Source organism: Rhodococcus spongiicola (assembly GCF_004011835.1).
Lineage (GTDB): Bacteria > Actinomycetota > Actinomycetes > Mycobacteriales > Mycobacteriaceae > Prescottella > Prescottella spongiicola.
This window is the reverse complement of record NZ_RKLN01000002.1, coordinates 509169-566839: the sequence shown is the minus strand read 5'-3', so window position 1 is coordinate 566839 and position 57671 is coordinate 509169. Positions and strand designations below refer to the sequence as shown.

The window sequence follows — 57671 nt, the reverse complement described above, 5'->3', positions numbered from 1 at the left end:
GCTCGATGAACGACGGCAGGATGTAGCGGGACTGCGCGCCGGCCGGAGCTCGGCCGCCGAGATCATGGGCGGCACGGCCACCGAGATCATGGGCGGCACGGCCACCGAGATCATGGGCGGCACCGCTGCCGGGACCATGCGCGGTACTGCCGTCGTGAGCACGAGGATCGAACAGGTTGGTCATCGGTTCTCCAAGGGTGGTCTGTGCAGAAGGGCGTTGGACGGGCGCGGGCCTAGTTGCCGGTGCCACCCGCTTGCCGCGCGCGGGCGACGACGTGATCGACGAAGCCGTACTCGAGCGCCTCCTTGGCGGTGAACCAACGATCCCGGTCCGAATCGGCGGTGATCTGCTCGACCGTCTGGCCGGTGTGCTCGGCGATGAGCTCGGCCATCTCGCGCTTGGTGTGCGCGAACTGCTCCGCCATGATCGCGATGTCGGACGCGGTGCCACCGATACCGGCGGACGGCTGATGCATCATGATCCGTGCGTGCGGCAGTGCATACCGCTTGCCCTTCGTGCCAGCCGACAGCAAGAACTGCCCCATCGAGGCGGCCAGACCCATGCCGAAGGTCGCGACGTCGCACTCGGCGAACTGCATGGTGTCGTAGATCGCCATGCCGGCCGTGACCGAACCGCCGGGCGAGTTGATGTAGAGGTTGATGTCTCTCGTCGGATCCTCCGCCGACAACAGCAAGATCTGAGCGCACAGCTTGTTCGCGATGTCGTCGTCCACCTGGGTACCGAGGAAGATGATGCGCTCGCGAAGCAGGCGTTCGTACACCGAGTCGCTGAGATTCAGACCTGAGGTGGCCGAAGTCATGGCGGGATTCTGGTAAGTCACGGTACCTGCCTTCTGGATAAGTCGTTGGGGCCTGACACAGACACTAACGAAGTAGGGCGGCACCGGAGTCCCGGTGCCGCCCTACTTCGCTGAAAGCGGAAAAGTCGTTCCCTGCAAGACGTCCTCTGACGACATCACAGACGTCGCGAGGGTCTGCCTCTACTTGTCACCCTCGGCGTCGTCACCCTCGGTCGACTCGGCCGCGCCGAACATCTCGGCGGTATCGACCGTCTCGCCCGCAGTGTCGGTTACCGTGGCGGCTTCGACTACGCCCGCGAGCGCCTTGCCGCGGCGGACGTCCGCGAAGACGGCGCCGAGCTGGTTGGCCTGCTGGATCTGCTGAATGAACTCCTCCGGAGCCATGCCGTAGCGCTGCGCCTGGAAAAGGATCCGCTCGGTGAGCTCATCCTGGCCGACGGTGGTGCCTGCGGCATCGGCGATGGCGTCGAGCAGCAGCTGGGTCTTCACCGAGCGCTCAGCGGACTCCTTTGCGTCTGCGTCGAACTGCTCGCGCGTGGTGCCCTGCTCCTCGAGCAGCTCGTTGAGCTTCGCCTCGTCGTGGTCGAGACCATGAATGGCATCGTGGAGGGCGGCATCGACCTCCGCCTGGACGACGGCCTCGGGCAGCGGAACCTCGACGGTCTCGAGCAGCGACTCCAGGACCTTGTCGCGGATCTGGCCTGCCTGCTCGACCTTGCGGACTCGCCCGACGCGCTCGCGCAAGTCAGCCTCGAGTTCCGCGAGGGTATCGAACTCGCTTGCCATCTGAGCGAACTCGTCATCGGCCACGGGCAACTCGCGCTCCTTGACCGAGTTGACGGTGACGGTGATGACGGCTTCCTGGCCGGCGTGCTCGCCCGCAACCAGGTTGGACGTGAATTCCTTCGACTCACCGACGCCGACGCCGACGATCGCCTCGTCGAGGCCCTCGATCAGCTGACCGGAGCCGACCTCGTGGGACAGACCGGCGGTGGAGGCCTCCGGTACGTCCTCACCGTCGACGGTGGCGGACAGATCGATCGAAACGAAGTCGCCGTCCTGCACAGGGCGCTCGACGCCCGTGAGCGTGCCGAAACGCTGACGCAGCGACAGCAGTTGCTCGTCGACGGCCTCGTCGGTGATCTCGATCGGATCGACCGTGACCGAGATCGTGCTGAACTCGGGGAGGGTGATCTCCGGGCGGACGTCGACCTCGGCGGTGAACGCGAGCTCCTCGCCGTCCTCGAGCTTCGTGACTTCGATGTCCGGCTGACCGATGGCTTTCACCTCGGACGCCGAGACGGCCTCGGAGTAGCGGGACGGCAGAGCGTCGTTGACGACCTGCTCGAGCACGGCGCCACGACCGACGCGGGCCTCGAGCAGTTTCGCCGGAGCCTTGCCCGGCCGGAAGCCGGGGAGACGGACCTGCTGCGCGAGCGTCTTGTAGACCTTGTCGAAATCCGACTTGAGCTCCTCGAAGGGCACCTCAACGTTGATACGGACTCGCGTCGGGCTGAGCTGCTCGACGGTGCTCTTCACGGATCTGACTCCTTTTTTGCGGGTGATGCTCAGTTCGATATGTCGTTCGTACGCGACTGGGCCGCGTCCGCGGCTCCGTCGCGCGATTGGTCGGGGTGACAGGATTTGAACCTGCGACCCTCCGCTCCCAAAGCGGATGCGCTACCAAGCTGCGCCACACCCCGTCCGGAACAGGACTTCGCGAACCTCGCGAGGACCCGGGGCAGAATCCTACGGCCCCCGGATTAGGAATTCCAAAGCGAGGTCGGTACAGTCTCATCTCGCACACGGCACCACTGGCGATCCCACGAATGCCGTTTGCACGGGGATGTAGCTCAATGGTAGAGCCCCAGTCTTCCAAACTGGCTACGCGGGTTCGATTCCCGTCATCCCCTCTCAGGAAACCCCGGACCATCTGCGCAAGCGCGGAGGCCGGGGTTTGTTCGTTCCTGGTCCGGCCGATGCCATCGATATGGAGCCGAGACCTAGAGGTCCGCAGGACATCAGCGCCCGGTACCCTGGGCCATGTCCGCTTTGCCGCTCTCGGAAGGCACCTCGTGGAACTCCTTCTCATCGCCGCCGTTCTCGCCGCCGTCGTCTTTCTGGTCATGAAGAGCCAGAACAAGGACAAGGCCGGTACGGCGAACCAACTCGACGACGCCAAGGCGGATGCTCGCCAGGCGATCGAGCGACTCGGTGGCCAGGTCTTCAATCTCACCGGCACCGACGACGCCTCCAAGCAGGCGCTCGCAGACGCATCCGAGCGGTACACCGCCGCCGGTTCACAGATCGAGCAGGCCACGACGCCCGTGCAGGCGCGTTTGGCCAAGCAGACCGCCCTCGAAGGCCTCTACTACATCCGTGCCGCGCGCACCGCGATGGGCATGGATCCCGGCCCGGAGGTCCCGAGCATCGACGGGCAGAAGTCGGCCGGTGCTGTCACCGAGGACCGGGAGATCGAGTTCGAGGGTCGTCAGGTGGCGGCGTCGCCGAACCCGTCGGCGCGCACGCCCAACTACTACCCCGGCGGCCGGGTTGCCGGACGTCCGGTCCCGGCGGGCTGGTACTCCGAGCCGTGGTGGAAGCCGGCGCTCGTCGCGGGCGCTTGGGGCGTCGGGTCGATGTTCCTGTTCTCGGCCATGTTCTCCGGCATGGCCGGGGTTCCTTATGACGCCGACGAGTTCGCCGACGGCTACGAGGCCGGCCTCGAGGACGGTATGGCCGGTGACGGCGCCGAAGGTGGGGACTTCGGTGGCGGCGAGGACTACACCGCGATGGACGGCGGCGACTTCGGCGGCGGCGACTTCGGCGGCGGCGACTTCGGCGGCGGCGACTTCGGCGGCGGCGACTTCGGCGGGGGCGACTTCGGCGACTTCGGCTTTTAGTCAGCCTGACAAGTGGGGCACCAGAACAGGTTGCGCCCTTTCATCACGATGTGAGCGATCGGCGTGCCGCAGATGCGGCACGCCGATCCTGCTCTCCGGTAGGTGTAGGTGCGCGGACGATCCTTCGCGTACGCCGGCTCGCCGTGATCGTCCTCGGGACGCACCACGTGCATCTTGCCGCGGCGCACCCCGATCCTCATGAGATCGACGAGGTCGGCCCACAACGCATCGAACTCGGCGCGGCTCACGCGGCGACCGGGGCGCTGGGGGTTGATCCCGTGCCGAAACAGGATCTCGGCCCGGTAGACGTTCCCGACACCGGCGATGACCGCCTGATCCATCAGCAGGGCGCCGATCGGTGTCGGCGACGTGGAGATGCGCGCCCACACGCGCTCGGGATCGGCGTCCTTGCGCAGTGGATCGGGCCCCAGCCGCGCCTCGATCGCCGCGACCTGTGGTGGATGGAGCACCTCACACGCGGTGGGACCGCGTAGATCCGCACCGTACGCGGCGCCGACCATGCGCATGCGGACCTGCCCCACAGGAGGTTCGAGCGGCACCGCGGACTCGGTGAAGGTTCCGTACAGACCCAGATGGACGTGGACTACGAGGCCGCCCTCGTAGTGATGCCACAGGTGCTTGCCCCAGGCATCGGATCGGACGAGGACGCGGCGGTCGATCAGGGCCGCATCCTCGGCGAATCGCCCCTGCGGGCTGGACACGCGCACCGGGGATCCCGCGAACCGACGGTGGTGCAGGCGCGCAAGTCGGTGCAGCGTGTGGCCCTCGGGCAAAGCGGCCTGCCTAGGCTTCGGGAGCGCCGGGGACCGCGGGAGCCACGCCCGTCTTCTCGTACTCGGCGAGGATGTCGATGCGGCGTTGGTGGCGCTCCTCCTGCGACCACGGCGTCGACAGGAAGGCGTCGACGATCGCGAGGGTCTCCTCGAGGGTGTGCATGCGACCGCCGATACCGATCAGCTGGGCGTTGTTGTGCTGGCGCGCGAGTTGCGCGGTCTCGACGCTCCAGGCCAGTGCGCACCGTGCGCCGGGCACCTTGTTCGCGGCGATCTGCTCGCCGTTGCCGCTGCCGCCGAGGACCAGGCCCAGGCTGCCCGGGTCGGCCACGACGCGGCGGGCCGCCTCGATGCAGAAGGCCGGGTAGTCGTCGAGGGCGTCGTAGGCGTGCGCACCGCAGTCGATGGCCTCGTGGCCGTTCGCGGTGAGGTGTTCGATGATCTGGTTCTTGCGTTCGAAGCCGGCGTGGTCGGCACCCAGGTATACGCGCATGCCCCAATTCTGACAGGCCATGTCGCCGTGGCACCCCATGGGGACGCTGGAGTCGACACCCCATGAGGACTCCGGAGTCGACACCCCATGAGGACTCCGGAGTCGACACCCCATGAGGACTCCGGAGTCGTCGATGCCAGGACGTGCCGGAATGCGGACGTGACGGAGGACATAGGCATGCGCCCGAACCCATCCCGGCCCGGTAGAACCGGGATTACGCCGGTAGATTCCTGTCATGTATCCGAACCCTTCGCACAGTGTCGGGCAGGCCGTGCCGCCACACGCCTCCGCGTGGGGTCACGCGCCGGTCGCTACTCCCCCCGGACTTTCGCCGTACGAGCCGCCGGCTCGGCACCCGTGGGAGATCCCGCTGCTGGTGCTTGTCGTCGCGATCACGGCGGTTGCCTACGTCTCCGCACTGGTGGTCTTCCTGCGCGGCGACCTGCCGTACTGGGCGATGCTGGTACTGGCCGCGCCGATCCTGATCTTCGTGGCCCGCGGCCAGATGTACGCGGCGCAAAGGGTGAACGGCATCAAGATGTCGCCGACGCAGTTCGCCGACGGCTACCGCATGGTGGGCGAGGCAGCGGCCCGGTTCGGGATGACCGAGGTCCCGGACGCGTACGTCGTCCTGGGAAACGGACAGATCAACGCATTCGCGTCGGGCCACGGGTTGCGCCGCTACGTCGTCGTCTACAGCGACCTCTTCGAGATCGGCGGGCAGGCCCGGAACCCGGAAGCCCTGGCCTTCATCATCGGGCATGAGGTGGGGCACATCGCGGCCGGCCACGTCGGATACTGGCGACAACTTGGCATGTTCGCCGCCAGATACGTCCCGGGAATCGGCTCGGCGCTCTCCCGGTCGATGGAGTACACCGCGGACAATCACGGCTACTGCAACAACCCGGCCGGGGCCGCCGGAGCGATGGGTGTGCTCGGGGCCGGCAAATACCTCGTCAGCCACGTGGGCTTCGACGAGCTGGCGGATCGTGCGACAACCGAGCGCGGCTTCTTCCCTTGGCTGGTGAACCTGCTGTCGAGTCATCCGGTCCTGACGTGGCGTGCCGCGGCCCTGCGGGACCGGACACGCCACGGCCGGCTGTTCCAGCGACCGGACTACTTCTACCGCGACCCGAACTACTCGTTCACGACACGGTGAGTGGACTCAGTCGAATATGGGCCCTTCGGTGCGGGTCCGCTTGAGCTCGTAGAAGTAGGGGTACGACGCGAGGGTCACTGCCCCGTCCCACACCTTGCCGGCGTCCTCGCCACGCGGGATGCGCGACAAGACCGGGCCGAAGAACGCCGTGCCGTTGACGTGGATGGTCGGGGTGCCGACATCGTCGCCGACCTTGTCCATGCCCGCGTGGTGGCTACGGCGCAACTCGGCGTCGAACTCCTCTGTCTCCGCGGCGGCGGCCAACTCGGCGGGCAGCCCGAGTGAGGCGAGCGACTTGACGATCACGTCGCTCAAGTCCTTGTTGTCCTGGTTGTGGATGAGGGTGCCCATCGCCGTGTAGAGCGGAGACAGAATCTCGTCACCCCGTTGCTGTGCGGCTGCCATGAGCACTCGCACGGGACCCCATGCCTTGGTCATCAGCTCGCGGTACTCGTCCGGCAGGTCGCGGCCCTCGTTGAGGACGGCGAGGCTCATGACGTGGAAGTTCGCCTCGATGTCGCGGACCTTCGTTACCTCGAGGATCCAACGCGAAGTGATCCAGCACCACGGGCACAGTGGATCGAACCAAAAATCGACAGTGTCCCTGGCGGCACCGTCCTTGGCAGCGCCGGCGGCGTCTTTGGCAGCCCCAGCCCCTGCGGCCCCGCTTGCGGTGGTTGCGTCGCTCACGTGTGTCTCCCTCTCGAAGTGGTGTGACGGTCCAGTGGTGTGACGTCCGTGCGACGTCGAAATACACCTTCCCGTCAAAGACAACCACGACCCCGTACGGATCCTTCCCGGACACCGTCGGCACCGATAGTGTCGATGGAGGACAGCCACCAGCGAGAGTCGCCACGGCGGTCGACAGCGACAGTCGTCGCGACTCGGAGACGGAGCAATCCGTGACACTTCACGAGTCATCCAATCGCACATTCGTCATCGTTGGCGGCGGTCTCGCCGGCGCCAAGATCGCAGAAGCGCTCAGAGACAGGGACTTCGACGGATCCATCGTGCTTCTGTGCGGCGAGGAGCACCTGCCGTACGATCGGCCGCCCCTTTCGAAGGAACACGTGGCCGGCAAGAAGGATTTGCCCGATTTCACCGTCCAGCGCGGAGACTGGTATCGCGACCACAAGATCGACGTCCGCCTGGGAACGACCGCCACGTCGATCGATCGTGAGCACAAGAAGGTCGTCCTCCCAGACGATTCGGCGATCGACTACGACAAGCTCGCCCTGGCCACGGGGTCACGGCCGCGACGCCCACCGATCCCCGGTGCCGACGCGGCCGGCGTGCACTATCTGCGTACTATCGACGAATCGGATTCGCTGATCTCCGAACTGACCGCCGGATCACGGTTGGTGATCGTCGGCGCCGGCTGGATCGGTCTCGAGATCGCGGCCGGCGCGCGGGCTCGCGACGTCGCCGTATCCATCGTCCAGCCCTCCGAACTGCCGCTGCTCCACGCCCTCGGCAAGGAGATGGGCGCGGTGTTCGCGGACCTGCACCGTGAGCACGACGTCGACTTCCACTTCGGCGCGAGGGTCGAGGAGATCACCGTCTCTGCCGGACGTGCAGACGGTGTCCGGCTCAGCGACGGCACGGTCCTGCCCGCCGACGAGGTCCTGGTGGCAGTCGGCGCGGAGCCGAACGTCGAGATCGCCGAGGCCGCCGGGCTCGCGGTGGACGGCGGTGTACTCGTGGACGAGCACCTCGCCACGTCCGACCCCGACATCGTGGCGGTCGGCGACATCGCCATGCAGCAGCATCCACGGTTGGGCACCCGGATTCGTGTGGAGCACTGGGCCAATGCCTTGAATCAACCGGCGATCGCGGCCGCCACGATGCTCGGGCGTCCGGCGGAGTACACGAATCTGCCGTACTTCTTCACCGACCAGTACGACCTCGGCATGGAGTACGTCGGCTGGGCACCTGAGTACTCGAGGGTGGTCACCCGGGGCGACGTCGCTGAACGTGAGTTCTTGGCCTTCTGGCTGGACGAGGAGAACCACGTGCTGGCCGGGATGAACGTCAATATCTGGGATGTCAACGACGACATCAAGGCGATCGTGTCGTCATCCGCCTCGGTGGATCCGGCCCGACTCGCGGCCCCCGACGTGCCGCTGGCCGACCTCGTCCGCTGAACGACAGGCATACGTGATGGGATGGCAGTGCTGACTGTCCATCCCTGAAGATGGCTGTGCTGACTGTCCATCACCGAAGATGGACGCGCTGACTGTTCATCCCTGAAGGAGATCTTCGTGGCCCCACCGAATCTGACCCGTGAACAGGCCGCCGAGCGGTCGGCGCTGGTCTCGGTCGACAACTACCGCGTCGAGCTCGACCTGACCGACGGTTCCGGCGGTCCGGGCGAGAAAACCTTCCGTTCACGGACCACGGTCACATTCGGCGCCCGGGCCGGGGCTTCGACGTTCATCGACATCATTGCCGCCACAGTGCATTCCGCAGTGCTCAACGGTTCACCGGTGGACGTGTCGTCGTACGACGAAGCAGCCGGCATCGCGCTCGAGAACTTGGCCGAGACCAACGAACTGGTCGTCGATGCCGACTGCCTCTACACGAACACCGGTGAGGGGCTGCACCGGTTCGTCGACCCCACCGACAGTGCGGTGTACCTGTACTCGCAGTTCGAGACCGCCGACGCCAAGCGCATGTTCGCGTGCTTCGACCAGCCCGACCTGAAGGCCACGTTCGACGTGGCGGTCACCGCGCCGGAGAACTGGAAGATCGTCTCGAACGCTGCGCCTGCCGAGGCTTCCGCGGCGACACCCGGCCGACACGTCTTCCGCACCACGGCCCGCATGAGCACGTACCTGGTAGCGCTGATCGCCGGCCCGTACGCGCAATGGTCGGATGTCTACTCCGACGAGCACGGCAGCATCCCTCTCGGCATCTATTGCCGAGCCTCGCTCGCCGGGCACATGGATGCCGAACGGCTCTTCGCCGAGACCAAGCAGGGCTTCGGCTTCTACCATCGCAACTTCGGAATCCCCTACGCGTTCGGCAAGTACGACCAGCTGTTCGTACCGGAGTTCAACGCCGGCGCGATGGAGAACGCGGGCGCGGTCACCTTCCTCGAGGACTACGTATTCCGGTCCAAGGTGACCCGCGCCGCCTACGAGCGACGCGCCGAGACCGTGCTGCACGAGATGGCGCACATGTGGTTCGGCGATCTCGTCACCATGCAGTGGTGGGACGACCTGTGGCTCAACGAGTCCTTCGCGACGTTCGCCTCGGTGCTGTGCCAGAGCGAGGCCACCGAGTACGCCAACGCGTGGACCACGTTCGCGAATGTCGAGAAGTCTTGGGCGTACCGGCAGGACCAGCTGCCGTCGACGCATCCCATCGCTGCCGACATCCCCGACCTGGCGGCCGTCGAGGTGAACTTCGACGGCATCACGTACGCCAAGGGCGCCAGCGTGCTCAAACAGCTCGTCGCGTACGTGGGTCTCGAGCCGTTCTTGACCGGTCTGCGCGACTATTTCGCCGCCCATGCCTTCGCCAACGCGACATTCGACGATCTGTTGCGCGCGCTCGAGAAGGCGTCCGGGCGTGACCTGTCGAACTGGGGCGCGCAGTGGCTCAAGACCACGGGCCTGAACATTCTGCGACCGGACTTCCAGATCGAGCCGGACGGCACCTTCTCTCGTTTCGCCGTGCTCCAGGAGGGCGCTGACCCAGGCGCCGGCGAGACTCGTGTGCACCGCCTCGCGGTCGGTATCTACGACGACGACCCGGCGACCGGCAAGCTGGTTCGCACCCACCGCGTCGAACTCGACGTGGAGGGCACCAGCACCGACGTCCCCGAACTGGTCGGCGTTCCGCGCGGCAAGCTGGTCCTCGTCAACGACGACGACCTGACGTACTGCTCGCTGCGCCTTGACCAGGACTCGCTCGACACCCTCGTCGGCCGCATCGATGACATCGCCGAGCCGCTCCCCCGGACGCTCGCGTGGTCGGCGGCGTGGGAGATGACCCGGCAGGCCGAGATGCGGGCGCGCGATTTCGTCGGCCTCGTCCAGCGCGGCATCGGCGCCGAGACGGAGGTCGGCGTCGTGCAGCGGCTCCTGCTCCAGGCACAGACCGCACTGTCGGCGTACGCCGATCCCGGCTGGGCCGACGCGTTCGGCTGGCCGGCGTTCGCGAACCGCCTGCTCGAGCTGGCGCGCGAGGCCGAGGCGGGCTCGGACCACCAGTTGGCGTTCGTCAACGCGTTGACCGGTTCGCAGCTGTCGGCGTGGCACACCGAGGTCCTCCAGGAACTGCTGGACGTAGAGGACCCCAGGACACTCGGGCTGAAGGGACTGGTCGTCGACACCGACCTGCGCTGGCGGCTGGTGCATGCGCTCGCGGCCGCCGGTGAGGTGGACGCGGACGGGCTCGACACTCCGTTCATCGACGCGGAGGCGAAGCGTGACCCCACCGCCGCCGGCGCCCGGCAGGCCGCAGCCGCCGCAGCCGCTCGCCCGCAGGCCGCGGTCAAGGAGAAGGCATGGACGACGGTGTTCGAGGACGACAGCGTCCCGAACATCACGGCCCGCGCCATCATCGGCGGCATCGTCGCGCCGGGACAGTCCCAGCTGCTCGAGCCGTACGTCGCACGGTACTTCGCGGAGGTTCCCGCGGTGTGGGAGCGACGGTCGAGCGAGGTTGCGCAGACCGTCGTCGTCGGGCTTTACCCGTCATGGTCGATCAGCGACCAGTCCGTGGACGCCGCCGACCAATTCCTGACAGGTGATCACCCGCCTGCGTTGCGTCGTCTCGTGGTCGAGGGCAAGGCTGCGGTGGTTCGGTCGCTGAAGGCCCGCGCATTCGACGCGACCTGAGCCCGGCTACCTGAGGCCCGCGACCCGAGGCTCGCCACCTGAACAAACAGCGCCGGTGCCCCGACGTGGGTGCGTTCAGCTGAGCTGAGGCACTGAAACGTCGGTGCACCGGCACTGGAGCGATGAGTGTAGGACCTACCTGGGCGCGATCGCGGTGCTCATGACACGCAGAGCGGACACGAGGCCGTCGATGAGGTCACCCTCGGTGAACGAAGCGGCAGCCGCTGTTACGCCGAGTTGCGCGACCCGATCGGTGACCCGGTTCGCGACAGCGCGGCCACCGCGGACCTCGATCGCCCGCTGGTTCGGCGACACCGCTATCAGGACCGAACGCTCGGCTTCCGGGGTGGTCGGGAACACGGCGTCTGCACCCATAGCCGGGTCTTCGCCTAGGTCGCCGACGTAGATGTTGAACCGCACCTTGGTCAGACGAGTCGCGTCGGTGAGTGCGTCATCGATGCGCACCAGGTCGTCCGTCGTAAACGGCGGCCGATCGAGCAGCTCACCGACCCGGTGGACTGCGGAGAGGCGCCCACTGGCGGTCAGGACCGTACCCACCGGCAGGTCCTCGGGTGCGACTGCCGGGGTCTGGAGAACGTCACCACTTGCCACTTGCGGAACCTCCGATCAGATCTGCGTCCAGCGCGGTGTGCGCCGCGTGGTGACCGTGCGTGGTCACCTCGTCGGTCGCGCTCCACAGAATCGGCCCGCGCGTCCACTGCTCACCGAGGCGGTACACCGCCGGTTGGGGGTTTGCCAACCGCCGACCTCGGAGGGACAGGAGACCGATGATCGCGACCGCCACGAGGGGAATCCCTCCGAATATCAGGGCTGTCTCGAGAATGCTCACGAGGCCAACCTAGCCCAGTGCTGCCGAAATGGAAGTCCCGGGTCCTAGGCGGCACCCTCGCCGAGATACGGAAGCCAGGTGGGGTGCACCTCGGTGATCGTCGAGAGCAGTCGCCAGTGCGGACCGGACGGAGGCACCAACGCGGTGCGGAGGGTCCACCCCAGTTCCGCGAGCAGTCTGTCGGCCTTTCGATGGTTGCAGGGAGCGCAACAGGCGACACAGTTCTCCCACGTGTGTCCACCACCGCGGCTTCGGGGAATGACGTGATCGATGGTCTCGGCCTTGTCACCGCAGTACCCGCAGCGGAATCGGTCGCGGTACATAAGAGCCGCGCGGGTCAACGGCACACGGTTCCGGTACGGCACCCGCACGTAGTTTCGGAGCCGGATCACGGACGGCACCTGGAGAGCACAGCCCTCGGAATGGATGACGGGCCCGAGCGGGTCCTCGTGGACGGTGTCGGCCTTCGCGCACACCATCAGCACCACGGCGCGGCGCGCAGGCAGGGCAGTGAGCGGCTCGAAGGTGGCATTGAGGAGCAGCACTCGACGTTTGCTCCACGCGGTCGGTGTGTTGCCGCCGGACAGTCCCAGACCTGACGGCCCCGGCTCGGGAATGACGTGCAACGGAAAAGCCCCCGACGTGCGATGTTCGCGCACGTCGGTGGGCATAAGTTGTCGGTGCGATCGACCGCTCTTTCTGTGTGTCATGCCACCTCCGCGAAGACTGCCACAAGTTGACCACGGATGGTCGGTTCACGCACACCCATTTCGGCAAAAAACTGCCCCACATCAGGGTGAACGACCGTCGACCGACGTGGTCGTCGATTGCAGGCACAATGGAGCGTGACATGACTGAGACGAACCCAGAAACCAGCCGTGGAGCCCAGCCGCAGCAGACCTTCTACGAGGCCGTCGGCGGCGCCGAGACGTTCCGCAAGCTCACCGCCCGATTCTACGAAGAAGTGGCCAAGGACGAGATCGTCCGCCCGCTCTACCCCGAAGCCGATCTCGGACCGGCCGAGCGCCGCATGCGCATGTTCCTCGAGCAGTACTGGGGTGGGCCACGCACCTACTCCGACGAGCGAGGTCATCCCCGACTGCGGATGCGGCACGCCCCGTTCCGCATCGGCCCGATCGAGCGGGATGCCTGGCTGCGCTGTATGCACACGGCGATCGCCTCCATCGACGACCGGACCCTCGACGAACCGCACCGGCGTGCCCTCATCGACTACATGGAGATGGCGGCGGCTTCAATGGTGAACTCGCCGGTCTAGCCCCTGCCGTGCCGCCCAGGTCGTTTCATCGACTTCGATCCGGCACTATTGGGGGGCTGTGCCAAACCAAGAGGATTTGTCCATCACCCAGGAACCGTCGGACTCGCGTCGGTGGTGGACGGACGCGGTCTTCTACCAGGTGTATCCGCGATCGTTCTCGGACTCGAACGGTGACGGCGTCGGCGATCTTCGCGGCGTGATAGACCGCCTCGGCTATCTCGAACTGCTTGGGATCGACGCGATCTGGCTCAGTCCAATCGTGCGTTCTCCGATGGCGGACCACGGCTACGACGTGTCCGACCCCCGGGACATCGATCCGCTCTTCGGGGACCTCGAGACGATGGACACCCTCATCGCCGAGGCGCACGCGCGCGACATCCGGGTCACGATGGACCTGGTCCCGAACCACACCAGCGATCAGCACCCGTGGTTCCGGGAGGCTCTCGCGTCCGGACCCGACAGTGGCGCCCGCGAACGCTACATTTTCCGCGACGGCCGCGGACCGGACGGTTCGCAGCCACCGAACAACTGGCCGAGCGTCTTCGGTGGCCCCGCCTGGACCCGCATCACCGAACCGGACGGCACCCCAGGCCAGTGGTATCTGCACATCTTCGCCGCCGAGCAGCCCGACCTGAACTGGGACAACCCGGAGGTCTTCGCCGATATGGAGAAGACGCTGAGGTTCTGGCTGAATCGCGGAGTCGACGGCTTCCGGATCGACGTCGCGCACGGGATGGCCAAACCGGATGGCCTTCCCGACCACGAGTGGGACACCAACGCACTGCTCCGCAACGACGACGACGATCCCCGCTTCAACAACCCGGGCGTCCACGAGATCCACCGCGGCATCCGCCGGGTCATGGACGAGTACCCGTCCGCGATGTCGGTCGGCGAGATCTGGGTGCGCGACAACGAGCGGTTCGGCGAGTACATTCGCCCGGACGAGCTGCACCTCGGCTTCAACTTCCGCCTCGCCGAGACCCCCTTCGACGCCAACTCGGTGCGTGCCGCCATCGAGAATTCCCTCGATGCCGTAGCGCGAGTCGGCGGCACACCCACATGGACATTGTCCAATCACGACGTCGAGCGTGAGGTCACCCGGTACGGCGGCGGCGCCCGCGGCCTCGCCCGCGCCCGGGCGATGGCCCTCGTCGAACTCGCACTTCCGGGCGCATCGTTCATCTACAACGGCGCCGAGTTGGGGCTGCCGAACGTGGACCTGCCGGACTCGGCACTGCAGGACCCGGTCTGGGAGCGGTCCGGGCACACCGAACGCGGCCGGGACGGGTGCCGTGTCCCGCTGCCGTGGGAGGGCGCGCGCCCGCCGTTCGGCTTCTCGACCGCCACGAACACGTGGCTGCCGATGCCACCGGAATGGGCGCCCATGGCGGTCGAGTCCCAACTCGCCGACGCCGATTCGACGTTGTCGCTGTACCGGACGGCCCTCGGGCTGCGATCGTCGCTCACGGAGTTCTCCGGCGCGGAAATCGATTGGTACGGAAGCTCTCCCGGTTGCCTCGCGTTCCGCCGTCGGGGCGGACTTGTCTGTGTCCTCAATGCCACCGACACGCCGATCCCGCGGCCGGCCGGCACGGTCGTACTGACGAGCCTGCCGCTCGTCGAGGGCCTGCTACCCGCCGATTCCGCGGCCTGGTTGGTCTGATTCGATCGCACGCCGGTACCGACAGCTACCATTGACAAATGCAGTGATCTGTCTCACGGTTGAGACATGACGACGACTATGTCTGACAAAGCGGCCTACGTCCCTCGCTCCGGCCCGTCCTGGCGGGACCCATGGCCGATGTATGCGGCGTTGCGCGAGAACGACCCCGTCCACAACGTCGTGCCGGAGGGAGCACCGGACCACGACTACTGGGTGCTGACCCGGCACGCCGACGTGTACAACGCGGCACGTGATGCCGAGACGTTCTCATCCGCCGAGGGTCTGACGATGACCTACGGCGAACTCGACAAGATCGGCTTGCGTGACAATCCCCCGCTGGTCATGCTCGACCCGCCGGTACACACACAGTTCCGCCGTCTCGTGGCCCGTGGCTTCACGCCGCGCCAGGTCGAGACAGTCGAACCGGAGGTACGCCGCTTCGTCGTCGAGCGTCTGGAACGGCTGCGTGCCGCCGGTGAGGGTGACATCGTCACCGAGTTGTTCAAGCCTCTGCCGAGCATGGTCGTCGCGCACTACCTGGGTGTGCCGCCGGAGGACCGCGGCCAGTTCGACGGTTGGACCGATGCAATCGTCGCGGCAAACGCGAACGGCGACCCACTCGAGGCTGCGTCAGCGGCCGGAGATCTGATGGCCTACTTCAGCAATCTGATCGAACAGCGCAAGGGCGAGAGCGCCTCTGGGGACACCGGTGACGACACCATCTCACACCTCGTCGCCGCTGGGATGGGCGCAGACGGCGATGTCGCCGGCATCCTGTCGATTCTCGGTTTCGCGTTCACGATGGTCACCGGCGGCAACGACACCACCACCGGAATGCTCGGTGGTGCAGTGCAACTGCTGACCCAGCGTCGGGACCAGCGGCAGCTGCTTCTCGACGACCCCAGTCGGATCTCCACCGCGGTCGAGGAGCTGCTGCGGCTCACCTCCCCCGTCCAGGGCCTCGCCCGCACCACCACCCGCGACGTGACGATCGAGGACGTGACGATCCCCGCTGGCCGCAAGGTAATGCTCGTCTACGGCTCCGCGAACCGCGATCCCCGCGTGTTCGGCTCCGACTCAGAGGAACTGGACGTACTGCGCAACCCTCGACAGATCCTCACATTCAGTAACGGCAACCACCACTGTCTCGGTGCAGCCGCCGCACGCATGCAGGCGCGAGTCGCGCTCGAGGAACTGCTCGCGCGCTGCCCCGACTTCGACGTCGACTTCGACGGAGTCGAGTATGCCGCCGGGCACTACGTCCGCCGCCCCACCAGGGTGCCGTTCCGCGCAGGATGATCATGGTGGCCCAGACATCCAGTTCGTGGCTGCAGGGCGAACGCGTCGAGGCTGCGGCAGAGAGGATCCTCGACGCGGCCGCCGCGCTCTTCGTCGAGCGTGGCGTCGCCACAACGGGTATGGCCGAAGTCGCGAAGGCGGCGGGATGCTCGCGGGCGACCCTGTATCGCTACTTCGAGAACCGGCGGGCCCTGCACCGCGCCTTCGTGCACCGCGAGGCCCGCCGACTCGGGGAACGTATTGCCGCGACACTCGCCCCCGTCACCGATCCTCGGGAGCGTGTGACCGAGGCCGTGATCATGGCAGTACGCGAGGTCCGGGCGACGCCGACCCTCGCCGCCTGGTTCGGCCTCGGCGACGCGGGAGTCGCATCCGAACTCGCGAGTACGTCCGAGGTGATCGAGGTGCTGGGCATCTCGTTCCTCTCCGACGACCGGGACCGCCGTGGTCGAAACAGGGACGGTCGACTGGGGGACGGTCGACACGGGGACGGGGCCGAGATCGCCCGGCGCGCACGGTGGTTGGTACGTGCAATCGTCTCGCTTCTCGTCGTCCCTGCCGCCGACGCGGACGACGAGCGCGCCATGATCGAGCAGTTCGTGGTCCCGGTCGTCCTGCCTGGACGGTGAACAGTCCTGCCCACCACAGTCGTGGCTACACGGTGAACAGCGGGATCGTCCCCGCGCGTCGCGCGTAGACCGAGCCGAACCGGGCATCGAGTCGCAACCAGGACGGCGTAGCGCGCACCCGGATGACCTCGTTCTCGGCGACAGCCTCGAGATCGGTCTCCGCGGTCGTCGGCCGACCGTCCGCACGCGGCACGAAGCCCATGCCGGTGAGCGCGAAGACGGTCCGCATCGAGACGTCCACGGTCATGCCACCCCCCTCGACGCCGAGGACCTTCTGCTCGAGCAACGACGTAGGCGGTCCCTGCGTGCTGCCGTGCTCCCTCGCCAGAGCGGCACCACGCTGGGCCAGCCCGAGCAGAACCCGGGCCGGCACGTCGTCCACGTGGAGGAAACCGGCCTCCGGCGGAAGCGCCCCACGCCACGCCGAGTCCATCGCGAACCCGGGATCGATGTCGGTCGCTGCTTCACCGAGCGCCCGAAGCAGCACATCGCCCGCCGCGGTCGTGTCCTGCGGGCGGACGTCTCCGACGACGGAACGGGTGGCAAGGGCATCGAATCCGGTCGGCGCCCACACCGACACCCGCCCGTCGTCCCGACGCCTGAGGCGGACCACCGCCGACTCGTCGAGTCGCACCGCGCATCCCACGAACATCGCCAGGTTCGCGCGATCCGCGGCGTCGGGAACCCTCAGAACACGCTCATCCACGCTTCAACTGCTCCAGGTATCCGCGCTCGGACTCGGCCAGCCGGCGCAGACGCTGGGTGGAGATGTCGAACGCGGCGATCTGCGTCGAGGCGACGATCGACGGCGGCGTCGACGCCGCCGCTCCCCCGGGTCGCACCTCGTACGCGAGCGTGAAGTCGACGGCCCGGATCTGCTCGACCCACATCAGGACGTCGAGGGGGCTGTCGTCGTGGCGGAGCTGGCCGCGATAGCGCACGTGCAGATCGGCGATGACGGCGCCGTCGCGCAACGTCGCCGTCGGTAAGCCCTCCTCGAAGAGCAACGGAACCCGCGCCTCCTCGAGCAGCGTCACCATCCGTGCGTGATTGATGTGCTGGAACGCGTCCATGTCGGACCAACGGACCACCACCCTCGTGTGGAAGCCCGCTCGCCGTCCTTCGACGACGGCCCGGACGACACTGCCGTTCCGCAAGGCTTCCTCCGCCCCACTCACCTTCCGACCTCCGATCTGGTGCCCATGCCCCGCACCATGCTTCGTACCTGACGCGCCGCCACCGACAGCGTCGCGAGGTCCAGCGTTCCAGACTCGAAGATCTCCGCGAGCGCGGACCTCGCGCGGCTGAGTCGCGACGCGTTCGTCGACTCCCAGTAGTCGATCTTCTCCTCCGGCGTCTCGCTCGGCTCGCCGCCGACCAGAACCTCGAGCGTCAGCGACCGCAGCGACCCGTACAGGTCGTCACGCAGTGCCAGCCGCGCGAGCGAGTGCCAACGGTCTCCACGCTCCAGGTCGGAGACAGCGGTGAGCAGCCAGTCGATACCGAGGTGAGCGTCGAGTGCGAAGTACAGCTCGGCGACCTCGTCGCCGTCACGCTCGCAGATGTCGGCGACATCGATGATGTCGAGCAGGCTGAACAGGTCCAGCAACCCGAACACCTCGAGCGCGAGGTCGCGGGGTGCACCGTCCGCCACGACCTCCCCCACATGCCGCTCGAGGTCCGTCAGGCGGTGGCCCTGCACCCAACCGGGGACTCTGGGGGCCAGCTTGCGGAACTCGGAGGAGTACCTACTGATCTCGGCTCCCACCGCGATCGGCTGCGGGCGACTCGACAGGAACCACCGCGAGGCGCGGTCGAGCACCCGTCGGGACTGCAGCATCAGCAGATCCGACACCTGGGTCGGCATGTCGGCGGCACGCACCCGCTCCCACACGTCGTGGAGTTCGAAGACCTCGGTCACCGCGGCGTAGGCCCGGATCGCGTCGGTACTCGAGGCCCCCGCGTCCTCGGCGAGTCGGAATCCGTAGGTGATGCCGCCGTTGTCGATCGCGTCGTTCACGAGCATCGTCGCGATGATCTCACGACGCAGTGGGTGCGAGCGGATCGACGACCTGAACCGCGAACGCAGCTGGAGCGGAAAGTAGTCCGGGAGCCAGGCAGCGAAGTAATCGCTGTCGGGCAGTTCCGTAGCCAGCAACTCCTGCTCGAATGCGAGCTTGACGTGCGCCATCACCGTGGCCAGCTCCGGCGAGGTCAGGCCGCGACCGGCTTGTGCGCGCTTGGTCAGCTCGGGTGAGGTAGGCAACGCCTCGAGCTTCCGGTCGAGACCATACTTGGAGACGAGGGTGGCAATCAGGCGACGGTGGACGCCGAGCATCTGCGGCGCACTCGCCCGAGACATACCCAGCTGATCGTTCTGGGAGATGTTGTCCGCCAGCACCAGCCTCGCCACCTCGTCGGTCATGGCCGCGAGCAACGGGTCGCGCTCGTCCGGTGCCAACTCGCCGCTGCTCACCTGCGCGTCGAGCAGGATCTTGATATTCACCTCGTGGTCCGAGCAGTCGACACCGGCCGAGTTGTCGATCGCATCGGTGTTGATCTTGCCGCCGTGCAGTGCGTATTCGATTCGCCCCAGCTGGGTGGCACCGAGATTGCCGCCCTCCCCGACAACCCGGGCCCGCAGGTCGGCGCCGTGGACCCGCACGGCGTCGTTGCTCTTGTCGCCCACCGAAGCGTCGGACTCGGACGCCGCCTTGATGTACGTGCCGATGCCACCGTTCCACAGCAGATCCACGGGCGCTTTCAGGATTGCCCTCACCAGGTCCGGCGGCGCCAGCTCGGTCACACCCTCGTCGAGGTCCAGCGCGGCCCGCACCTGTGGGCTGATGGGCACCGACTTCGTCGTCCGTGGGTACACACCGCCGCCGTCACTGATCAGTGTGGGGTCGTAGTCCTCCCACGACGAGCGCGGCAACGCGAACATCCGACGCCGTTCCGCGAACGACCTGGACGCGTCCGGGTTGGGATCCAAGAACACGTGCCGATGGTCGAAGGCCGCGACCAAACGGATGTGCTCGCTGAGGAGCATCCCGTTACCGAACACGTCGCCACTCATGTCACCAATTCCGACGACCGTGAAATCGTCTGTGGCGATATCAATTCCGAGTTCCCGGAAGTGCCGCTTGACGCTCTCCCACGCGCCGCGCGCGGTGATACCCATCTCCTTGTGGTCGTATCCCGAGGAGCCTCCGGACGCGAACGCGTCACCGAGCCAGAATCCGTACCCAGTCGCGACCTCGTTGGCGATGTCGGAGAACGTCGCCGTGCCCTTGTCCGCCGCCACGACGAGGTAGGCGTCGTCGTCGTCGCGACGCACGACCCGAGCAGGTGGCACCACCCCACCGGTGGCCCGCTCGACGTTGTCGGTGACGTCGAGCAGACCCGAGATGAACGTGCGGTAGCACGCGATGCCCTGGTCCCGCGCCGCCTGCCGGTCGGCGGCCGCGTCGCCCGCCGCCGGCACGGACTTCTTCACCACGAACCCGCCCTTCGCCCCGACCGGTACGATCACGGCGTTCTTGACCGCCTGAGCCTTCGCGAGCCCGAGGATCTCGGTGCGGAAGTCGTCACGGCGGTCCGACCATCGCAGCCCGCCGCGCGCGACGGGGCCGAAGCGGAGGTGTACGCCCTCGACATCGGGCGAGTACACGAACACCTCGAACCGTGGGCGGGGCTTGGGCAGTTCCGGGATCCGGCCCGGATCGAACTTGAGCGACAGGTATCCCCGGGAGTTGTCGTCGCCGTCGACGACGAAGTAGTTGGTCCGCAACGTCGCTCGTACGAGACCGAACAGCGCGCGCAGAATGCGGTCGACGTCGAGACTGACGACCTCGCCGATGTCCGCCCGCAATGCTGTTTCCAGGTTGTGGGACCGTTCATCGGAGCCGTGGTCGGGGTCGAACAGCGCCTCGAACAACTCGATCAGCTGCCGGGCGATCTCCGGATGCGCGAGCACTACCCTCTCGATGTGAATCTGACTGTAGGCGAAACCGGCCTGCCGCAGGTACTTCACGTACCCGCGCAGCACCGTGACCTGTCGCCAGGCCAGACCGCCGCGTAGCACCAGTTCGTTGAACCGGTCGGCCTCGCACCGGCCGTGCCAGATAGCGGTGAACGCCTCCGTGAAACGATTCCGCAACCCCTCGTCCGGCCCGCCGGCACTCAAGTCCACGACTGCACCGCCCAGGAGCTCCGCCGGAACCTGCAGACCGAATTCGTATATCCAGCAATGCATTGCGTCCGGACGCACGATCAGGTACGGACGCTCATCGAGAACCTCCACGCCCAAACTGTGCAGCACCGGCAGCACATGCGACAGCGAGATGCCCTCGCCGGCGAAGTACAGCGCGAATCGCCACTGCCCTGCAGGTGCCGCCGTGTCCTGGTAGAGCCGCAAGTCGATCGAGTCGGCGTCGAGGGCCTGGACGCGAACGATGTCTGCCAACGCTCGCTCGGCGTCGAAGTCCTCCTTGTAGCTCTCCGGCAGTGCGGCCGCATATCGCTTCGCGAGGGCGGGATCCACCGTCGGATCGTCGGCAACGGCATCCGAGAAATGGTCGTCCCAGCTGCGACTCGCAGCCGCCAGCAGACCCTGGATGCGGAGGCGATTCGACTCCCCCGTGTCGATGAATGCGTTTCGCGCGCCCGGTGGCTTACGGATGGTTACGTGCAGCATCGCGAGATCGCCCTCGGTGACGCGGACGGTGTACTCGAGCTCGCCACCGCCGAGTTCGTCGAGGAGAATCTGCTGCATCGCCCGCCGCACCCGGGTGTTGTAGCGGTCCCGGGGCAGATACACCAGGCACGAGACGAAGCGCTTGAAACCGTCCTCACGCATGAACAATCGAACCTGACGCCGTAGCCCGATGTTGAGCACTGCGGTCATCGTTTCCACCAACGTGTCGGTGTCGATGGAGAAGAGTTCTGTGCGCGGGAACGACTGCACCACCTCGAGCATCGCCTGACCCGAGAACGATTCGATGTCGAACCCGGCGCGTTCGATCGCGGTTCGCACCCGCCGCTCGATCACGGGGATGTCGAGCACGTTCTCGTGCATCGCAGTCACGGTGAATACCCCGAGGAATCGGTGTTCGCCGACGATCGCACCGTCGTCGTCGACGATGCTGACACCGACGAAGTAGGGGTAGACCGACCGATGCACCGTGGCGGGCACAGACCCCTGGGTCAGTACCAGCAGCGGACAATCCGGGATGTCTGCCGCCAAGGGGATTTTGACGTGCTCCCCGGTGAGCCGGTCCGCACGCAGCACGCCCAGCCCGCTGCCCGGTACGATCTCGGCGCGGTGCCCATTTCCCCCATTGCCGATTTCGTAGCGTCGGTAGCCGAGCACCGTGTAGTGGCCGTCCGCGAACCAGCGCATCAAGTTCGCGCAATCGCGCAACTCGTCAGCGGACCGACCCGGTGGCGGGTTGACCGCGCGCGCGTCGAGTTCGGCCGCGAGCGCGCGCTCGAGCGCCCGGATCGCCCCCGTGTCGGCGACCACCTGCCCCACGTCCGACAGCACGTCAGAGATGGACGACTCGAGCGAATAGAGAACCGAACCCTCGGTTGCGGGGTGCAGCTGCACGTGAATCCACGATTCCGCGAGGACGTCGCTGGGCACCTCGTGGGTGGATATATCCGGCAGGATCTCTTCCAGCACGCCCTCCGGGTCCCTCCGGACCCCGAAGATCGGGTGAACCACTTCGCTGATCGTCGTGCTGAGTCTTCCCAGAAGGGAGGTGACCGACTCGACGAGCAGCGGCATGTCGTCGGTAACGATCTGCAGCGCCGCCCCGAGTCCGGTCTGGTCGCTGGGATGGTGGACGCGCACTGCCGCCCGGCCAGGCCTGCGGCGTCGAGCGAGGCGCAGATGCTCGCGAAGAATGGAATCCAAACGGCCGTTCAGGACGCTATCGGGCTCACCGGCGGAGGTGTGCCGAAAATAGGCGGTCCTCAGCTCCGGCAGGCACTGCCGCAAGGCGGCGGGCAATTCGAGGGTCCAGTCGGCATCTACAGATTCCGTCATCGCGACGCTCCGTCCCTGGTTCGAGGTCACCGGGTGGCTCAATGGCGAGCCTAACGCGGCAACCGCGCCGCGGGTGAGACGCGAACCACAGCAGACGGGTCATACCTACTCGGATGGCATCGGGCAGGTAACGGCGACGTCGGGTGCGGCGCCGACCGGCACCGCACCCGCGATCACCAGATCAATCCCGGGTGAGCTTGCGGTGCGTGACCCGGTGCGGACGTGCCGCCTCGACGCCGAGGCGCTCGACCTTGTTGGCCTCGTACGCCTCGAAGTTGCCCTCGAACCAGAACCATGCGCCTTCTTCGACGTTGCCCTCCCACGCCAGGATGTGGGTGCAGGTGCGGTCGAGGAACCAGCGGTCGTGGGAAATCACCACGGCACAGCCCGGGAACTGCTGCAGGGCGTTCTCGAGCGAGCTCAGGGTCTCCACGTCGAGGTCGTTGGTCGGCTCGTCGAGAAGGATCAGGTTGCCGCCCTCCTTGAGGGTGAGCGCAAGGTTCAGGCGGTTGCGCTCACCACCGGAGAGGACCTCGGACGGCTTCTGCTGGTCCGGTCCCTTGAAGCCGAACGCGCTCACGTACGCGCGGGACGGCATCTCGTTCTGACCGACCTCAATGAAATCGTTACCGCCCGAGACGACTTCCCACACCGTCTTCTTCGGGTCGATGTTGGCGCGGGTCTGGTCGACGTAGCTGAGCTTGACCGTATCGCCCACCTTCACCGTGCCCGAGTCCGTCTCCTCGAGGCCCACGATCGTCTTGAACAGCGTGGTCTTTCCGACGCCGTTGGGGCCGATGACGCCGACGATCCCGTTGCGAGGGAGCGTGAACGAGAGGTCCTTGATCAGAACGCGGCCGTCGAAGCCCTTGTCCAGGTGGTCGGCCTCGACCACGACGTTGCCCAGGCGCGGCGGCGTCGGGATCTGGATCTCCTCGAAGTCGAGCTTGCGGTGCTTCTCGGCCTCGGCAGCCATCTCCTCGTAGCGGTCGAGACGGGCCTTGTTCTTGGTCTGACGGGCCTTTGCACCCGAGCGGACCCAGGCGAGCTCCTCCTTGAGGCGCTTCTGCAGCTTCTGGTCCTTCTTGCCCTGGACCTCCAGGCGCTCGGCCTTCTTCTCCAAGTAGGTGGAGTAGTTGCCTTCGTAGGGATGCAGCTTGCCGCGATCCACCTCGCAGATCCATTGCGCGACATGGTCTAGGAAGTATCGGTCGTGGGTGACGGCGAGGACGGCGCCTGGGTAGTTGGCGAGGTGCTGCTCGAGCCACAGAACCGACTCGGCGTCGAGGTGGTTGGTGGGCTCGTCGAGAAGCAGCAGGTCCGGCTTGCTCAGCAGCAGCTTGCACAACGCGACGCGGCGGCGCTCGCCACCGGACAGGTAGGTGACAGGCTCGTCACCGGGCGGACAACGCAGCGCGTCCATGGCCTGCTCGAGCTGGGAGTCCAGGTCCCACGCGTCGGCGTGGTCGAGCTCCTCCTGGAGCTTGCCCATCTCCTCCATGAGCTCGTCGGAGTAGTCGGTCGCCATCAGCTCGGCGATCTCGTTGAAGCGGTCGAGCTTGACCTTGATCTCGCCGAGGCCCTCCTCGACGTTCTGCTTGACCGTCTTCTCCTCGTTGAGCGGCGGTTCCTGCAGCAGGATGCCGACCGTGGCCTCGGGGTCGAGGAAAGCCTCACCGTTCGACGGCTGGTCCAGTCCGGCCATGATCTTCAGGATGCTCGACTTGCCGGCGCCGTTCGGGCCCACCACACCGATCTTGGCGCCCGGGTAGAAGCTCATGGTGACGTCATCGAGGATGACCTTGTCACCATGTGCTTTGCGCACCTTCTTCATCGTGTAAATGAACTCAGCCACCCAAAGGCTCCAATCTGGACTGGAAACGTGCAGCTCATCGGCTGCGAGAACGTACGACTCGCCTGTCAGCGTACCGTGACCACCTGTTCGACCCGACCGTGAGCCGACACTCGCGGAGTCCGGCTATCCGGTGAGAGCAGCGACGTCCTCGTCGACATCCTTGTCCGCCACCACGCCGCTTCCACGGTCGGTCGGATCGCAGCCGGCCGCCTCTTCCACCTCGGTCCCATCCGACACCGGCCCGCCTCGCAGCCGCCCCGACCTGTCAAGTCGAACACTGCACCGCGCGAGGTCGGGACCCACCGCGCCGGCCCGCATCTCCAGGTCCGTGCGCGGTTCACCGTCTCGCGTGCGGTACTCGTTGGTGCGCAGTTCACCGTAGGCAATGATCGGATCGCCCTTCATCAGCGAGGCGCCCACGCCCTGCACCAGCCGCCGCCAGCAGCTCACCGTCAGGTAGAGGGTGCCGCCGTCGACCCATTCTCCAGACTCTCGGTCGCGTCGGCGGACGTTGCTCGCCATGCGGAAACTGATCACTTCCTCGCCGGATGTCGTCTCCCGCTTGACCGGATCGGTGATGACCGTGCCGACCACTGCGGCGTGTGTCTCATACATCGACTTCCCCCTCATCTCGACCACTTCCGTCCACCGCAACGACGAACGCACCGCAACGACGAACGCACCGCCCGATGGAGCGGTGCGTTCGACGATGCCGCGGATCCGGCACCGATCATGGGGTCCGGACACGGATGTGGACGGATCGAGGCCGCATCCCCAACAGCCCGCGGATCGGCTGATCGGCAGCGGGGCTGTCGGTGCCACGTGCTAGAGGCCGGCCTCCCGATCGCGGCGCGCGAGCTCGGCGAACATCGCGTTGTGCGCGGCCAGTTCCGCGTCGTCGTCTCGCTCGGCGGCACGATCGACCCGGCGCGCGGTCCTGTCATCGCTACGCGACCACTGGACCAGCAGGGCGAGCATGATTATCACTAGCGGCATCTCGCCCGTGGCCCACGCGATCGACCCACCGAGTTGCTGATCCCGCAACAGGTCCTCGTTCCACCCCAGTCCCAGTGACCGGTAGAACGTCGCGCCCATGACCTCACCCATGCTCATCAGCGCGATGCCGAAGAATGCGTGGAACGGCAACGACCCGAACACAACCGCCAGTTTCGTGATGGGCTGCAGGGTCCGCGGTGACGGATCGACACCGATGACGACCCAGTAGAACAGGTAGCCGCTGAGGATGAAGTGCAGATTCATCAGCAGGTGAGCGGCGTGACTGTCGACCGCGGCACTGAAGATGCCGCCGAGGTAAAGCGCGTAGAAGCCACCGACGAACAGCACGGCGGCCACCAGCGGATGGGTGAGGAACCGCGAGATCGGGCTGTGCAGGAAACTCAGCAGCCACTCGCGGGGACCTGGCACCCCGTCCTTCCCGGCGGGGCGCAACGCCCGCAGCGCCAAGGTGAACGGCCCGCCGAGCGCCAGCAGCACCGGCGCCAGCATGGACAGTGCCATGTGGGCCCCCATGTGCACGCTGAAGACCGCCGGCGCGTATCTGCCCACGCCGGAAGACGTCGCGACGAGCAGCACCAGACAACCGGCGAACCAGGCGATCGAGCGTCCGAGCGGCCACGAATCACCGCGGCTGCGCAACCGGCGCAGCCCGACGGCGTAGAGCACGGCCAGCACGATCGCAGCGGTGCCGAAGATCAGGTCGAAGCGCCAATCGAGGGCCAGTCGGGCGAAACTCGGCGGCCCGTGGAGGTTGTAGCCGAGCTCGACCTCGGTGAGGGTCGGGATCGATTCCGGTGGCGGAGGCGGTGTACGCCCCAGTCCAACCGCCAGACCGATGGTCGCGGCGAAGACCAGCGCCTCGGCCCCGGCGAAGCGAAGCAGAGCGCCACGAGACTCGGGATCCGCCTCCAGCGCCGGCAGCGACCTGCGCCGGTGGAACCAGCCGAATACACCGAGTACGACGAGGGCAGCGACCTTTGCCAGGACGAGCCTGCCGTAAGTCGTGGTGAGAACCTCGTCCAGCGGCACCCGGACGAAGGCGTTCACAACACCGCTCACCGCCATTGCGACGAAGCAGATCGTCGCGACGAACGAGAAGCGGCGGGCCGCGACGTCGGAGTGTGCCCCGCGCCTGCGGGCGTGCGCGAGGAGCGCGAACAGGCCGCCGGCCCAGAACGCGGCCCCGACCAGGTGCCAGATGAGGCTGTTCGTGGCGACGTCGTGTGACCCGCCGGCCGACGAGTGCCCGGTGAACGCGAGCGGCATCATCGTAATCACGCTCAGTAGCAGCAGGAATGGCGTCCATGACCAGCGCAGTGCCAGCCGAGCCGCTACCGCGAGCACGAGCGCGAGGCCCGCCGTCCATGCCCACGCAACCGCGTTCTCGACTTGACCGATCGCCGACCACAGGTTCTCAGGCTTGATCGCCTCCGTGAACGGCTGACCGGAGGTGTCCGACAGCGTCAGCGGCACGAGGAGCACCGCGCACAGCGCCCAGGCGAAAGCGGCGTGCGATGCCGCACGGACGGCGCGGTAGCCATCGACGTCGAGGACACCGGTCTTCTGCGGCGGCACCATGAATGCCGCGAACAGCAGCGAACCGATCGCGATGACCGCGGCCACCTCGCTGACCGCACTGATCGCCGGCAGTCCGTATGTCGTGAAGGGCCCCGGGTCGGGGATGCCGAGGAGTACCAGGGCCTGAGCAGCTGACATCGCCACGACCAGCACGGCCACGACCCCCGCAAGGACGGCACTGACCGTATAGATGACGCCGGATCCGGTACTGGGTGCAGAGCCGGGAGCGAGGTCGGACTGCTCTCGCAGGGGTGTTGCCATAGCCACCAGCGTAGGACCTACGACATAGCGTCGGACATCCTGCCGGGCACAGCCCTCCGCCCGTCCGGTGTGGGCACGCCTGCGGCGGCACGCGCGACGACGTCCAACATCTCACCGAGCGCGGTGACGGTGTGCGCCGATAGAAAGTGATCGCAGTACGGCAAGGCAGCCGACATGGATCCGGCGACGGGCTCGAAATCCGGTGCGCCGGCACGGGGATTGAGCCACACGAGGCGGTGGGCGCGCCGCCGGACGCGGGCGACCGCGCGCGCGAGATCGGCGGGTGGGTCGCTGTCCCAACCGTCGGACGCGATGATCACGACGGCCCCTCGGAGCACGTTGCCGTGTGGCGAGGACAACAGCGTGGCGAGGCTTCCCGCGATGTGGGTGCCGCCGAACCGGTCCACGACCCGCTCGTTGGCCAGCGCCACCGCGACATCGGCGTCGCGGTGCGCAAGGACGGCGGTCAGCCGGGTGAGCCGGGTCGCGAACGCAAACACCTCCGCGTCGCGGCCGGTACCGCGCACCACGGCGGCACGCATCAGGTGCAGATAGACGTCGGCGTAACCGTGCATCGACCGGCTCACGTCGCACAGCAGGACGATCCGGCGGCGCCGCACACGTGGGCGGCACCCGACCGGCCGGATCGGTTCGAACCCCGTTTCGCGCGCACGCCGCATCGTCGCCCGCAGATCGACCCGACCGTGACGGTGTGGTTCGCGACGCCGACTACGGCGGGTGGGCCAGTGCACCCGCGCCTGTTCGAGCCAGCGCCCGAGTAGTCTCAGGTCCTCGTCCCGGAATTGACCGAACGGCTGGTCCGCGATCGCCTCGAGCGGGCTCGGCAGCCGCAACGTGAGGCCGATCGTCTCGGCGTCGACGTCGTCCGCGGGCTCGATCGTCGCCTCGTCAGGGCTCACCCAGTCCCGAGTCACCCACGGTGGCGCCGATCGCGGCCCGCGGGACGTCGGCGCCGACGCAGCGTCACCGGGTTCGTGCCGGTCGACGCGTCCTCGGCCGCGACCCGCGGCCCTCGCGGCCGGATCGAGCCCCAGCAACGCCTGGTCGAACACGGAAGCGAACACTGCGTCGAACCGGGCGAGATCGCTGCGTCGCCCGACCAGGGTGACCCGCGCCGTCCAATACAGTCGGCTACGACCTGTCGGCGGTAGCACGCGCAGCGCCTCCGCGAAGCGGGCGGCCCCGCTTGCCGACACCCGTACCCCGGACTCGCGCGCCCGCGCAACCAGTGCGACCGCGAACGCAGCCCGATCGACGCCGCGCAGCAAGACCGGGGACGAACCGGTCACCGGCGCCTGGACCTCACGACGACGAAGACGACGATGGCCGCGACGACAGCCGCGATCCACGGTGCCGCGCGCCGTGCGATTGAACCGCCTGCCAATTCGAGCAGGTCGAGCGGCTCCGGTTCCGGCCCCACCGCACGAACCGCCTCCGGTTCGGGGACGGCCTCGGCGGACGGTTCGGCCGCGGCCTCGGCTCGGCCAGTTCCCCCGACCCCGGCGTCGGCCGCGAGCTTGTCCTCGAGCGACGCCGCGAACTGTCCCATCAGTTTCGTGGAGACCTGCTGGATCATCCCGCTGCCGAACTGCGCCAGCTTGCCGACGATCTTCATGTCGGTGTCGACGGTGACCCGGGTCGCGCTACCGGACTCGTCCAGGTGAGCGGTGATGGTCGCCGACGCGTTGCCGCTGCCCCGCTTCTCCCGCCCGCGAGCGTCGATCACGGCAGTATGAGACTTCTCGTCCTTCTCGACGAACGACGCCCGACCCGCGAACTCGCTCGTGACGGGCCCCACCTTGATCTTCACTGTGCCCAGATAGTCGTCGCCCTCGCGCCCGGTCATCTGCGCGCCCGGTAGCAGCGGCGCGATGCCCTCGAGGTCGGTCAGCACCTCCCACGCGCGGTCGATGGGTGCCTCGACCGTGAACTCGTCTGCGATCTTCATGATGGTCCTCTCATCCGGTTGCCCCGCTCGCCGGGTAGTTGCCGACCGCCTCTGCCAGCACGGTTCGATCGTCAGGGGTCTTCGCGAGGGCGCCGAGGCTCGCTAGCGCGTCGGCCGGCACCAGGTCGGCAGCCCCTAGTGCGGCGAGCGCCGCCAACCAGTCGATGCTCTCCGCGACACCCGGTGGCTTGTCCAAGTCCAGCGCGCGCGCCGACGCCACGAACTCGGTGACGCTCGCGATCAGCGCAGCGGTGGCGCCAGGCACCGTCCGGCGCAGGATCGCTGCGGCCCGTTCGGGCGTCGGATAGTCGATCCAGTGGTAGAGGCACCGTCGCCGGAGTGCGTCGTGCAAGTCGCGGCTGCGATTGGACGTGAGTACGACGATCGGGGCCCGCTCCGCGTGGAACGTGCCGAGTTCGGGCACCGTCACAGAGGCCTCACCGAGGAACTCGAGTAGCAGGGCCTCGAATTCGTCGTCGGCCCTGTCGATCTCGTCGATCAGCAGCACCGGTGACAGGCCGCCCTTGTGGCGCACGCATCGCAGGATCGGACGTTCCAACAGGAAGCGCTCGGTGAACAGATCTGCCTCCTCGAGTCGCTCACCACGCGCCTCGGACAACCGCACGGCCAACAGTTGCCGCTGGTAGTTCCAGTCGTAGAGGGCCTCGTCTGCGGCCAACCCCTCGTAGCACTGCAACCGCTCCAACGGCGCGCCCAGCGCCGCGGCGAGCGCCTTCACCGCCGTCGTCTTCCCTACGCCGGGCTCACCCTCGAGCAGCAACGGGCGCCCCAAGCGCAGCGCCAGGAACAGAGCGGTCGCCGTGCCCTCGTCGAGCAGGTAGTCCTGTGCGTCGAAACGTCGAATCAGGTCTTCGACGTCAATGAAGTCGACATCGGGGGCCGCCGCGCTCACGACGCGTCCCGATCCTGGTCGAGCAGCGCCCGGTATTCATCCCACGTGTCGACGTCGAGCGGGATCCGATCGTCAACCGGGACCTCGAACACGGAATCGGGGTGACGGTCGAGCAAACCCCACACGGCCTTGTCACCGCGTAGCACAGCGAGATCGTCGAACACGCTGCGTCCCAGCCACAGTGGATGACCGAGCCCATCCGCGTAACGACACACCCCGATGTTCTCCATGGCTCCGCGAGCGACGAGGTCCCGCACCGTCCACGGTCGCACACCAGGCTGGTCTCCCAGCAGCAGCACGATCCCGGCCGCGAGCGGATCGACCTCGGGCAGGGCCGCTTTCACCGACGCCGAGCAGCCGCTACCCGAGTCGGGAGTGTGGACGACGGTGCAGCCGCGAAGGTCGACGATGTCCTCGATCGCTTCCGCGGCGCCGGGCACGGTCACCAGCAGCTGGTGGAAGCGGCAGGCCCTCGCCGTTCGCAGCGTCGCGTCGAGCAGGGTCGCGCCGCGGTACGGCAGCAGTTGCTTGGGCCGCCCCAGTCGCCGGGACCTACCGGCGGCCAGCACCAGTCCGGTCACGAACATCGGGCACGCTCCTTCTCGTAAGCTCGCTGGCACCCAGGCGCGCAGAACCAGTAGTCCTCACCGTCGATCTCCAGGTGCGGAGTCTCGTCGTCGACGATGACAGTCATGCCGCACACTGGGTCGACCACGGTCAGCCGGTCGGCGGCCGATCCAGTTGCTCTGGTGGATGCTCGATCCGGTAGCTGCCCGCCGCGAATCTCACGGACCAACTCGGCAAGGATCGACACCGCGATCTCGCTCGGCGTTCGCGCTCCTATAGGCAGTCCCGCCGGGGTGTGGACGGCGGCGCGCGCCCCCGGGTCGAGGTCGAGCTCGTCGAGGATCGCGGCGCCGCGGGACCGGCTCGCGACGAGTCCGACGTAGCCGGCTCCTGCGTCGAGCGCCTCCCGGATCGCGCTCGGCTCGTCGCCGCCGAGGCTTGCGACGACCACCGCCGATTCTCCCGCGTCCGGTGTGGGGCCCCGTCGGACGTCGAGGTCGAGTGACTCGGCGAATGCGGCGACCGCGTCCGCGACCGGAGTCTCGCCGACAACCCTCACCATGAGCGGGGGCAGGCAGGGCTGCAGGAAGATCTCGATCGCGCCGCCGGACAGGCACGGGTTCAGGACGACACGAGCCCCGGCCACGTCCGGGTAATCGGGCCCTTCGTCGGGCAGGACCCGCAGCAGCAGGCTCTCGCCCGTCTCGAGCACGTCCACCGCGGCCTGCCGCACCGAGTTCTGCACGCAGTGGCCACCGACGAAGCCCTCAATCGTTCCGTCCGCCAACACGATCGCGTCATCGCCTGGTGCCGACGAGGTCGGTTGTTGGGCGCGGACCACCGTCGCGCGGACGAAGGCTCGCCGCTCGCTAGCCAACTGTGCGGCGCGTGCACCGAGATCCATTCGCATCTCCCGTCAGATCGGCGGGGTCGCCCGACCCTGCATCGCCTCCCACACGCGTGACGGCGTCAGCGGCATGTCCGCGTGACGCACCCCGTACGGCTTCAACGCATCCACGACGGCATTCACCACGGCCGGCGGCGACCCCACGGTCGCGCTTTCGCCAACGCCCTTGGCCCCGATGGGATGATGTGGCGACGGGGTGACCGTGAACCCGGTCTCGAAGTGGGGCACCTCGACTGCCGTAGGGATCAGGTAGTCCATGAACGAGCCGCCGAGGCAGTTGCCGTCTTCGTCGAACGCGACGATCTCCATGAGCGCCATACCGATTCCGTCGGTGATGCCGCCGTGTACCTGCCCTTCGATGATCATCGGGTTGATGCGGGTGCCGCAGTCGTCGACCGCGAGGAACCGGCGCACCTTCACCTCACAGGTGCCGGGATCGACATCGACGACGCAGAAGTACGCGCCGTACGGGTAGGTGAGATTCTCGGGGTTGTAACAGATCTGGGCCTCGAGACCGCCCTCGATGCCGTCGGGTAGGTCTCCGGCCCCGTACGAGCGCATCGCGATGTCCTGGATGGTCACCGCCGCCGAGGGGTCGCCCTTGACCTGGAACGCACCGCCACGCTCGTCGTCCTTGACCCATTCGAGGTCGGCGACGGACACCTCGAGCATGCCCGACGCGATGATCCGCGCCTTGTCGCGCACCTTGCGTGCGACTAGGGCAGCCGCGGCCCCCGACACTGGTGTCGAACGGCTTCCGTAGGTCCCGAGACCGAAGGGGGTGTTGTCGGTGTCGCCGTGGACCACGTCGATGTCCTCGGGCGGGATGCCGAGTTCTTCGCCGACGATCTGCGCGAACGTCGTCTCGTGTCCCTGCCCCTGCGTCTGCACCGAGATCCGGACGACCGCCTTGCCGGTCGGGTGGACGGTGAGCTCACATCCGTCGGCCATGCCGAGCCCGAGGATGTCCATGTCCTTGCGCGGTCCGGCGCCGACGGCCTCGGTGAAGAACGACATCCCGATACCCATCAGCTCGCCGCGCGCGCGGCGCTCGGCCTGCTCGCGGCGCAGCTCGTCGTAGCCGACCATGTCCATCGCTTTGCGCATCGTGGTGGCGTAGTCGCCCGAGTCGTACTTCCACCCGGTCTTGGTCGTGTACGGGAACTGGTCGGGACGCAGCAGGTTCTTCAACCTCAGTTGCGCCGGGTCCATGTCGAGGTCGAACGCGAGGCAGTCGACCATTCGCTCGACGAGGTACACCGCCTCGGTGATGCGGAACGAACACGCGTACGCCACACCGCCGGGGGCCTTGTTCGTGTACACGGCCGTCATATGGCAGTACGCGGCCTCGAGGTCGTAGCTGCCGGTGAATACACCGAAGAAGCCCGCCGGGTACTTGATCGGGGCCGCTGTGCCGTTGAACGCGCCGTGGTCGGCGAGGACGTCGGTGCGGATCGCGAGGATCTTGCCCTCGCTCGTCGCAGCGATCTCGCCGACCATGATGTAGTCACGCGCGAAGCCGGTGCTGGTGAGGTTCTCGCTGCGGTCCTCCATCCACTTGACGGGCTTGCCAGTGACCAGTGATCCGACGATCGCACACACGTAGCCCGGGTAGATCGGCACCTTGTTGCCGAACCCACCGCCGATGTCCGGCGAGATCACCCGGATCTTGTGCTCCGGCAACCCCGCGACCAGCGCATACAGGGTGCGGTGGGCGTGCGGGGCCTGACTCGTGGACCACAGTGTGAGCTTGCCGTTCACCGCGTCATAGTCGGCGACGGCGCCACACGTCTCCATGGGCGCCGGATGCACGCGCGGGTACACGACCTCCTGCCGCACCACCACATCGGCCTTCGCGAAGGCCGCATCGGTGGCCGCTGAATCTCCTGTCTCCCACTCGAAGCAGTGGTTGTCGGTCTTGCCGTCCAGATCGGTGCGGATGACCGGTGCATCCGGCGAGAGTGCGGTGCGCGCATCGACGACAGGCTCGAGTGGTTCGTACTCGACATCGATCAGCTCCAGCGCGTCGCGCGCGGAATAGCGGTCCTCGGCGACGACGAACGCCACCTCCTGTCCCTGGAACCGCACCTTGTCGGTCGCCAGTACGGCCTGCACGTCGTTCGACAGGGTCGGCATCCATGCCAGGCCCTTCTCCGCCAGATCGGCGCCGGTGACGACCGCCACAACCTTGGGATGCTCCTGCGCCGCTGTCGTGTCCACACGCACGACCCGCGCATGTGCGACCGGCGAACGAAGGATCGCCAGGTGCAGCATTCCGGGCAGTTGGACATCGTCGACGTAGTGGCCCTTTCCGCGAACGAACCGCGGGTCCTCCTTGCGGAGCATCCGACCGTGCCCACACGGCTTTCCATCGTTCGAAACGCTGTCGGGATCGACCGTTTCGGGCGCCTTGTCGAGCGTGGTCACGACGCACCTCCCGTCGTCACTGAGTCTCCCGAGGTCACTGCGTCGGTGGTCGCACCGCCGTGCTCCGCTGCCCACCGGATGGAGCGGACGATCGTGGTATACCCGGTGCAACGGCATATCTGGCCCGAAATCGCCTCGCGGATGGTCTGTTCGTCAGGGTCCGGATCGCGATCGAGCAGTGCGCGGGCGGTAATCATCATGCCGGGCGTACAGAATCCGCACTGCAGTCCGTGGCATTGCATGAACCCTTCCTGCACGGGGTCCAGCACCCCGTTCTGCGAGAGTCCCTCGACTGTGCGCACGTCGCGCCCGCCCGCCATGACCGCGAGCATCGTGCACGACTTCACCGGTTCGCCGTCCACCGACACCACGCAGGTACCGCAGTTGCTCGTGTCGCAGCCCCAGTGTGTTCCGGTGAGTCCCAATCGATCCCGCAGAAAGTGCACCAGCAGCGTGCGCGGTTCGATGTCGTCGTTGACCTCGGTACCGTTGACCGTCATCGTCACTCGCATCTCATGCCTCCGTTCGTGGGACGACGGCCCGTTCGGCAGCGGTGCGCAGCGAGCGGACGGTCAGTTCGTCGGCCAGGTGCCGCTTGTAAGCGGCGGTGCCACGAGGATCCGTCACCGGTTCACATGCCTGCCCGGCGAGTTCGCCGGCACTGCGGAACGTCTCCTCGCTAATCGGTTGCCCCCGTAGGAAATCACCGATCGCCGCGACCCGATCGGCGTCCGGTTCCACCGCGGTGAGTCCGACCGATGCCCCACCGATGTGGTCGCCGTCGATCCACAGGGCGGCCCCGGCGGCCGCGATCGCCCAGTCCCCCACGCGCCGTTCCACTTTCGAGTAGGCACTGGATCCGGGATAATCCGGGGGAGTTCGAGGGACGCGGACTTCGATGAGGATCTCGTTGCTACGCACGGCGGTTTCGTATGGGCCGACGAGAAACTCGCTCATCGATACCTCGCGCACGCCGGTGGGGCCACGAATCACACAGACTGCGCCGACCACAGAGCACACCGTCGTCAGATCCTCGGCCGGGTCGGCCTGGCAGAGCGAACCGCCGATCGTGCCGCGATTGCGGACCACCGGGTCGGCGATCACGCGCTCGGCGTCCCGGAAGATCGGGAACACCTTGGCCAGGTCGTCGGACTCGAGCATCTGGCGGTGTCGGACCATCGCACCGATCCGCACAGCGTCCGACGCGACCAAGATATAGCCGAGTTCGTCGACGAGGTCGTTGATGTCGACGAGGTATTCGGGGTTGGCCAGCCGCAGCTTCATCATCGGTAACAGACTGTGACCGCCCGCAACCACCCTTGCCTCGTCGCCCAGGCGATCCAGCAGTGCAATCGCATCCGCTACATCGGCGGCACGCTCGTATTCGAATAGTCCCGGAACCTGCATGTGTCACTCCTCACAGAGCCGGATTGTTTCCAGCCTGTTCCAGGTTCAAGGCCACCGTCAAGGCCTATTCAGCGATCACTTGATCTCGGTGCCGTAATCATTCGGGTTGGTCGTGGTGGATACGTCCATGCAGGTCACGGAGCGGTCGACCCCCACCGCCCCACCGCCGAGCGATGATCTCGGCGGCGATCGATACCGCTGTCTCCTCGGGTGTGCGCGCTCCGAGGTCGAGCCCGATCGGACTCGACAGCCTCGACAGTTCCTCGTCCGTCAGACCGGCCTCGCGCAGCCGAGTGAGACGGTCCAGATGGGTGCGCTCGGAGCCCATCGCGCCGACGAAACCCACGTCGGGGAGGCGCAGCGCAACCTCGAGGAGCGGAACGTCGAACTTGGGGTCGTGGGTCAGTACGCAGATCACGGTGCGCCCGTCGATCGCGCCTGCCTGGGCCTGCGCGGCGAGGTATCGGTGCGGCCAGTCCACCACTACCTCGTCGGCGGTCGGGAACCGGCTCGCGGTCGCGAACACCTCGCGCGCATCACACACAGTGACCCGATAGCCGAGGAACGCGCCCTGCCGAGCGACCGCGGCCGCGAAGTCGATTGCACCGAACACCAGCATCCGTGGTGGCGGCGCAAAGCTCGAGACGAAGACCCGCAGGCCCTCCCCCCGGCGCTGTCCGTCGGGTCCGTACTCGAGGACCGCGGACCGGCCCGCGGCGAGCAGTCCGCGCCCGTCGTCGGTGACGGCCTGGTCCAGACGAGCGGAGCCGAGGGATCCGCTCGCGCTATCCGGCCGGATGACGAGGTGGCGGCCCACCCGCGCACCCCCGGGATTGTCAGTGTCCTCATTGTCAGTGTCCTCGATGACGGTGGCGACTGCGACCGGCCGGTTCTCACCGATGTCAACGACGACAGCCTCGAGGTCCGGAAAGGTGTCGCGCGAGATCGGCTCGACGAATACGTCGAGAACGCCGCCGCAGGTGAGCCCCACCGCGAAGGCGTCCTCGTCGCTCACGCCGTATCGCTCGAGAACCGGCAGACCGGTGCCGACTACCTCCGACGCGAGTTCGTACACCGCGCCCTCCACACAGCCGCCCGAGACGGATCCGGTGACTGTCCCGTCCGGCGCCACCAGCATCGCGGCGCCCGGATCCCGAGGCGCAGACCGGAATGTCGCGACAACCGTGCCCAGTCCAGCTGTATCGCCGGCACGCCAGATTGTGAAGAGATCGGACAAGACGTCGCGCATCGCGTCAGCCCCCAGTTCCGGCCGTCGCCTCTCGTTGGGTCGCTCAACTGCGAGCCTATTCCGCGATGATGCGGCTAGGATCGGTTCTGGTGGTGGCGTGTGAATTTGGTACTCATCGATCTATGTGCGCGGGGCACCCCGGACGGGCGGGTATGCTTCTGGCCGCGCCTCCGTAGCTCAGCTGGATAGAGCAAGAGCCTTCTAATCTCTAGGTCGCAGGTTCGAGTCCTGCCGGGGGCACTTATCCCCTATCGGCCCATATGCCAAAGAGCCGTCCGAGCAGCAAGAATCCAGATACGGCGGCACCTTGATACAGCGAGCAGTGGGGCGTCGATGCTGTCGGCGATATGCGGCAGGACGCCCGCCGTGATCGCGTCGATCGGGTTCACGGCACCTCCTTGGTGTAACTTCCTTCACGCCGGGGGGATTGCTCGCGTTCTTTCGAGATGCCGCCGGTGCACGACCGCATACGGAGAACGAGGGAAGGGAACTAGTTGATCAAGTGTGTACGCGCCGCAGCAGCAGCAGCCTTGGCCGCCCCGCTCGTCGCCGTCGCATTCGCTGCGCCGGCCAACGCCGCACCCGAAGACGTCACCCTCTCGGTCTACGTCAGGGGTAACTTCGTTGAAGTTGCCGTCACCAACAACTCTCGGGACCTGATCAGCTGCGAGTGGCAGGTCGTGACTGACGACGGCCGCACGCCCGGTTCAATCATCACTGGTTACATACTCCCGGGCGACGAGTATCGCACCCAGCGGTACCTCGGCGGCGGCAGCTACGAAACCAGTTGGGGGTGCATGTCCTGGGACCGTCCCGAGGTTTGGGGGACGGAGGACTTCCTTCACGACGACAAGACTGCAGAGCCAATCCGGTTCACCACCCCGGTTGGCCCATTCGGGAGCATCGACCTTGAAGGCGACGGCTTCCTTGGGATCTTCCACCCCGGCAGCCTCGAAGGCGGCCTAGGCTTCTCCTAACCACCGCTTCCCTGGCCCGGCACCATCATGGTGTCGGGCCAGAAGCATCTTCAGGCCCCCGTTCGTTCGTCTCGGTTTCGGTCCGCCCAGCACATGGCACACTCGTGCAGTCGTTCGCCATGCAGTTCGGCGCCCCGGCGTGTGCCGCCCTCAGCCGTTGAATGCGATGTGGGGTTCGATCAAGACGTTTCGGACGACGATTCCCCGAACTTTTTCAGTGGGCACTGTTAGATTCCTTCCCGCCGGGAGGGACTCACTCGCGTTCTTTCGGGGTGCCGCCGGTACACCACTTCCCGCACGCGGGCCTTCATACGGAGAACGAGAGAAAGAGAACTCCTTGATCAAGTCAGTACGTGCCGTTGCCACCGCAGCCTTGGCCACCCCACTCCTGGCCACCATGTTCGCCGCGCCGGCCAACGCCGGAGTCAAAGACGTCACCCTATCCGTCGAGGTCCACGGCAACGACGTAGAAGTCATCATCATCAACGACAGCCAGAGGACGATCACCTGCAAATGGATGGCAGAGAGTGACCGGATCTTCGGCGAGACCTACGCGGCCTTCTTTCAGTACGTCGAATCCGACGAGGAGTATCGCTACCCGGTGACCGTCGCCGACGGCACCTATACCGTCAACTGGAACTGCACTACCCCACTCGCCGGCGAGACGTGGGGGACGACGTGGGAGACCGGGCGAAAGACAGCCGAGCCCCTCGTGTTCACCGCCCCGGGCAGCACCGACGACGACAGCACGGGTTTCGGCAGCCTCGGCAGCACGTCCGGCAGCTTCGGCAGTTCCTGATCGTCCCTTCATGGCCCGGCACCATCAGCGTGTCGGGCCATGAAGCATGTTCAGGCCAGGCGCCGGCGTGCTACTCGCACGGGCGTAGCGACGTACGGCCAACGCGGCGTGCCACGCACACTCAGAGGCTGCAGCGGCTCGAGTATCCCCGGAGGAACTGAGTCCGGACATCACCATGAAGGAGGAACCGGTGTCCACTCTCGCGTCGGCAGCACGGGCTAGCACATGGGAATGGATAGCGAATCAGTCACTGGAACAACATTTTTCGTAGTCGTACGGATTGCTGAGACCGAAGGAGATGGACCCTTCTCGAGCTGCCGCGTGGCTCCGCAGGGCGCCCAGCAGGCCGAGCGGCGACATCCAGACCCACGGGCTTCGATCAAGACACTACGCATGAGGATTCCTCGACCTCGTCTGGTGGGGCACTGTTAGATTCCTTCACGCCGGGGGGGATTCACTCGCGTTCCTTCGAGGTACCACCGGTGCACCACACCCCGTAAGCGGGTCCGCATACGGAGAACAAGAGAAAGAGAACCCGTTGATCAAGTCAGTACGTGCCGCTGCCGCCGCAGCCTTGGCCGCCCCGCTCCTGGCCGTCGCGTTCGCCGCGCCGGCCAACGCCGAGCCCGAAGACGTCACCCTGTCTGTCGACGCCAGAGGAAACTTCGTTGAAGTCTCCATCGCCAATAACAGCCCGGAGATGATCACCTGCAACTGGGTGGCAACGAACGACGCAGACCCCGACATCACGAACGCGTCCCCGCATTGGTCCATCAATCCCAACCGCAACTGGGTCATCACGACGGTATTCATCGATGGCGACTATCACCTCAGCTGGTCATGTGTCGGCCAATCGACTGACGAGACTTGGGGGACAGGGGAAACGGACGAACCATTGGCGTTCACCGCTGACAGCACCTCCGGCAGCCTAGGTAGCCTCGGCAGCACCGCCTCTGGAAGTGTCGGCAGCCTCATGTACGGCGGCATCGCGAGCCTCGAGTACGGCAGCCTCGGCAGCCTCGAATACGGCAGCTTCGGCATTTCCTGACCACCCCTTTCTGGCCCGGCACCATCAGGGTGTCGGGCCAGAAGCATGTTCGGGCCGCGGTTCGTTCGTGTTGGCATGCGGCGCAACGCGGCTCCAGGTGAGCCTTGGCTGCGACGCCTTTCTGCAGATCAACGGGACGACCCACCGAAGCGTTCTCCATCGCAACTTCGATTCCGGACAAATATCCGCATTGCCGGAATGTGTCCCGTATAGTCCGACTGCATGACGAGACCACGCGGCCCAATCTCCTTGGTCCCGTGTGCACTACCCCCGGCAACACCACTCACTGCCCCGTAGGCCCGTTAGCCCGAGGAGTCCGGCCACGATGCCACACACCGATGTTGCCCCTCCTGATCGTGGCAATACCCCCTTTGCCGGATCACGTGCCCGACGACGTACGGCCGGGCTGGCGGTAGCCCTGACGGCTGGCCTGATGCTCACTACCGGACCGGCCGCGCACGCCGACACTGTCACCAGCTCCGTCCCCGTCGGCGAGGGACCGCGCGGGGTGGCGATCACCCCCGACGGCACCCACGCGTACGTCACCAACATGGACGACGACACTGTGTCGGTAATCGATACCGCAGACAACACCATCGTCAGCACCGTCGACGTCGGTGACGGGCCGTACGGTGTGGCGATCACCCCCAACGGCAACTACGCCTACGTCGCCAACAAATGGGACAACACGGTGTCGGTGATCGACACCCGCACCAACCAAGTCTCCGGACTCCCGATCGACGCCGACGGCGGACCGTGGGGTGTGGCGATCACTCCTGACGGTGAACACGTCTACGTCACCAACGACGACGGCGGCACGGTGTCGGTGATCGACACCAAGACCAACCTCGCCACCGGAGACCCGATCGACGTCGGCGACGGGCCTTACGGGATTGCGATCACCCCCGACGGTGACGCCTATGTCGCCAACGATGAAAGAGTGGTGGTGATCGACACCGCCACCAACACCGTCACCGACACAGTCAACATTGGCGACGGGCCGGCAGCGGTAGCGATCACTCCTGACGGCAGCCGCGCCTACGTCACCAACATCGAATACGACACGGTTTCCGTGATCGACACCGCCACCAAACTCGTCACCGCATTTCCGATCAACGTCGGCGGGTATCCGGTCGGAGTGGCATTCACGCCCGACGGCAGCCGCGCCTACGTCACCAACAACGATTTCGACGCGGTATGGGCGATCGACACCGCCACCAACCTCGCCACCGGAGCCCCCATCAACGTCGGCGCAGGGCCAACCGGGATAGCAATCACACCCGACGGCAGCCGCGCCTACGTCACCAACCGCTTCGGCGACTCGGTGTCGGTGATCGAGATCGAGCCAACGCCGTCGACCGGATCGCTCGGCAGCCTAGGCTCTTTGGCACCGTCGGCCGGATCACTCGGTAGCCTAGGCTCTTTGGCACCGTCGTCCTGACCAACGCGCTCCACCGGAAGAACGCGGCACTCCACCCAAGAGTGGACTCTGACCCGGCGGTTTCGAGGACGCTTCCGCCGGGATCACCACGCAGGTGCTGGAAGGCGCAGCACTGACACAGTCGGGATCCTGTGTGCGCCGCCGAGCCCACCGCCTGCGCCGGCAAGATCGCAGGTTCGAGTCCTGTGGAGGACACCGAGTAGGGAGACACTTCGACGACTGTGGCCCGTCCCTGTGCAGGGACGGGCCACAGGTCACCCGGTCGCGCGAATCATTCCTCTTCCGGCAAGTCCTCGGTTTCCGGCAAGTCCTCTGTTTCCGGCAGGTCCTCGGTTTCCGGCGAGTCCTCGGTTTCCGGCAAGTCCTCGGGCATGTCGAAACGGAGGAGCTTCTGCTCGCCGGTCTGCGCGGGGTCGGGGCGGTCGACCTGCTCCGCTGACTTCATCCTGTCGACCCGGCTCAGATCAGTCCGCATGTAGATCACGTTGTACCGATCCCATGTCGTCAGTACGAAATACAGGTACTGTCCAGTAGCCCACGGGTGCATGAATCCGCCGTACAGCGACGGTAGTGTGATCGCACTGATGAGCGTCTCGGTACCGCTCCACGGGCCCCACGGATGGTCGGCCTGACGGATCTTCAGACCACCCACGTCCGTGTACATCGCAATGTACTTGCCGAGGTAGTCGTTCCATTGCACCGACAGCTCGCTGACTGGCGCCTTGATCACAGGTTCAGCGTCCGCGATGGTCGAGGACCAGTCGGTTCCAGTCCAGTACTCGTATTTGGTCGGGTCTTCCATGGCGTCCAAGGTCGCCGGCACCCGGGCCAACCGCGCGGAGCCGGAACGCCCTGAGGGGGTGCCGAATTCGTAGACGAACCCGTCGCCGCGGTCCGGCACGAACGCACTCATCTGCCAATTCTCGTTGTGTGACGAGAACGCTGGCGGGACAATTCCGTCCGGGAACTCCGGATCCATCGGATCCAGATTGACCCGGACGGTCGGCACCACCACATCCCACGTATCGCCATTGTCGTCCGAGCGGGCGATCGCGGAGTAGTTCGTCATCCACTCGCCGGGGGCGCCCCACGAGCGTACCGACATGAAGCGAACGTACTGGACCCCGTCCACCTCGACTCCGGCCGTCGGGATGACGGTGAATTCGAGGCTGCCCAGCGGAAGGTTGAGCAGGCCGTCGATGACCTGCTTGGAGAAGTTCACAGCGGGCGGCGGGGCGAGCGGCGAGCTGTCGATCCGCATGCCATCGCTCAGCGTAGTGTCGCTGCTCCGGAACAGGGCGTTGCTGCGCCACTGGGTGCCGGGTTCATCGCAGTCGCCGACGGTGTCCCCGAAGGCCATCAGCACCTGTCCTTGGCCGTTGTCCCACATGATGCCGAGATCGGTGCCCGAGACACTGTACTTCTCGATGCTCTCGTTCGGACTACCCGGACCGGTGACCATCTCGATCGCCTTGGTGCGGCCGGTCAGCACCGGCAGCGCGCCGTCGGGAGAACCGATGATCCACGGAAGCGAATTCGCGAGCGAACCCGTCGCACTGCCCAGGCTGCCCGAGCCCAGGCTCCCGATCAGGGTTCCCGTGCTGCCGGAGCTACCGCTACTGCCAGAGCTGCCCAGGCTACCGCCACCGCTCTGCCCGCACGGTCCCCCGACCGCACCGGCCGGAGTCGCCATCGCCACCGACAGGCCCACGGTGACCGCGGAAGCCGACAGTACGGCGGTCCAACTACGCTTCACTGCCCTCACAGACTGCGTCCTTCCCATCGCTCGAGGTATGCGCCGACCAATGAGGAAACCACAGAAAGTCAAAGCAGCTGCCGCTGCGCGGGTGTGATTTCCGTCCGGCCGAGCTCTCCCCCCGTTCTCACCGGGAGGCTGCTCGGGCTCGGCCAACGACGAACCGGTAAGGCGAAGTTGCTGATCGAGCCCAGGAGATCTCGCGGCGGTTGATGCGATCCAGCGCGGGAGGAAGCGTTGACGCGCCGGCAATGCCGACAAGGTCGCAGGTTCCAGTCCTGTCGGGGACACCGAGCAAGGAGGCTCTTCGACGACTGTGGCCCGTCCCCGTACAGGGACGGGCCACAGCTCACCCGGTCGTGCGGATCATTTCTCTTCCGGCAAGTCCTCGGGAATGTCGAAACGGAGGAGCTTCTGCTCGCCGGTCTTTGCGGGGTCGGGACGGTCGACCTGGTCGGCGGGCGACATCTTGTCGAGCTTGCTCAGGTCGGTCCGCATGTAGATCACGTTGTAGCGATCCCATGTCGTCAGTACGAAATACAGGTACTGCCCAGTAGCCCACGGGTGCATGAATCCGCCGTACAGCGACGGCAACGTGTCCGGACTGATGAGCGTCTGGGTACCGCTCCACGGGCCCTCTGGATGGTCGGCCAAACGGATCTTCAGACCACCCACGTCCGTGTACATCGCTATGTACTTGCCGAGGTAGTCGTTCCACTGCACAGACAGCTCGCTGACCGGTTCCTCGATCACCGGTTCCGCGTCCGCGATGTTCGGCGACCAGACGGTTCCGGTCCAATACTGGTATTCGTTCAGGTCTTCCAGGTCTGCCGGGTTCGCCGGCACGCGGGCCAACCGCGCGGCCCCGTTCCGCCCTGAGGTAGTTCCGAATTCGTAGACGTACCCGTCGCCGCCTGGCACGAACGCACTCATCTGCCAATTCCCGTTGTTCGACGAAAACGCCGGCGGGACGATCCCGTCTGGGAACGCCGGATCCATCGGGTCGAGATTGACCCGGACAGTTGGCACCACCACATCCCACGTTTCGCCGTTGTCGTCCGAGCGGGCGACCGCGGAGTAGTTAGTCGTCCACTCGCCAGGGGCACCCCACTCGCGCACCGACATGAAACGAACGTACTGAACCCAGCGGTCCCGGTCTTCTTCGTAAACCGCCACGCCGGCCGTCGGGAGGACGGTGAACTCGAAGCTGCCTAGCGGAAGATCAAGCAGCCCGTCGATGATCTGCTTGGAGTAGTTCTCGGGTGGAGGAGGTGCGAGCGGAGAACTGTCGATCCGCATGCCATCGCGCAGTGTCTCATCGCTGCTCCGGAACAAGACGTTGCTGCGCCACTGGGTGGGGGGGTCGTCGCAGTCGCCGAAGGTGTCCCCGAAGGCCATCAGCACCTGCCCTTGGCCGTTGTCCCACATGATGCCGAGGTCGGTACCCGAGACACCGTATTTCTCGATGCTCTTGTTCGGACTACCCGGACCGGTCACCATCTCGATCGCCTTGGTGCGGCCGGTCAGCACCGGCAGCGCGCCGTCGGGCGAACCAATGATCCACGGAAGCGAATTCGCGAGCGAACCCGTCGCGCTGCCCAAGCTGCCCGAGCCCAGGCTCCCGATCAGGCTTCCCGTGCTGCCGGAGTTGGCAGTGCTGCCCAAGCTGCCCAAGCTGCCAGGGCTGCCCGAGCCACCGCCAGCGCTCTGCCCACACGGTCCCCCGTGCCCATCCGCTTCGACCGAAGTCGCCATCGCCACCGACAAGCCCACGGTGACCGCAGCAGCCGACAGTGCCGCGGTCCAGCTACGATTCACTGCTCTCACGGACTGCGTCCTTCCCATCGCTCGAGGGGGAGGCGACTCGCACGGAACTTCCCCGAGGTGTGCGCCGATCAATGAGCAAACCATGGAAGACCGACGATGTCGGTGAAGCTAAGAGTGCGATTCCCGTCGAGCCGCGTTCTCTTCCTGCTTGTCGGGAGGACGCTCCAGCTCGGTCGTAATCAGGATCCTCGCTATATGCGGTCGAGCTCACCGCCTGCGCCCGCAATGCCGACAACGTCGCGGGTTCGACTCCTACAGGGGCACGGAACAGAGGACTCTCCCCGACCTGTGGCCCCCGGTCGGGGGCGGGCCACGGGTCAACGGGCAGGTGCGAACCATTACTCTTTGGGCTTGTCGAAACGCAGGAGCTCCCGCTCACCGGTCTACGCTGGGTCGGGACGGTCGAACTAGCCAGTCGGCCACGTCTTGTCGAGCACGCTCAGATCGGTCCGCGCATAGATCACGTTGTACCGATCCCACGTCGTCAGTACGAAGTACAGGTCCGAACCCGTCGCCCATGGGTGCATGAACCCGCCATACAGCGACGGCAGCGTGGCCGCACTGATGAGCGTCTGACTACTGCTCCACGGGCCCCACGGATTCGTGGCCTGACGGATCTCGAGGTCGCTCCCGTCCGTGTACATCGCTATGTACTTGCCGAGGTAGTCGTTCCACTGCACCGACAGCTCGCTGACCGGGGCCTTGATCACCGGTTCCGCGTCCTCCATGTCTGGTGACCAGCCAGTTTCCGTCCAGTACTCGTACTTGTTCGGGTCTTCCAAGTCCGCTGAGGTTGCCGGCACACGGGCCAGCCGCGCAGGCCCGGAACGCCCTGAGGCGGTACCGAATTCGTAGACGAACCCGTCTCCGCGGTCTGGCACGAACGCACTCATCTGCCAATCCACATTGCCCGTCGAAATCGCTGAGTCGAGGGTGAGCCGGACCGTCGACCGCACTACGTCCCACGTCTCGCCGTTGTCGTATGAACGAGCGATCGCGGAGTAGTTGGTCGTCCATTCGCCGGGTTCGTCCCACGAACGCACAGACATGAAACGAACGTACTGGACTCCGTCCACCGCCACGCCAGACGTCGGGATGACGGTGTACTCGGGGTAGCTGCCCGGCTGAGCCTCGAGCAAGCCGTCTATTACCTGCTTGGAATAGTTCGGGGGCGCCTCTGCGAGCGGCGAGCTGTCGATTCGCATGCCATCGCTCAACGTGGTGTCGTTGCTGCGGAACAGGACGTTGCTGCGCCACTGGGTGCCAGGTACGTCGCAATCGCCAACGGTGTCCCCGAAGGCCATCAGCACCTGCCCTTGGCCGTTGTCCCACATGATTCCGAGGTCGGTGCCCGCGACACCGTACTTCTCGATGCTCCCGTTCGGACTACCCGGACCGGTGACCATCTCGATCGCCTCGGTGCTACCTCTCAGCTCCGGCAACACGCCGTCGGGCGAATCCCGAATCCAGGGAAGCGAATTCGCGAGCAAACCCGCCGCACTGCCGATGCCGCCGATCAAGCTTCCCGTGCTGCCGGAACCGCCGGCGCTGCCGGAACCACCCGAGCTACCCCCGCTACCGGAACCACCCGAGCTACCCCCGCTACCGGAACCACCCGAACTACCCCCGCTACCGGAACCACCCGAACTACCCGCGCTACCGAAACCGGCCAAGCTACCGACACCGGCCAAGCTACCGAAACCACCTGAGCGACCGGGGCTGGCTGTGTCACCCGCGCCGTTCCCCTCGTCGTTGCCCTCGTCGCTCTGCCCGCACGGTCCGCCGACCAGCCTCTCTTCCGCTCCCACCGGAGTCACCGTCGCCACCGACAGGCCCACGGTGACTACGGCGGCCGACAGCACGGCGGTCCAACTACAATCCACTGCCCTCACAAACTGTGCCCTTCCCATCACTCGTGGAGGAGGCGAGTGCACGTGTTCCTCCCCGAGGTGTACGCCGACCAATGAGCAAACCATGGAACGTCAAAGATGTCTCCGCTAGTCGCGCCAAAGATCTCTTCCTGTTCTCACCGGGTTGATTCCGCTACGGTGACCGCATGACTACGGATGCACGGATCGACCGAGTTCACCTGGGCGAACTGACCTTCGACGTCGCGACTTCAGGACCGGCCGACGGAACCCCGGTCGTACTCCTGCACGGGTTTCCCGAGAGTTCGGCGGCGTGGCGGCTGGTCACGCCGCGGCTGGTCGACGCCCGGATGCGGGTCATCGCCCCGAATCAGCGCGGCTATTCGCCCGGCGCGCGGCCGCCGGCCATCGAGGACTACCGAGCTGATCGCCTCGTCGAAGATGTCATCGGACTACTCGACGCCTACGACCTGGACACGGCGCACCTGGTGGGCCACGACTGGGGCGCAGCCGTCGCCTGGGAGGTCGCCGGACGTCATCCGGACCGACTCCGCAGCCTGACCGCTGTGTCGGTCCCGCATCCGGCGGCGTTCGGATGGGCCCTACGCGAGGACGAAGACCAACAGCGCCGCTCCAGCTACATCGGCCTGCTCCGACAGGAGGGCAAGGCAGAAGCTGTCTTGCTGGAGGACGACTCGCGGCGACTGCGAGCGATGTTCGGCAAAGGGGTCGACCCCGAGCTTGTCGACGAGCACGTGCGACTCCTGTCCGAGCCCGGGGCGCTGACAGCTGCGTTGCATTGGTACCGCGCCATGGTCCAGGAGTCCGAGAACCTGCCGCCCGTACGGGTGCCGACGACGTACGTGTGGAGCACTTCGGATCCGGCACTCGGCCCGGCCGCTGCCAAGCGGTGCGGCGAGTTCGTCGATGCACCATACCGTTTCGTCGTCCTCGACGGTGCTAGCCACTGGATTCCAGAGGAGAACCCGGACGCACTGACCGACGCGATCCTCGCGCACGCAACGGTCGCCTGACGCATCGGTCAGCTCGGGAGGGAGCCGGCCGCACTGCGCGTCGGCGCCTGTACCGACAGCAGTGCCGCGAGCCCGACACCCAGGACCACGAGCAGCCCCACGATCCCCGCCCGGTCGGCGCCGAGCCACCACGCGAAGAAGCCGAACAGCGTCGGAGCAAGAAAGGACACCGCACGGCCCGTGGTGGCGTAGAGACCGAACATTTGGCCTTCACGCCCGGGCGGGGTGATTCGGGTGAGGAAACTGCGGGCCGAGGACTGCACCGGCCCGACGAACAGCGACAGCAGCAGCCCGAAGATCCAGAACAACGCTGGACCGGAGATCGCCAGCAGCACGATGCCGACGACGATCATCGCGACCAGCGACCCGACAATCACGGGCTTCGGACCAGTCCGGTCGTCGACGCGTCCGCCGACCATTGCCCCCAGCGCGGCGACGACGTTCGCCGCGACACCGAAGAGCAGGACGCTGTCGGACGCGAGCCCGTACACGTTGACGGCGAGCACCGCTCCGAAGGTGAAGACACCGGCCAACCCGTCGCGGAACAAGGCACTCGCGATGAGGAACCGCACAATGCGGCGATCGACGGCCCACAACTCACGCAGGTCCCGCCACAACACCCGGTAGGACTCGAGGAAGCCCCCTGTGTCCGCACCCGGATCGGCCGAGGTGCGTGGCACTTCGGGCACCATCAGCAGCACAGGAATTGCGAACACCGCGAGCCACACGGCCGCGAGTAGGGCGACCATCCGGACGTTGAGACCGCCCTCGGTGGTCAACCCGAGGAAGCCACGGGTGTCGCCGTCTCCGGAGATGAACCCGAAGTAGCACACGAGCAGCAGCACGATGCCACCGAAATAGCCCATCGCCCAGCCGAACCCCGACACCCGGCCGACCGTCTCCGGCGTCGAGACCTGGCGCAGCATGGCGTTGTACGGCACTTGGGCAAGTTCGAAGATCACCGACGCGAAGCCCAACAGGACCAGGCCGAGCCAGAGGTAGTGGTAGTCGTCGACGACGAAGAACATGCCCGCCATCGCGGCGACCGTCAGGAACGTCAGGACGGCGAGCGAGCGTTTGCGCCGACCCGTCGCATCGAAACGCTGTCCGCTCACCGGCGCGAGTACCGCGATGAAGAACCCGGCGATGCCGAGAGACCATCCCAGCCACGTGCTCGCCGACACCGAACCGGGCAGGTCGTCCCCGACCGCGTCGGTGAGGTAAACGGAGAACACGAACGTGAGGATGACGGCGTTGAACGCCGCCCCACCCCAGTCCCACAGGCCCCATGCCACGATCTGGCGTCGTGTCGCCGCCTGACCGATGCCCGCCTCCCCCGCCACGCCGGCGCTCATGGCTCCCGAGCCTAATCGCGCGCGCCGTCGACCTGCGGCCACAACACACCGACTTCATTAAGCACCGGGTTGCATACTCACCCTGTTGCATACAAGATATGAGTCGTGGCACTCGAACACGCGATCCTCGTGTCCCTCAGCGAACAGTCGGGCTCAGGGTACGAACTCGCGCGCCGGTTCGACAGGTCGATCGGCTTCTTCTGGAGCGCCACCCACCAGCAGATCTACCGCGTACTCAAGCGGATGGACGATGCGGGCTGGGTCACGGGCGAATCGATCGCACAGGACGGTCGCCCGGACAAGAAGGTGTACCGCGTCTCGAGCGCGGGACGGGCCGAACTGGCCCGCTGGATCGCTGAGCCCACCCAACCCGGGCCGCTGCGCAACGAACTCGCCGTGAAGATCCGCGGCGTCGCGAACGGGGACGTGGCCTCACTGCTCGCCGAGGTGCGTCGGCACCGCGACGAACATGCCGCGCGCCTCGACCTGTACCGCCGCATCGAACGGCATGACTTCCCCGAGCCCCGGCACCGTACCGGCCGGACCCTGCACCAGTACCTCGTCCTTCGTGGCGGCATCCTCGTCGAGGGAGGATTCGTCGACTGGTGCAACGAAGTGCTGGCCACCCTCGGCAAACAGCACTGACGACGTTCCCACGGTAAACCTCCTACCCGACCGAAAGGCCAGGCATGACCTCCTCCTTCCCACACATACTCGCGCCGCTCGATCTCGGCTTCACGACGCTGAAGAACCGCGTGATCATGGGTTCGATGCACACCGGCCTCGAGGACCGCGCGAAGGACACCGGGCGCCTGGCCGAGTACTTCGCCGAACGGGCGCGCGGCGGCGTCGGGCTGATCGTGACCGGCGGATACGCCCCCAACCGCACCGGGTGGCTGTTGCCGTTCGGCGCCAAGCTGACCAACCGGCTCGAGGCTCGGCGGCACCGCGCCATCACCAAGGCCGTCCACGACGAGGGCGGCAAGATCGCGCTGCAGATCTTGCACGCCGGCCGCTACAGCTACCAACCGTTGAGTGTGAGCGCATCGTCGATCAAGGCGCCGATCAACCCGTTCCGCCCCCGGCGACTCACCAGTCGCGGCGTGAAGTGGCAGATCCGCAATTACGTACGGTGTGCGCGCCTCGCCCAGTCGGCCGGATACGACGGCGTCGAGATCATGGGCGGCGAAGGCTATTTCATCAACCAGTTCCTGTGCGAGCGGACCAACAAGCGCACCGACGAGTGGGGCGGCACGGCGGAGAAGCGTCGGCGGATGGCCGTCGAGATCGTCCGCCGCACCCGCGCCGCGGTCGGGCCGGAGTTCGTCATCATGTTCCGCCTGTCGATGGCCGATCTCGTCGAGGGCGGGCAGACCTGGGACGAGATCGTCGCGCTCGCACAGGAAGTCGAGGAGGCCGGGGCGACGATCATCAACACCGACATCGGTTGGCACGAGTCTCGGGTACCGACGATCGTGACGTCGGTGCCGCGGGCAGCGTTCGTCGACGTCACCGAGAAGCTCGCGAAGCATGTGTCGATTCCGGTCGCGGCGTCGAACCGGATCAACATGCCCGAGGGGGCCGAGGAGATTCTCACCCGCGATCAGGTGCAGCTGATCTCGATGGCCCGGCCGATGTTGGCCGACCCGATGTGGGTCAAGAAGGCTGAGGCGGGCGCGCCCGACGAGATCAACACGTGCATCGCCTGCAATCAGGCCTGCCTCGACCACGCCTTCGGCAACAAGCACGTCTCGTGCCTGCTCAACCCGCGTGCGGGCCGTGAGACCGAACTGAAGTTGCTGCCCACACGCCGGAAGAAGAAGGTGGCCGTGGTCGGTGCCGGTCCCGCCGGACTCTCGGCGGCGCTGGGCCTGGCACAGCGGGGTCACGCCATCACGTTGTTCGAGGCTCGGGACGAGATCGGCGGCCAATTCGGGATCGCGCAGAAGATCCCGGGCAAGGAAGAGTTCGCCGAGACGATCCGGTACTTCCGGCGCCAGCTCGAACTCACCGGGGTCGACGTGCGACTCGGGACCCGGGTCGAGGCCGCCGAGCTGATCGCAGCCGACTACGACGAGGTGGTGATCGCCACCGGTGTCACCCCGCGTGTGCCGGACATCCCCGGCATCGACCACCCGAAGGTGCTCTCCTACGCCGACGTCGTCCGGGACGGTGCGACGGTCGGAGATACGGTCGCGGTGATCGGCGCGGGCGGCATCGGCGTCGACGTCAGCGAGTTCCTCACCCACGAGCACTCCCCCACGCTCGACCTCGCCGAATGGAAGCGCGAATGGGGTGTGACGGACCCGGAAGCGGCCGCTGGTGCCCTCACCACTCCGCAGCCGTCACCGTCACCGCGCGAGGTCTACCTGCTGCAGCGCAAGCCCGGTCGGATCGGAGCGGGACTCGCGAAGACCACGGGCTGGGTGCATCGTGCCGCGCTGAAGGCCAAAGGCGTCCAAGAACTTTCCGGAGTCAACTACGAACGCATCGACGACGCCGGCCTGCACATCACGTTCGGCGAGAAGCGCGAGCGTCCCCGCACCATCGCCGTGGACAACGTTGTGATCTGCGCCGGTCAGGAATCGGTGCGCGACCTCGTGGACGACCTCACCACGGCGGGCGTGACGACGCACATCATCGGTGGCGCCGACGTTGCGGCCGAGCTCGACGCCAAGCGCGCCATCGAGCAGGGCACCCGGCTGGCAGCGGGGATCTGACGCATGACCACCACGTTTCCCATGACCCGCTACGCTTCACAGTCGTGAGTCTGCCGAATCCCAACCCTGACGCCCGCGCGGTCGTGACCGGCGCTTCCTCCGGTATAGGCGAGGCGCTTGCCGCCGAACTGGCCGCGCGCGGACACTCGCTGATCCTCGTAGCTCGCCGCGGTGAGGTGATGGAAAAACTCGCTGCAGAGCTACGTGAGAAGCACGGCGTGGAGGTCGAGGTCCGCGCCGCGGACCTATCCGACCGCGATGCCCGCGGCCCGCTCGTCGCCGAACTGGCGGAGCGGGAGATCTCGATCCTGTGCAACAACGCGGGCATCGCGACGTTCGGTCCGCTCACCGAGCTGGATCCGAGCTACGAGCGCGACCAGGTCGAGCTCAATGCTGTCGCCGTGCACGATCTGACGTTGGCTGTCCTGCCCAGGATGGTGGCCCGCAAGTCCGGCGCGATCCTCATGGTCGGCTCCGCCGCGGGCAACATGCCCATCCCGAACAATGCGACCTACGCAGCAACCAAGGCGTTCGTGAACACCTTCTCCGAGTCGCTGCGCGGCGAACTGAAGGACAGCGGCGTCAATGTCACGTTGCTCGCCCCGGGGCCAGTCCGCACCGAGACCCCGGACCCGGCCGACGCGTCCATCGTCGACAAGCTCGTTCCCGACTTCCTGTGGATCTCGAGCGAGCACGTGGCGAAGGTCTCGCTCGACGCCCTGGCCGAGAACAAGATGCGGATCGTCCCCGGCATCCTCAGCAAGGGCATGTCGGTTGCCGGGCAGTACAGCCCTCGTGCCGTCCTCGCACCCATCGTCGGGACGTTCTACAAGAAGCTGGGCGGCTGACCCGGACCACCCCGGGTCCAGATGTACAGCGAGGACCGGGACCGGGCGCCGAAACCCGCTGATCTCAGCGGTCGTTCGGTGCTCGTCCCGGTCGCTTCGCGAGCAGACGGTGCCGGTCCACGACCGCGGGCGGAATTCGCACGCGCACAGCCGGATTTGTCGCGTTCGTTGCGAAGTTGTGCACTGCTGACATTTCCCCGATCAGTCCTGACTACTGTGTCTGTCGTGCAGGACAAACTGGTATGGATCGATTGTGAAATGACGGGCCTTCGGCTCGGTTCGGACAAGCTCATCGAGATTGCCGCACTGGTGACCGACAGCGACCTGAACATCCTCGGCGACGGAGTGGATATCGTGATCCACGCCGACGACGACGCACTGGCGGCAATGCCCGACGTCGTGGCCGAGATGCACATGCGCTCAGGGCTCACCGATGAGGTACGCGCGTCGACCGTGACCGTGGCCGAGGCAGAGCGCATGGTGCTGGACTACATCCGCGACCACGTACCCGTCGCCGGCACCGTGCCGCTCGCAGGCAACTCGATCGCAACCGACCGTGGGTTCATCGCCCGGGACATGCCCGAACTGGATGCGCACCTGCACTACCGCATGATCGACGTCAGCTCGATCAAGGAACTCTGCCGACGCTGGTACCCGCGCATCTACTTCGGTCAGCCGGAGAAAGGCCTCGCGCACCGCGCTCTCGTCGACATCAGGGAGTCGATCCGCGAACTGCGGTACTACCGACGGACCGCATTCGTTCCCGATCCGGGACCTTCCAGCGTCGAGATCGCGGCCGTCGCGAAGGAATTGGGACACGCCTGACCTGGCGATTGGCCCTTTCGGCGATCGTCAGGCTAATATTTGTCTCGCTGAAGCCGCCGGTCCCGACCGGCAGCGATGCGATGGTGAGTGTAGTTCAGTTGGTAGAGCACCAGGTTGTGATCCTGGATGTCGCGGGTTCGAGTCCCGTCACTCACCCCGAAAGAACGCCCTCCGGCGATGCTGGGGGGCGTTCTCGTTGCCCTCGTTCCCGGCACTAGGCTCCTGGGGCCGCGTAACCCCACACCAACGGACGAGACAGACCCGCGGGACGTCTAGTCGAACAACGTGGGCACGTCCCCGGTACTGGTGTCGCCCGCGACGGGGGCAGGGCGAGCCCCGGGTTCAGCCTTCCGGACCACGGTCAACGTCGTCGTTCGGCGCGAGAGCCGACGTCCGTCCGCGTGCTCGAGCAACGCCATACCGTGTCTGACCTCGAGGACGGTCCACGGGCCCGCGTGCCCCGCTGCCTGAACCAGATCTCCGACTCCCACCGTTTCCACGCTCAGCTCCCGTTTCTTCGGATGATTCGGTCATACCCAGAATAGTCGGCATCTACGCATTCCCTGCGCTCCAGGTCTCCCACGGGATGTCCCAGTCGCCGAGCCCGTCGGTGCCGGACAACGTCGCACCGACCGTGTTCTCGACGATTACGATGTCGCCGCGCTTGGTGTTGTCGTAGATCCACTTCGCGTTCGACGGGCTCAGGTTTAGGCACCCATGGCTGACGTTGGTGTACCCCTGCTCCGCCACCGACCACGGCGCGGAGTGGAAGAAGATGCCGCTGTAGGACATTCGCGTGGCCCAGTCGACCGGTGTGCGGTAACCGTCGGGCGAGTTCACCGGCACGCCGTATGTGGACGAATCCATGACGAGGTGGCTGAAGCGGTCGCCGATGATGTAGATACCGTTGTCGGTCGGCGTGCTGTCCTTGCCCATCGACGTCGCCATCGTCTTCACGTCGCGCCCCGACTCGTTGACTGTGACCTGTTTGGTGTGGTCGTCGACGGTGATGACGACAGGGGCGCCGATCGTGAACGACGAGTGCACGTCCTCCTGGCCGAACAGACCGTTACCGAGATCGCTTCCGGACACCCGGACGTCGACGGTCACCGCGGTTCCCGGTGCCCAGTAGTTCTGCGGACGCCAACGCACCTCACGGTTGTTCAGCCAATAGAAGGCTCCTTCGACGGGCGGGGTGGTGGTGATGTCGATAGCGGACTCGGCAGCGTTGCGGTCGGGGATGTTCTCATCGAACCGGACCGCGACAGGCTGTCCGATACCGACGACGCTGCCGTCGCCGGGCATCACATACGGCATGGTGAGGTTCCCCGGCGCACTGGTCGTGAACGACATGGTCGTCGATGTCGCGCCACCGAGACCGTAGGCGTCGGCATGCAGCGTGTACGTGTGGTTGTATCCGAGTGGCTCCGTGTTCTTCCACGTCACTGCATCCGGGGCGACCTTGCCCGCCACAATTCGCCCCTCGAGGTTGCGAAGGGTCACGTTCGCCAGCCTGCCGTCCGCGACGTGGACGAGGACCGGATCCACCGGTGACACACCCACCGCACCATCGGTGACCGATGTCGTGAACTTGGGCTTGATCAGCGCGACGAGCGGATTGGCATTAACGGACTCGGAGTCGGCGGTGGAGGCACCTACCGCGCCCGTCGGGATCGTGCATGCGGTGACGAGCATCACCATGCCCAGTGCCGCCGCGCCGACCGCGACGAGGACGTCCAGTCGCTTTCCCGTTGCGCCGCCCCCACGCCAACGCCCAGTGCCCCTGATCCCCATCTGCCCCCCACCCCGCAATGCGCAAACCAAAGAGCCATACCTCTAGGGCAAGCCCCACCCGCTGATCGCTGACCATCCCGACGACCGCATGATGCCAGTGTCGACGAGCACCCACGTTCCACGTGCCGAAAACAGAAGGAACGGTCGAATACCAATCGTCACCTGCGGCTCGAGGGTGGTCGCGTGACTGATTTGCGTTAGCTCGAGGCGGTCCGTTAGTGTTCTCCTCGCACTGAGCGGGGTCACCTCGCGAGGTAATGCGCCGCTAGCTCAACTGGCAGAGCAAGTGACTCTTAATCACTGGGTTCGGGGTTCGAGTCCCTGGCGGCGCACGCTGGCTGGCTCGCCGGCGCAACGAGCGCCTATAGCTCAATTGGTAGAGCAAGTGACTCTTAATCACTGGGTTCGGGGTTCGAGTCCCTGTGGGCGCACCGAGAAGGCCTCGCACGCGAGGCGGATTCAAACGGTCGTCGCAACACTCTCGATGTGAGAGGTTGCGGCGACCGTGTCGTCTTCGGACCGTGTCGCCTTCGGAGCGTGTCGCCTTCGGAGCGTGTCGCCTTCGCGAGCGTGTCGTCTTCGGAGGCCGAGCCAAGAAGCGACCACCAGGTGCTGTTCCTTCCGGACCGCGACGTCTCAAACGTGAAGTTCAGCAAGCGCTTCGAACGGAAAAGACCTCGAACACATCACACAGCAACTGGGCGCCGTCCACGCAAGACGCTCGGCTGGGATACCCCAGCCGAGCGTCTGCATGACCTCCCTACCCTCTACGCGGGCGGAGCAACGACATTCACCGTCGCCAGCGGACCGGCGCCGGCGTTGAGCGGGTCGGTCTCCGAATCGCGGGGAACGCAGCGAGTGTTGGCCCATTGGGTTCCGAAGAACGACGCCTTCGGGAGGAAGGTGTTGAAGTTCTCGTAGGCATTGAAGTTGCCTGCGTTGCCTTCCGTGCGGAGCTTGGGCTCGATCGATGTTCCGGCGTCCCCGGCGGTGACCGTGACGTCGACGGCAGGCAACTGGAACCAGCTGTCACCGTTGTCGTTCGGCGTACCGTCGAGGTTCAGCTGCAGTTTCGGCGCGCGGATGCCGCCCTCGGACCTGGTGCCGACGCTGTCCGCCGGCCCGTTCCCGATCACCTCGTTGTTGCCGGACAGACGCAGGATCTGGCCGGTGTCGGACGGGTTTCCGGTCTCGTCGACGCGGATGACGCTCGGAGGCACGTTATCGAGGTTGATGCCCGAACCGACCACGGCGGCCTCGACGAAGGTCGAGTTCTCCGGGATCATGAAGTCGAACTTGAGTCGGGAGACGTTTCGCGTCGTCGCACCGGAATTGGTGTTCGGGTACGAGGACGGACCCGGCTGGATACGGAAGGTGAAGGTCTCGCCGGGTTCGACCTGGGTCGGGGCGGTGACACTCACCGACGTGTCCTGGATCTTCGTCACGTCCAGGATGCTGTTCGCCTGGCACGCCGCTTTGTAGTTCGTCACCGTGGTGACCGGGTCGTCTGCTGCGGACGCCGGTGCGGCGATCAGGAATGTCCCAGCCATGAGCGCTGCGCCTGTGATGGGGGCGGCACAGTGCCTGAACAAGGAACTTCTCATGCGTCACTCCTCTTCAGATTTTGCTGATGGATGGAGAGATGATCCGCGCGGATCGCGAACACCATAACGACTTCATCACGGCGATGTATCGGTTTTGCGAAACAAACGGTCGCGTTGTTGCTAATGATTTGCCAGTCGGCGATTTGGTTACCCGCCCGTATCGTCAGCAACCAGTTGGAGGAAGCGCGTCGAGGACGGTTAGCTGGACAAATGACACATGGCCCGGACCGGGCGGTGTGCGGTTGACGGTTCCGGCCTCATGGCGATCTTCTGCTACCGGGGTTTGCTGCAGGTCCCCAGAGGCGGACGAATCACGCATCAGTGGCGTATGCGACGCGCCGAAACACCCGGAACGACGCCCGAGCAGTCAACCGTTTGTTGACGAAGACACGATCCCACGACCTCTGAACTGGGCGGATTCAACCGGTCGATGCAACACCGGGGTGTTGCATCGACCGAGGCTGCTTACCGAGATCTTCGGCGAATGTCCTACATCCGAGTGTCTTGCGGGGTCCCCTATTGAGGGTGTTGGCGACGACGGCGACCTCTTCGGGAAGACGGGATCTTCCCCTTCGGGAATTGTTGCCGCAGAGGCTCACTGGTGTCTCGCGCACCTACCGCGGTGCGCTTTGAGCGCGGTCTCTTCACGCTCCTCGAACGACGGATGCCGGCCGGTGCGGCGGGATGGCAACGTACGTCGGCATCCCGCCACGCTCCGAACGGCCGTTCAGCGGAAGATCTTGCGTAGCACCAGGAGTCCGACGACGGTACCGGCACCGATGAGAGCCGCTTTGACTGCAGGCTCGTTCAGCTTCGCGAGCAGGTTGTGCTTGGTCGTCTCG

49 protein-coding genes and 6 tRNA genes (2 of these 55 cut by a window edge) are annotated in these 57671 nt (G+C 66.3%); 22 read left to right on the top strand and 33 right to left on the bottom strand.

What is annotated here, in order from left to right; genetic code table 11:
* The 4 genes from EF834_RS07330 to EF834_RS07315 form a co-directional block, all read right to left on the bottom strand.
* Window positions 1-184 carry the start of an ATP-dependent Clp protease proteolytic subunit gene (locus tag EF834_RS07330; protein ID WP_235871034.1) on the bottom strand. It extends 575 nt beyond the left edge of the window, so the window shows 184 of its 759 coding nt (coding positions 1-184); the start codon lies at window positions 182-184; its stop codon lies off the left edge, out of view.
* Between the two features lie 49 nt (window positions 185-233).
* Window positions 234-842 (bottom strand): ATP-dependent Clp protease proteolytic subunit, encoded by a 609-nt coding sequence (locus EF834_RS07325; RefSeq protein ID WP_127946527.1) that lies wholly within the window; start codon window positions 840-842, stop codon window positions 234-236.
* A 159-nt stretch (window positions 843-1001) separates the two neighbouring features.
* On the bottom strand, window positions 1002-2360 hold the full coding sequence (gene tig, locus EF834_RS07320) for a trigger factor (protein ID WP_127946526.1): 1359 nt from the start codon (window positions 2358-2360) through the stop codon (window positions 1002-1004).
* Window positions 2361-2447: 87 nt separating this feature from the next.
* Window positions 2448-2524: transfer RNA gene (locus EF834_RS07315), tRNA-Pro, on the bottom strand.
* 139 nt (window positions 2525-2663) lie between these two features.
* On the opposite strand from EF834_RS07315, the gene EF834_RS07310 reads away from it, so the two are divergent.
* Together EF834_RS07310 and EF834_RS18170 are read left to right on the top strand one after the other, a co-directional pair.
* A tRNA-Gly gene (locus tag EF834_RS07310) sits at window positions 2664-2734 on the top strand.
* 162 nt (window positions 2735-2896) lie between these two features.
* A complete protein-coding gene (locus EF834_RS18170) occupies window positions 2897-3724 on the top strand; it encodes a GA module-containing protein (protein ID WP_164874081.1) in 828 nt (275 codons plus the stop codon).
* On the opposite strand, the gene EF834_RS07300 is transcribed toward EF834_RS18170, so the two are convergent.
* Together EF834_RS07300 and EF834_RS07295 are read right to left on the bottom strand one after the other, a co-directional pair.
* Window positions 3721-4518 carry an Fpg/Nei family DNA glycosylase gene (locus tag EF834_RS07300; protein ID WP_127946525.1) on the bottom strand — a complete coding sequence of 266 codons (798 nt, stop codon included), beginning with the start codon at window positions 4516-4518 and terminating at the stop codon, window positions 3721-3723. The genes EF834_RS18170 and EF834_RS07300 overlap by 4 nt on opposite strands.
* 10 nt (window positions 4519-4528) lie before the next feature.
* A complete protein-coding gene (locus EF834_RS07295; protein ID WP_127946524.1) occupies window positions 4529-5011 on the bottom strand; it encodes a ribose-5-phosphate isomerase in 483 nt (160 codons plus the stop codon).
* Between the two features lie 235 nt (window positions 5012-5246).
* On the opposite strand from EF834_RS07295, the gene EF834_RS07290 reads away from it, so the two are divergent.
* Window positions 5247-6170, top strand: a complete 924-nt coding sequence (locus EF834_RS07290; RefSeq protein WP_127946523.1) for a M48 family metallopeptidase — start codon at window positions 5247-5249, stop codon at window positions 6168-6170.
* Window positions 6171-6176: 6 nt separating this feature from the next.
* On the opposite strand, the gene EF834_RS07285 is transcribed toward EF834_RS07290, so the two are convergent.
* Complete coding sequence (locus EF834_RS07285) at window positions 6177-6860, bottom strand: mycothiol-dependent nitroreductase Rv2466c family protein (protein ID WP_127946522.1); 684 nt, start codon at window positions 6858-6860, stop codon at window positions 6177-6179.
* Between the two features lie 212 nt (window positions 6861-7072).
* Here EF834_RS07285 and EF834_RS07280 point away from each other — a divergent pair, with 212 nt between their 5' ends.
* Window positions 7073-8314, top strand: a complete 1242-nt coding sequence (locus EF834_RS07280; RefSeq protein WP_127946521.1) for an NAD(P)/FAD-dependent oxidoreductase — start codon at window positions 7073-7075, stop codon at window positions 8312-8314.
* Between the two features lie 117 nt (window positions 8315-8431).
* Complete coding sequence (gene pepN / locus EF834_RS07275; RefSeq protein ID WP_127946520.1) at window positions 8432-11017, top strand: aminopeptidase N; 2586 nt, start codon at window positions 8432-8434, stop codon at window positions 11015-11017.
* Window positions 11018-11152: 135 nt separating this feature from the next.
* On the opposite strand, the gene EF834_RS07270 is transcribed toward pepN, so the two are convergent.
* The 3 genes from EF834_RS07270 to EF834_RS07260 are packed head-to-tail and all read right to left on the bottom strand — an operon-like array spanning window position 11153 to window position 12577.
* Window positions 11153-11629 (bottom strand): DUF5130 domain-containing protein, encoded by a 477-nt coding sequence (locus EF834_RS07270; RefSeq protein WP_127946519.1) that lies wholly within the window; start codon window positions 11627-11629, stop codon window positions 11153-11155.
* Window positions 11616-11867, bottom strand: a complete 252-nt coding sequence (ctaJ, locus tag EF834_RS07265) for an aa3-type cytochrome oxidase subunit CtaJ (RefSeq protein WP_127946518.1) — start codon at window positions 11865-11867, stop codon at window positions 11616-11618. Before ctaJ ends, EF834_RS07270 begins: the two co-directional genes overlap by 14 nt.
* A gap of 44 nt (window positions 11868-11911) precedes the next feature.
* A complete protein-coding gene (locus tag EF834_RS07260) occupies window positions 11912-12577 on the bottom strand; it encodes an HNH endonuclease (protein WP_127946517.1) in 666 nt (221 codons plus the stop codon).
* Between the two features lie 140 nt (window positions 12578-12717).
* On the opposite strand from EF834_RS07260, the gene EF834_RS07255 reads away from it, so the two are divergent.
* The 4 genes from EF834_RS07255 (at window position 12718) to EF834_RS07240 (ending at window position 16734) form a co-directional block, all read left to right on the top strand.
* Complete coding sequence (locus tag EF834_RS07255; RefSeq protein WP_206615199.1) at window positions 12718-13143, top strand: globin; 426 nt, start codon at window positions 12718-12720, stop codon at window positions 13141-13143.
* A gap of 76 nt (window positions 13144-13219) precedes the next feature.
* On the top strand, window positions 13220-14806 hold the full coding sequence (locus EF834_RS07250; RefSeq protein ID WP_206615198.1) for a glycoside hydrolase family 13 protein: 1587 nt from the start codon (window positions 13220-13222) through the stop codon (window positions 14804-14806).
* A gap of 78 nt (window positions 14807-14884) precedes the next feature.
* Entirely contained in the window at window positions 14885-16105 is a 1221-nt protein-coding gene (locus EF834_RS07245) for a cytochrome P450 (RefSeq protein ID WP_328590545.1), read from the top strand.
* Between the two features lie 2 nt (window positions 16106-16107).
* Window positions 16108-16734: a TetR/AcrR family transcriptional regulator gene (locus EF834_RS07240; protein ID WP_127946514.1), complete on the top strand. Its 627-nt coding sequence runs from the start codon at window positions 16108-16110 to the stop codon at window positions 16732-16734.
* A 25-nt stretch (window positions 16735-16759) separates the two neighbouring features.
* On the opposite strand, the gene EF834_RS07235 is transcribed toward EF834_RS07240, so the two are convergent.
* From EF834_RS07235 to EF834_RS07165, 15 genes are all read right to left on the bottom strand, one after another.
* Window positions 16760-17440: a hypothetical protein gene (locus tag EF834_RS07235; RefSeq protein ID WP_127946513.1), complete on the bottom strand. Its 681-nt coding sequence runs from the start codon at window positions 17438-17440 to the stop codon at window positions 16760-16762.
* A complete protein-coding gene (locus EF834_RS07230; RefSeq protein WP_268960970.1) occupies window positions 17433-17891 on the bottom strand; it encodes an acyl-CoA thioesterase in 459 nt (152 codons plus the stop codon). Before EF834_RS07230 ends, EF834_RS07235 begins: the two co-directional genes overlap by 8 nt.
* 17 nt (window positions 17892-17908) lie before the next feature.
* Window positions 17909-22783, bottom strand: a complete 4875-nt coding sequence (locus tag EF834_RS07225; protein WP_127946512.1) for an NAD-glutamate dehydrogenase — start codon at window positions 22781-22783, stop codon at window positions 17909-17911.
* A 181-nt stretch (window positions 22784-22964) separates the two neighbouring features.
* Window positions 22965-24638, bottom strand: a complete 1674-nt coding sequence (gene ettA / locus EF834_RS07220; RefSeq protein ID WP_127946511.1) for an energy-dependent translational throttle protein EttA — start codon at window positions 24636-24638, stop codon at window positions 22965-22967.
* 123 nt (window positions 24639-24761) lie between these two features.
* Window positions 24762-25253 carry a single-stranded DNA-binding protein gene (locus EF834_RS07215; RefSeq protein WP_127946510.1) on the bottom strand — a complete coding sequence of 164 codons (492 nt, stop codon included), beginning with the start codon at window positions 25251-25253 and terminating at the stop codon, window positions 24762-24764.
* Window positions 25254-25463: 210 nt separating this feature from the next.
* Window positions 25464-27494, bottom strand: a complete 2031-nt coding sequence (locus EF834_RS07210) for a cytochrome c oxidase assembly protein (protein ID WP_127946509.1) — start codon at window positions 27492-27494, stop codon at window positions 25464-25466.
* 17 nt (window positions 27495-27511) lie between these two features.
* Window positions 27512-28804 carry a vWA domain-containing protein gene (locus tag EF834_RS07205; RefSeq protein WP_206615197.1) on the bottom strand — a complete coding sequence of 431 codons (1293 nt, stop codon included), beginning with the start codon at window positions 28802-28804 and terminating at the stop codon, window positions 27512-27514.
* Window positions 28801-29463 (bottom strand): SRPBCC family protein, encoded by a 663-nt coding sequence (locus EF834_RS07200; protein ID WP_127946508.1) that lies wholly within the window; start codon window positions 29461-29463, stop codon window positions 28801-28803. Before EF834_RS07200 ends, EF834_RS07205 begins: the two co-directional genes overlap by 4 nt.
* Window positions 29464-29473: 10 nt before the next feature.
* Complete coding sequence (locus EF834_RS07195; protein WP_127946507.1) at window positions 29474-30376, bottom strand: AAA family ATPase; 903 nt, start codon at window positions 30374-30376, stop codon at window positions 29474-29476.
* Complete coding sequence (locus EF834_RS07190) at window positions 30373-30963, bottom strand: nucleotidyltransferase family protein (RefSeq protein WP_127946506.1); 591 nt, start codon at window positions 30961-30963, stop codon at window positions 30373-30375. The genes EF834_RS07195 and EF834_RS07190 overlap by 4 nt, the downstream gene beginning before the upstream one ends.
* The gene (locus EF834_RS07185) at window positions 30954-31847 is read right to left on the bottom strand and encodes an XdhC family protein (protein WP_127946505.1); all 894 of its coding nucleotides are present in this window, start codon (window positions 31845-31847) and stop codon (window positions 30954-30956) included. The genes EF834_RS07190 and EF834_RS07185 overlap by 10 nt, the downstream gene beginning before the upstream one ends.
* Window positions 31848-31859: 12 nt before the next feature.
* Window positions 31860-34277: an aerobic carbon-monoxide dehydrogenase large subunit gene (locus tag EF834_RS07180; protein WP_127946504.1), complete on the bottom strand. Its 2418-nt coding sequence runs from the start codon at window positions 34275-34277 to the stop codon at window positions 31860-31862.
* On the bottom strand, window positions 34274-34789 hold the full coding sequence (locus EF834_RS07175; protein ID WP_127946503.1) for a (2Fe-2S)-binding protein: 516 nt from the start codon (window positions 34787-34789) through the stop codon (window positions 34274-34276). Before EF834_RS07175 ends, EF834_RS07180 begins: the two co-directional genes overlap by 4 nt.
* A gap of 1 nt (window position 34790) precedes the next feature.
* A complete protein-coding gene (locus EF834_RS07170) occupies window positions 34791-35684 on the bottom strand; it encodes an FAD binding domain-containing protein (protein ID WP_127946502.1) in 894 nt (297 codons plus the stop codon).
* A 97-nt stretch (window positions 35685-35781) separates the two neighbouring features.
* Window positions 35782-36933, bottom strand: coding sequence for an XdhC family protein (locus EF834_RS07165; RefSeq protein ID WP_127946501.1), 1152 nt, complete (start codon window positions 36931-36933; stop codon window positions 35782-35784).
* Between the two features lie 166 nt (window positions 36934-37099).
* Between EF834_RS07165 and EF834_RS07160 the strand changes: the two genes are divergently transcribed.
* From EF834_RS07160 to EF834_RS07140, 5 genes are all read left to right on the top strand, one after another.
* Window positions 37100-37173, top strand: a tRNA-Arg gene (locus EF834_RS07160).
* A gap of 290 nt (window positions 37174-37463) precedes the next feature.
* Entirely contained in the window at window positions 37464-37910 is a 447-nt protein-coding gene (locus EF834_RS07155) for a hypothetical protein (protein ID WP_206615196.1), read from the top strand.
* Between the two features lie 337 nt (window positions 37911-38247).
* Window positions 38248-38709, top strand: a complete 462-nt coding sequence (locus tag EF834_RS07150; protein ID WP_127946499.1) for a hypothetical protein — start codon at window positions 38248-38250, stop codon at window positions 38707-38709.
* A gap of 538 nt (window positions 38710-39247) precedes the next feature.
* A complete protein-coding gene (locus EF834_RS07145; protein WP_127946498.1) occupies window positions 39248-39757 on the top strand; it encodes a hypothetical protein in 510 nt (169 codons plus the stop codon).
* A gap of 325 nt (window positions 39758-40082) precedes the next feature.
* On the top strand, window positions 40083-41198 hold the full coding sequence (locus EF834_RS07140; protein WP_127946497.1) for a beta-propeller fold lactonase family protein: 1116 nt from the start codon (window positions 40083-40085) through the stop codon (window positions 41196-41198).
* 271 nt (window positions 41199-41469) lie between these two features.
* Here EF834_RS07140 and EF834_RS07135 read toward each other — a convergent pair whose 3' ends face one another.
* The 3 genes from EF834_RS07135 to EF834_RS07125 all read right to left on the bottom strand — a co-directional run bounded on the left by EF834_RS07135 (window position 41470) and on the right by EF834_RS07125 (window position 46673).
* Window positions 41470-42963 (bottom strand): DUF4185 domain-containing protein, encoded by a 1494-nt coding sequence (locus EF834_RS07135; RefSeq protein ID WP_235871033.1) that lies wholly within the window; start codon window positions 42961-42963, stop codon window positions 41470-41472.
* Window positions 42964-43320: 357 nt separating this feature from the next.
* The gene (locus tag EF834_RS07130; protein WP_235871032.1) at window positions 43321-44781 is read right to left on the bottom strand and encodes a DUF4185 domain-containing protein; all 1461 of its coding nucleotides are present in this window, start codon (window positions 44779-44781) and stop codon (window positions 43321-43323) included.
* A gap of 407 nt (window positions 44782-45188) precedes the next feature.
* Window positions 45189-46673 (bottom strand): DUF4185 domain-containing protein, encoded by a 1485-nt coding sequence (locus tag EF834_RS07125; RefSeq protein WP_235871031.1) that lies wholly within the window; start codon window positions 46671-46673, stop codon window positions 45189-45191.
* Between the two features lie 164 nt (window positions 46674-46837).
* Here EF834_RS07125 and EF834_RS07120 point away from each other — a divergent pair, with 164 nt between their 5' ends.
* Window positions 46838-47683 carry an alpha/beta fold hydrolase gene (locus tag EF834_RS07120; RefSeq protein WP_127946494.1) on the top strand — a complete coding sequence of 282 codons (846 nt, stop codon included), beginning with the start codon at window positions 46838-46840 and terminating at the stop codon, window positions 47681-47683.
* An 8-nt stretch (window positions 47684-47691) separates the two neighbouring features.
* Here the strand turns inward: EF834_RS07120 and EF834_RS07115 are convergent, their stop codons facing one another.
* Entirely contained in the window at window positions 47692-49038 is a 1347-nt protein-coding gene (locus EF834_RS07115) for an MFS transporter (protein ID WP_127946493.1), read from the bottom strand.
* Between the two features lie 105 nt (window positions 49039-49143).
* Between EF834_RS07115 and EF834_RS07110 the strand changes: the two genes are divergently transcribed.
* From EF834_RS07110 to EF834_RS07090, 5 genes are all read left to right on the top strand, one after another.
* Window positions 49144-49683 (top strand): PadR family transcriptional regulator, encoded by a 540-nt coding sequence (locus EF834_RS07110; RefSeq protein ID WP_127946492.1) that lies wholly within the window; start codon window positions 49144-49146, stop codon window positions 49681-49683.
* A 44-nt stretch (window positions 49684-49727) separates the two neighbouring features.
* Entirely contained in the window at window positions 49728-51758 is a 2031-nt protein-coding gene (locus EF834_RS07105; protein WP_127946491.1) for an NADPH-dependent 2,4-dienoyl-CoA reductase, read from the top strand.
* 44 nt (window positions 51759-51802) lie between these two features.
* Complete coding sequence (gene cmrA / locus EF834_RS07100; protein WP_127946490.1) at window positions 51803-52606, top strand: mycolate reductase; 804 nt, start codon at window positions 51803-51805, stop codon at window positions 52604-52606.
* Window positions 52607-52831: 225 nt separating this feature from the next.
* Window positions 52832-53431, top strand: coding sequence for an oligoribonuclease (gene orn / locus EF834_RS07095; protein ID WP_127946489.1), 600 nt, complete (start codon window positions 52832-52834; stop codon window positions 53429-53431).
* 83 nt (window positions 53432-53514) lie between these two features.
* A tRNA-His gene (locus EF834_RS07090) sits at window positions 53515-53587 on the top strand.
* 116 nt (window positions 53588-53703) lie between these two features.
* Here the strand turns inward: EF834_RS07090 and EF834_RS07085 are convergent.
* A complete protein-coding gene (locus EF834_RS07085) occupies window positions 53704-53931 on the bottom strand; it encodes a hypothetical protein (RefSeq protein ID WP_127946488.1) in 228 nt (75 codons plus the stop codon).
* A gap of 52 nt (window positions 53932-53983) precedes the next feature.
* Window positions 53984-55225 carry a L,D-transpeptidase gene (locus tag EF834_RS07080; protein ID WP_408014476.1) on the bottom strand — a complete coding sequence of 414 codons (1242 nt, stop codon included), beginning with the start codon at window positions 55223-55225 and terminating at the stop codon, window positions 53984-53986.
* A 259-nt stretch (window positions 55226-55484) separates the two neighbouring features.
* Here EF834_RS07080 and EF834_RS07075 point away from each other — a divergent pair.
* Together EF834_RS07075 and EF834_RS07070 are read left to right on the top strand one after the other, a co-directional pair.
* Window positions 55485-55557, top strand: a tRNA-Lys gene (locus tag EF834_RS07075).
* A 26-nt stretch (window positions 55558-55583) separates the two neighbouring features.
* A tRNA-Lys gene (locus tag EF834_RS07070) sits at window positions 55584-55656 on the top strand.
* Window positions 55657-55992: 336 nt separating this feature from the next.
* Here the strand turns inward: EF834_RS07070 and EF834_RS07065 are convergent.
* Complete coding sequence (locus EF834_RS07065; RefSeq protein WP_127946487.1) at window positions 55993-56829, bottom strand: hypothetical protein; 837 nt, start codon at window positions 56827-56829, stop codon at window positions 55993-55995.
* Window positions 56830-57556: 727 nt separating this feature from the next.
* Window positions 57557-57671: the 3' portion of a DUF3618 domain-containing protein gene (locus tag EF834_RS07060; protein ID WP_127946486.1), read on the bottom strand. Its footprint extends 107 nt past the window's final position; 115 of the gene's 222 nt are visible here — the last part of the coding sequence; its start codon lies beyond the right edge, outside the window — the gene reads right to left on this strand; the stop codon is at window positions 57557-57559.

Coding starts and splice junctions, on each gene's coding strand:
- EF834_RS07295 (WP_127946524.1), bottom strand. CDS start 5,011: ATGCGCGTATACCTGGGTGCCGACCACGCCGGCTTCGAACGCAAGAAC.
- EF834_RS07290 (WP_127946523.1), top strand. CDS start 5,247: ATGTATCCGAACCCTTCGCACAGTGTCGGGCAGGCCGTGCCGCCACAC.
- EF834_RS07260 (WP_127946517.1), bottom strand. CDS start 12,577: ATGACACACAGAAAGAGCGGTCGATCGCACCGACAACTTATGCCCACC.
- EF834_RS07255 (WP_206615199.1), top strand. CDS start 12,718: ATGACTGAGACGAACCCAGAAACCAGCCGTGGAGCCCAGCCGCAGCAG.
- EF834_RS07245 (WP_328590545.1), top strand. CDS start 14,885: ATGTCTGACAAAGCGGCCTACGTCCCTCGCTCCGGCCCGTCCTGGCGG.
- EF834_RS07240 (WP_127946514.1), top strand. CDS start 16,108: ATGGTGGCCCAGACATCCAGTTCGTGGCTGCAGGGCGAACGCGTCGAG.
- EF834_RS07225 (WP_127946512.1), bottom strand. CDS start 22,783: ATGACGGAATCTGTAGATGCCGACTGGACCCTCGAATTGCCCGCCGCC.
- EF834_RS07215 (WP_127946510.1), bottom strand. CDS start 25,253: ATGTATGAGACACACGCCGCAGTGGTCGGCACGGTCATCACCGATCCG.
- EF834_RS07210 (WP_127946509.1), bottom strand. CDS start 27,494: ATGGCAACACCCCTGCGAGAGCAGTCCGACCTCGCTCCCGGCTCTGCA.
- EF834_RS07200 (WP_127946508.1), bottom strand. CDS start 29,463: ATGAAGATCGCAGACGAGTTCACGGTCGAGGCACCCATCGACCGCGCG.
- EF834_RS07190 (WP_127946506.1), bottom strand. CDS start 30,963: ATGTTCGTGACCGGACTGGTGCTGGCCGCCGGTAGGTCCCGGCGACTG.
- EF834_RS07185 (WP_127946505.1), bottom strand. CDS start 31,847: ATGGATCTCGGTGCACGCGCCGCACAGTTGGCTAGCGAGCGGCGAGCC.
- EF834_RS07175 (WP_127946503.1), bottom strand. CDS start 34,789: ATGCGAGTGACGATGACGGTCAACGGTACCGAGGTCAACGACGACATC.
- EF834_RS07170 (WP_127946502.1), bottom strand. CDS start 35,684: ATGCAGGTTCCGGGACTATTCGAATACGAGCGTGCCGCCGATGTAGCG.
- EF834_RS07165 (WP_127946501.1), bottom strand. CDS start 36,933: ATGCGCGACGTCTTGTCCGATCTCTTCACAATCTGGCGTGCCGGCGAT.
- EF834_RS07140 (WP_127946497.1), top strand. CDS start 40,083: ATGCCACACACCGATGTTGCCCCTCCTGATCGTGGCAATACCCCCTTT.
- EF834_RS07120 (WP_127946494.1), top strand. CDS start 46,838: ATGACTACGGATGCACGGATCGACCGAGTTCACCTGGGCGAACTGACC.
- EF834_RS07115 (WP_127946493.1), bottom strand. CDS start 49,038: ATGAGCGCCGGCGTGGCGGGGGAGGCGGGCATCGGTCAGGCGGCGACA.
- EF834_RS07105 (WP_127946491.1), top strand. CDS start 49,728: ATGACCTCCTCCTTCCCACACATACTCGCGCCGCTCGATCTCGGCTTC.
- EF834_RS07080 (WP_408014476.1), bottom strand. CDS start 55,225: ATGGGGATCAGGGGCACTGGGCGTTGGCGTGGGGGCGGCGCAACGGGA.
- EF834_RS07065 (WP_127946487.1), bottom strand. CDS start 56,829: ATGAGAAGTTCCTTGTTCAGGCACTGTGCCGCCCCCATCACAGGCGCA.